Origin of the sequence: Enemella dayhoffiae, assembly GCF_002250625.1 — a bacterium.
Lineage (GTDB): Bacteria > Actinomycetota > Actinomycetes > Propionibacteriales > Propionibacteriaceae > Enemella > Enemella dayhoffiae.
Genome location: NZ_NMVQ01000002.1, coordinates 1 through 55725, shown reverse-complemented (window position 1 = coordinate 55725; position 55725 = coordinate 1). Strand labels below are relative to the sequence as shown.

Sequence of the window (55725 nt, the reverse complement as noted above, 5' to 3'; positions counted from 1 at the left end):
GGTCTCGCCCACCGGGAACGGGTTCACGGTCCGCGGGCGACTGCTCGACGAGGCCCGGCAACCGATCGTCGGTGCGGTCGGCGACTTCTATCTGGAGGGCACCACCCGCAACCTGGTGCAGAGCTATTCCACCGGTGTCGACGGCGGTTTCTCGGCGAGCTTCAGCAACGCCGACGCCCCCGCCGAGGCGACGCTGATGATGCACTACCGCGGCGATGACCAGCATGCCCCCAGCTCCTTCCTGATCCGTCGGGGCGTACCCCGCCCCACCCCGAGCCCGACGCCGACCCCGACCCGCACCACCCCGCCGCCGGCGGCACCCGCGACCACTCCGCCGCCGACCGCACCCGCGCAGCCGACTCCTCGATTCACCGGGCCCGGCGGGGCCGGCGGTCCCGCGGTCACCGCGATGGGCAACCAGTTGACGGTGACCGGGCGCCTGCTCGGCGCCGACGGGCGTCCGCTCGCCGGCGCCCAGGTCACCGCACCGGGTCTGGCCGCACCGGTCGGCACCGGCGCCGACGGCGGGTTCCAGCTCTCGGTGCCGATGCCCGGCAGCCGTGAGCTCACGGTGACCGCACCGGCCGCCGCGGGGCGTCCGGGGGCCAGCACGAAGGTGACCTGGTAGCCGCTCATCGGCCCGAGCTCCCCGGGCTGGAGTGCCACAGCTTGCGCGGGGCGCCGGCGGCCGCGGCGCCCGGACCCTCGGCCGGTTTGATGTCGGCGTACGCCGATTGGCGGAATCCGCTGGGGTGCACCAGCACCCGTCGGGCTCCGCCGCCGAAGTCCTCGGGCACCTCGGCGAGCACGTCGCGCACCGCGGCCAGCGCCCGCTCCCGGTCCCCGGTCAGCTCCAGCACCGACTGCCACCGGGTGAACAGCTCACCCAGGTCCCAGCAGCCGTCGGCCTGCAGTGACACCCCGCGTGGTCCGGTACGCCGCAGCTCACCGCGCACCAGCAGCAGCCAGGAGCCGAAGATGGTGCGTGCATAGGGGCCCTGGGCGTCCTCGAAGAAGGTGGCGTCCACCGGCCCGGTGGTGTCGTCCAGGGTGAGGAAGACGACCCGTCGCCCGGAGCGGACCGGAGGGGTCTGGGTGGCCACCTTCACCCCGGCCACCAGCAACCCCTGGCGGCGGCGCACCTGCAACAGGTCGCGGGACCGGGTCACCTGCAGCGCCTCCAGCAGCGGGGCATAGAAGTCGACCACGTGCCGACTCACGTCCAGCCCGAGCACCGCCAGCTCGGTGCGCACCCGTTCGGCGTCGGTGAGTTCCGGCAACCCGGAGCTGACCGGTTCGTTCGACTCGGCGAAATCCAGTGGCAGTTGGATTTCTGGCGGGCGTACCGCGGCCGGACGGCGGCTCTGCGCACCGGCCCGGTCCCGCGGGTCCTGACCGGTCGCCGGGTCCGCCGGGTCGGCGTACGCCCCGGTGCGCCGGGCCGCCCGGGCGGCCAGCCCGCGGGCCCTGGGCGCCTGCTTGATGCTGGCCCGGCTGTCGCGGTGCAGATCGGCCACCGAGAGCAGCAGGTCGCGCCGGGTGAGCCGGCCGCGCCGGGGCACCGACCCGCCTCCGCCGAGCTGGTGCACCGCGTCGAAACCGCCGGCCAGCACCAGCCGCTCCACGACCGGGGCGGACACCTGGGCGCGGTTCCAGAAGTCGTTCAGCGACCGGTAGGGCTGACCGGCCACGATCCGGGCAACCTCGGTCCCGCTGATCCCCTTCACGTCGGCGAGCGACATCCGGATCCCCCACCGTGGTGTCGATCCAGTTGAGTCGCCCGTCGATTCCGGAGCTTCCGGAAGCGTCTCCACCCGGTAGTGGTCGGCGGAGGCGTTCACATCCAGCCCGAGCACCGCGACCCCGGATCGGCGCACCTCCTCCAGGATCAGCCGTTTCGGGTACATCCCCGGGTCGTGGGTGAGCACCCCGGCCAGGAAGTGGGCCGGCCAGTGCGTCTTCAGCCACGCCGACTGGTAGGTCGGCAGCGCGAACGCGGCCGCGTGTGCCTTGCAGAAACCGAACGAGGCAAAGGATTCCAGCACCTGCCACACCTTCTGCACCACCGGCACCGGATAACCGCGTTCGATCGCGGTGGGGATGAACCACGCCCTGGCCTCGGCCTGGCCGTCCGCGGTGCCGAGGGCTCGGCGTACCTCGTCGGCGACCGCCAGGGAGCACCCGCTCAAGGTGGCGATGATCTGGATCACCTGTTCGTGGAACACCACCACCCCGCAGGTCTCGCGCAGGTGGGGTTCCAGGTCGGGGTGCAGATAGTGGGCCTCGGCGAATCCCTGCCTGGCCTCGAGGAACGGGCGCACCATGTCGCTCTTGACCGGGCCGGGCCGGAACAGGGAGATGTCGATGATGATGTCGGTGAAGTCGGCGGGGCCGAACTTGCCGATCAGCTCCCGCTGCCCCGGCGACTCGATCTGGAAGCAGCCCAGGGTCTGCGCGGAGGCGATCAGCTGATAGGTGTCCGGGTCGCTGAAACCGTCCCCGGCCAGGGATTCCAGGTCGATCCGCTGCCCGGCGGTGCGCTCGATCTCGGTGACCGCGTGCGACATCGCCGACTGCATCCGGATGCCGAGCACGTCCAGCTTGAGCATCCCGATGGCCTCCACGTCGTCCTTGTCGAACTGGCTCATCGGATAACCGGCATAGCTCGCCTCCACCGGGGTGCGGTCGAGCAGAGTGGCATCCGACAGCAGTACGCCGCAGGGGTGCAGGGCGATGTGGCGCGGCAGCCCGTCCAGCGACTCGACCAGCTCGAACAGCAGGTCCAGCCGGCGCTCGGCCAGGCCCGCCGCCCGCAGCTCGGGCAGGTCGCGCAGCGCGGCCCGGGCATCGCGGGCGCGGATGTGCGGGAACGCCTTGGCGATGGCGTCGATCTCCCCCGGCGGCAGGCTGAGCGCGGCGCCCACGTCGCGGACCGCGTGCCGCACCCGGTAGGTGTCCATCATCGCCACGCAGGCCACCCGCTCCCCGCCGAAGGCGGCCAGGATCTGCTCGTAGATCTCCTCGCGCCGATCCGACTCCACGTCGAGGTCGATGTCGGGCAGGCTGCGGCGCAACGGGGACAGGAAACGCTCCATCACCAGGTCGTGCCGGACCGGGTCCACCCCGGAGATGCCGAGCAGGTAGTTGACCAGCGACCCGGCCCCCGAACCGCGGGCGGCCACCCGGCAGCCGCGGTCGCGGACCAACCGCACCACGTCGTCGACGGTGAGGAAATAGGAGGCGAAGCCGTGCCCGGCGATCACCGCCAGCTCGTCGTCCAGCCGTTGCCGGATCGCCTCGGTGGCATACCCGTAGCGGGCCGCGATTCCTGCCTCACAACGATCTGTGAGCAGCTGCTGGGCGTCTCCGGAGCGCTCCCCGCCACCGATCACCGCGAGCTCGGGCAGGTGGATCTCACCCAGTCCCAGGTCGGCCCGGGGGTCGAGCCGGCAGCGCAGCGCCAGGGCCCGGGTGTCGCCGATCAGCCGGGCCGCCCCGTCGCCACCGCGGCCGGCCCGGCGGGCGAGCAGCTCGGCCACGGTGAGCATCTCCTTGCCCGACTTGAGCCAGGCCTCAGCGTTGCGCCGATCCACGTTGCGGGTGTCCAGGGGGACCAGCCGGCGGGCGCAGTCCAGCACGTCCAGGGTGGGGGCCTGGTCCCGGTGGGCCATCCGCACGGCGTTGGTCAGCACCGCCGGCACCCGGCAGTGGTCGGCCAGCGCGAGCATCCGGGCGGCGTGGGCGCTGGAGCCGACCCCGCGACCGGGCAGCTGGTGGTCGGTCACCCCCACCACCAGTGCACCCGGCGGCAGCGCGGTGGCCCACTCGCGCAACAGCCCCTCGGCCAGGTCGGGCCGCTCGGCCACCGCCAGCCCCAGCTCGGAGTCGGGCCCGAGCAGCACCACCACCTCACCACCGGCGGCGTGCTCGAGGATGGTGGCCCGGTCGGCGATCGGTTCCCCGCGCACCCCGGACAGGTGCACCGCCGAGGTGAGCCGGCACAGGGTCGACCAGCCCGCCCGCGAAGTGGCCAGCACCACCACGCGTGGCAACTCCACGGCGCGGGCTCCGCCGCGGACCGGGCCGCGCCGCTGCGGCGTACCCAGTTGGTCACGGGTGGACGCGCCACCCGGAAGCAGTGCCAGGTCGACCCCGAGCACCGGCGCGATTCCCGCACTGGCACAGGATCCGGCGAATCGGATCGCCCCGTAGAGCCCGTCGCGGTCGGTCAGGCCCAGGGTGTCCATGTCGTGCTCGGCGGCCCGCGCCACCAGCTCGGCCGGTTGCGAGGCGCCGTGCCGCAGCGAGTACGCCGAGGTGACCCGCAGGTGCACGAACGGGTCGCTCATGCCTCCGCCCTCCGGGCCGGGGAGGCCGCACGCGCCCGGGTCGGCCGGGCCAGTCGACGGGCCACCTGGTCGTGGAAGGTGGTCGCCTCCCGGACCAGGTCGTCGGCCTCGCGGGTGCTGACCAGGTTGCTGGCCCCGGCCCGGAGCACTTCGCATCTTCCCTGCAGAGCAAGGAAGAACCCGGCCCACTCGGCCAGCTCTGGGGCCACCTCGGCCAGCACCCGCCAGACGTTGCGTCGCCCCAACCGGGTCCCCTGGCGGCAGCGGGCCGCCAGCACGACCGCCGCCACCTGACCCGCGGCGCGGTGCGCGATCAGGTAGCGCTCGGTGGTCGACCCGGTCAGCTCGGCCTGGACCAGGGTGGCCCGGGCGCGCACGAGTTCACTGCCCGCATCGGTCATCTGCTTCCCCTCAGTCGATCACTCGGTCGAGCCACCAGCCGGTGGCCGTGGCGTGGTGCAGCTCGAAGACCCCGCTGCGTCGGGACTCGGTGCGGGCCGATCCGCGGCCGGCGACCACTCGCCAGCCGACCCGCTCGGCGAGCAGGTCGTCGGGAGAGGCGGAGCCGTCGGGCGGGTCGTCGAGCCGGACGCCGCCGTCGCGCACCGCGCGGGCCGCCGGCGACTCCCACCAGGGGGCGGTCAGCACCCAGCGCGCCTGCACCTGCTCGACCTGCCACTGCCGACCCTGCCACCTGAACTCGGCCGGTCCCTCGATCCCGTCGACCAGGCCGACGTGCACCTCGATCGGTTGTCGATAGATCCGCATGGCCGCTCCCCGGGTGTGTTCGCACTCTGTCGCAGCGTCGCGCTGCCGGTTCTCGACCCGGGCGGCCTCGTGAACGAGGAAGCCCCGGCGCGAGCGGGGGTCGAGTTCCACCCGCGCCGGGACCAGCCCTGCGTCCGAACGAGTGCCGAGGGCCCTTCCCCAAGTGCTTCTCGAACACCTGTTCGAACAGGACCAACTATAGACACCGGCACCGACAGTCCGTCAACCCCGATCCCGGACCCTGACCGTGGGTTATGATCGCGGCCAAATGTCGACCCGGTACGAGCCACCTCGCCGCCGATCCAGTGATGCCGGGATTCTGCTTCTGCTGCTGGCGCTCCTGGCCGGAATCGAGCCTGCTTGGGATGCTGGCGTACCCGGCGATGCTGATGGCCGGGGCGGCGCTGGGCGAGCTCGCGGTGTCCACGGCCGCGTGGACCGGGACCGCGGTGCGCCGTCTGGTCAGCGGCCCGACCAGCCGGCACCGGGGGTGGCCGCGGTTGCTCCTCGGGGTGCTGCTGCTCGCGCTCGTGGCCGCCCGGGTGCTGCAGCTGGTCGACGACGTCTCCGACGGCAGCCTCGGGTCACGACTGATCGGGCTGGCCTGGGGGTCGGTGGTGGTGGCGCTGACGGCCGGGGCGATGGCGTTCGCGGTGTGGTGGGCAGACCGTGTGTCCGGCGACTTTGACCTGCGCCCCGACCCCGACGACGTGCCGGCCGCCTGGCGTCGGGTCGTGCCCTGGTTGGCGTTGTCGCTGGGGGTGCCGGTGATGGCCGATCAGATCATCGGCCAGCTGGCCGAGGCGGTGGGGCTCGCGTCACTCGCCACCGCGGTGGAGGCGGTGCGAGCCTGGCTGGGGCCCCGGCCGTTGGACGTGATCACCGTGATGGCGGCCGGGGCACTGGCGGTCTGGTCGGCGCGTCGCGGACTGCGAGTGGCGGCCGCCTGCGCGGCAGCGTTCACCGCGGTGCAACTGGCCAGCCTGCTGGCCACGGTGCTGGACCTCCGCGCCGACGCGGACACCATGACCGTACTGGCGGTACCGGCGGTGCTGGTGATCGCGGCCAGCCACCTGGTTCGTGCCAGCCTGACCGTCACCCGGATGGTTGGCCTGGTCACGGTGCTGCTGCTGTCAGACGCCTGGCCCTACCGGAACTAGATCGCCGAACCGGTCTCGCTGCTGGTCATCGGCAGCGGCTTCAACGTGGCCCTGGTGGTGGGATTGATCTGGCGCCTGCTCACCGACGGAGAGGCGGCACGGCACGGTACGCCCGACCTTCCGGTGTCGAGTCGGGTGCTGTTCGTGCTGGCCAACGCCTTCTTCGGGTTGTTGCTGGTGCTGATCCTGGCCGGTCTGGGTGGGAATTACCCGTTCCGGCCCGACAACGTGGAATCTCTGGGGGATCAACACCTGGCACACACCGTGCTGATCGTGGCGATCGTCCTGGGCTGTGCCGGGGCGCTGCCCGGCCGCGGGCGGACGGTCTCGACCGGCGACGCCCACCTGCGCTGATCAGGCGGTGTGCTGCTGGCGCTGGCGAACGGCCGCGGCAAGACAGTTGGGCAAGCCGGGAACCCCAACCCTTATAGGATAATCAGCATGGGTTCTGCGGTGCGTTCGGCCACCGTCCCGGCGTTGGTCATGACCGTGGCAGTCCTGGGGTGGCTCGGTCTGCTGGTGCAGCGTTCCAGCGCCGAGCCGGTGCTGCTGGCAGGCGCGGTCGCGCGATTCGTCCCGATCGATGCCCACCGCGAACCGGTGCGGTCGCGCGGTGACGCCGCGGCGGCCGGCCCGGCCCAGGTCGAGCACTCCCGTTTCACCGGCGCCGAGACCCTGGCCGTGCCGCCGGCAGCACTGGGCCTGACCGATCGGCATCCGCGCGGCACGAGCTACTGGCGTGAGGTCCTCGGCGGCAGCGGCCCGGCACGGTTGCGGCTGCTGGTCCTCGATGCCGACGGCGCTCGGTTGGAGACCCAGTCCTGGGGACGGTTCGGGGTCGCGCTGAAGCCGGGGTTGCGGGTGCTGCCGGCCAGCCTGGCCGACGGTTCGCAATGGTCCTCGACGGGTCGGGCCGCCAGCTCCGGCCGGGAATGGGCGTACACCAACCAGTCCAGCGCCCGGGCGGGCGACGAACCGGGCTGCCTGCAGGTCGACTCCCGGACCACGCTCACCACCGGCCAGCTGACCCGCGGTTGGCGGGAGTTGAGCACCTGGTGCCCGGGGCGCGGAGTGGTCGCGCAGAGCGGCGAGACCGACCTGCCCGGCGCCCCACCGCGCTGGGGGTACGCCCCAGCCGAAGCGGTGGGCGACACCGTCACCGCACCCGCACCCAGGCCGCTGCCGGCCGACGCCGGCGCCATCCGGTTGCGGGAGCTGTCCACGCTGGTGCCCGACGGCTCCTTCGGCGACACCGCGCAGCCACCGTTCAGCCACCGCCCGCCGGTGCTCACCGACGACGGTGTGCTGGCGATCACCCAGTCCTATCTGGACGACGTGCACTGCTTCGCGCCGGGGGCGGACGGCCGGCACCGGCAGGTGGGCTGGCTGCGACCCGGTGGCAAGGTGCTGACGCTGACCTCGGTCGGTGAGCATCTGGCGATCACCACCTCGACCCGCGAGTTGCTGCTGTATCGGCCCACCGGCCAACTGGTGTGGCGGGCCAGCCTGGACGATGTGGCCGTGGTGGAGCCGATACCGCTTCCGCAGGGCCTGCTGGTGGCCACCCTGGGCGGGCAGGTGGAGCTGCGGAGCCTGACCGACGGCGAACCGCTGTGGCAGCGCCACCTGCCCAACGGTGTCGGCCAGCGACTGGTCGCCGACCCCATGACGGTGGCCGTGGTGGACAACGAGAACCAGCTCCGGGTGCTGGACAGCCGCGACGGCGCCCAGAGGTGGGACCACCCGCTGGGCGGACCGGCGAGGGGCCTACTGGTCACCCCGGAGCGCGTCGTCGCCGCGTCCGGGCGGCAGGTCCGCGCCTGGTCCAGTGACTCCGGGGCCTCGGACTGGGACGTCACCCTGCCGGGCCCGGCGGATCAGCTGGTGGCCGGGCAGGGGGCGTTGGCCGCCATCGTGGACGCCCCGGCGCTGGTGCTGCTCGACCCCGCCAATGGGCGGGTCCGCCGCCAACTCCCGGGGGTCGGCGCGGCGGTGGCCACCCCGGACGGGTGGGTGCTGCACCGCTCCGGCCGGTTGGAGCTGATCACCGTCGCCGGCGACAGCCGCGGCGGCTGGCCGGTACCGGTGCTGACCAGACCGCACCTGGTCGCCGGGCCGGGGCAGGCATGGCTGTTCCAGTGGGAGCGGGTGGTCGCCGTCCGCGGCCACCGGCTCGAGGCCCGCTGATGGAAGCACAACCGCTGCCACGACGGTTGGTGCGCCTGGTCGGGTTCGTGGTCACCCGCGTGCTGGTGGAGCCGGTGCGCGAGGGTCGGCTCCGCGACGCCCCCGGAACCCCGGCCCAGTGGCCGAACGGGCTGCACGGGGTGGTCTACGCCGCCCTGGGCTGTTACCTGCTGGCCGGGGTCACGATCCTCGCCGCCCCGATGCTGCGGTTGCGCACGAACCTGCTGGTCACCCAGCCGGACCAGACGGTCCCCTTCACGATCTTCGCGCTGACCCTGCTGCTGGTCTCGGTCGCCCTGGCCGCGCTGTTCACCGCAGCCCTGCACGTGCGCTGGTGGTGGCTCCGGGTGCTGTTGTGGGTGGTCGTCTCGGCCACCCTGGTCCGGCCGCTCTATCTGGATCAGGTGTTCGCCACCGGCGCCGGCCCGGTGCATGCCACGGTCTGGGTGACCCTGGCGGTACCGGCACTGCTCGCGCTGCTGCTGGTGCTCCGCTGGCGGTCCGCGTTTGCCGCCTGGGAGTTCCCGGTGGTGCTGCTGCTGGTGGGCCACGCCGTCGTCGCGGGGGTGGCGGCCCAACCGGTGGTGGTCGCCCAGGGCGGCATGGACGAGCGGGTGAACCGCCTCTCGGTGCTGCTCGCCATGATGTGGCCGTTGGCCATTCCGGCCACCGTGCTGGCCGGGGCGGCCCTGGTCGAGCTCAGTGTCAGCACCGCGGCCTGGACCGCGACCGGCTTCGCCGGGCTGCTCCGCAACCGGCGCGGCGCCCGGTGGTGGGCCGGCGGTCTGCTCACCGTGGTCGCCTGCTGGGAGTTCGGCTGGCTGTGGAACCAGTGGCGCTCCGGCGAGCTGTCGGCGACCGCGCTGGTCGGCGGGGCCGCGCTCGCCATCGGCGTGCTCCCGGCCATCGCGCTGGCCGGCTGGACCGCCGACCGCCACGCGGGAGATCTCGACCTGCGTGCCGACCCCGACGACGTCCCGGCCGCCTGGCGACGGTTCTCCCCGTGGCTGGGCCTGCTGATCGGAGCGACCGGCGGGCTGGGCATGCTGGTCGCCGGCATCCTGGGCGCCTTCGGGCTGCCGGGCCCGGAGCGGCTGGTGCGGACCCTGCAACCGCAGCTCGACCTGCCGACGACCCTGATCGCCGTCCTGGTGGCCGGCCTGCTCGCCCTGCGATCCGCGCGCCGGGGACTGCGGCTGACGGCGATGGGGCTGGCGGGGTTCGCCGCCGCGCACGCGGTGCTCGAGGTGCTCGGCCAGCTGGGCCAGCCGGCCGCGGCGGAGGGGGTGATGGTGGCGCTGAGCACGGCCAGCCTGCTGGTACTGCTGTGGTTGCTGCTCCGTCGCCGGCTGGATCAGGTGCGGCTGATCGCGCTCGCCACCGCCCTGCTGATGACCGCGCTGTGGAATCACCGCGAGTGGTTGGACGACCCGATCACCCGGTTGCTGTCGCTGAGCGGAGTGAGCGCCGCCCTGCTCGCGGGTCTGCTCTGGAAGGTGCTCACCGACCACGCCTGGACCCGCACCCCGGGTCCGCGGGTGCCGATCCCGGCGAGGGTGCTGCTGGCGTTGGCGAATGCGGTCTTCGGCGTGACGATGGCGTTGATGCTGGCCGGCCACGGCGGTCACTACCAGCTGCGGTTGGACGGACTGGAGGCGATCGGTCAGGGACTGCTCGGCACCACCCTGGTGCTGCTCACCGGATTCGTCGCCCTCTCCCTGGCGTTGTCCGGTGGCGGACGCCGCTACACCCAGGGTGAGCAGCAGCTGCACTGAGCGCCGGGCACCGATCAGGCCGGGGTCAACGCGTCCCGCTCCCGGTGCAGGAGTTGCGGAAGTGCCGCCACGGTGAGGAATTCGGCGTACTCCTCGGCGAAGGTGACCTCGCGGAGCAGGGAGTACGCCTCGGCCACCCGATCACCCTCGGTGCGCGGGATCCGGGCGAACTCATCGTCGATCAGCTGCTGCAGCCATTCCGCGGTGACCCGCTGTCCCTCCGCGGTCCGGGCACGCAGGTGCAGCCAGTGCCACAGCTGGGAGCGGCAGATCTCGGCGGTGGCCGCATCCTCCATCAGGCAACCGATCGCGACCGCTCCCTCACCGCGCAGCCAGGCGTCCAGATAGCGGATGACGACGGTGATGTTGGTGCGCAGCCCGCGTTCGGTGAGTTCGGTGTCGGGGATCCGCAGGTCGATCAGCTCGGCGGCCGGTGCCGGGCGTTCGGTACGCCTGCGGTGCAGCTGGTCGGTGCGCCCGCCCAGCGCCTCGTCGAACACCGCGGCGCAGACACCGACCAGGTCGGGATGGGCCACCCAGGAGCCGTCGAAGCCTTCCTTGGCCTCGCGGGTGTGCTCGATCCGGACCCGGTCCAGCGCGCGGCGGTTGGCCCGGGGGTCATCCCGGTCGGGCCAGAACGCGGCCGGACCGCCGACGGCGTACGCCCCGCGCCGATGGCAGGCGCGGACCAGCTCCGCGGCGTACCGGCGCAGGAAGGGTGCCGCCATGGTGATCTGGTCCCGGTCGGGCAGCAGGAAACCGTTGCCGCGACTGCGGAAACTCTTCACCAGCGAGAAGACGTGGTCCCAGCGACCGGCGCTCAGCCCTGCGGCGTGCTCGCGCAGCTCGTAGAGGATCTCCTCCATCTCCAGGGCCGCGGTCATCGTCTCGATCAGCACGGCGGCGCGGATGGTGCCGTGCGGGAGGGAGAGCAGGTCCTGGGCAGCCCCGAACACCGCATTCCACCAGCGGGCCTCCAGATGCGACTCCAGTTTGGCCAGATAGAAGTAGGGTCCACGTCCGCGCGCGATCAGCTCGGTCGCGTTGTGGAACAGGTGCAGGCCGAAGTCGAACAGGGCGGCGGAAACGGGCTCTCCGTCGACCAGCAGGTGGGTCTCGTCCAGGTGCAGCCCGCGCGGGCGCACCACGATGGTCGGCGTCAGTTCGGCCGACACCCGGTAGTGCCGCTCGGGGGTGTCCAGCTCGCAGCTGCCGCGCACCGCGTCGCGCAGGGTCAGCTGCCCGGTGATCAGGTTGTGCCAGGTCGGGCTGAGCGAGTCCTCCAGGTCGGCCAGCCACACCTGGGCCCCGGAGTTGAGCGCATTGATCGCCGTCTTCGGCTCGGCCGGTCCGACGATCTCCACCCGCCGGTCCGCCCACCCCGGAGCCGGCGGCGCCACCCGCCACCGCGGATCATCGCGCAGGTGCGCGGTGGACGCGGGCCGCTGCGGATCCTTGCCAGCAAGGATTTCCGCGGTTCGCAACCTGCGTTCCTGCAGCAGCTCGAGCCGGCGCCCGTTGGCCATCCGGTGCAGCGCCGCCACGAACTCCAGCGCCTCAACGGTCAGCACCTCTTCCCCTCGAGGGACCGAAGGGACACCGACCAGCTCAACCTGCTGCATTGAGATTTCCTTACTGTGACAAGGTTTGCGTGCGGGCGGTCAACTGAGGAATGGACAAGACCTCGGCGGTTGTGACCACCCGCACGCGGATCAAGGGAACGCCGGCCAGGACGGGGCGTCTCGATGGAGGAGGAGTCTCCCGGCACCCAACCCCGCGGCGCGTCCTCAGGCCGTCTCACCGAGCCCGAGGGTGCAGCGCGTCATCCCGCGATCGCAACCGATCAACGAGAATTCGCGCTGCACCCGAAGCGAGCGAGACGGAGCGCCGCCAGGGGGTCCGGGGGTCTTTCCCCCGGCCAATCAGCTCAGTGGAACTGGGCGTTCTCGGTGGAGCCGGCCAGGGCGGTGGTGGAGCTCTCCGGATTGACCGCCTGGGCGATCTGGTCGAAGTAGCCGGTACCCACCTCGCGCTGGTGCTTGGTGGCGGTGTAGCCACGCTCCTCGGCGGCGAACTCGCGCTCCTGCAGGTCGACGTAGGCGGTCATCTGCTCGCGGGCGTACCCGTGCGCCAGGTCGAACATGGAGTAGTTGAGTGCGTGGAAGCCAGCCAGGGTGATGAACTGGAACTTGTAGCCCATCGCCCCGAGCTCGCGCTGGAACTTGGCGATCGTCGCGTCGTCGAGGTGCTTCTTCCAGTTGAACGACGGCGAGCAGTTGTAGGCCAGCATCTGGTCGGGGTGCGTCTGGTGGATCGCGTCGGCGAACTTCTTCGCCAGCTCCAGATCCGGCGTACCGGTCTCCATCCACAGCAGGTCGGCATACTCGGCGTACGCCCGGCCGCGGGCGATGCACGGCTCGATGCCGTTGCGCACCTTGTAGAAGCCTTCGCCGGTGCGCTCACCGGTGAGGAACTCCTGGTCGCGCTCGTCGACGTCGGAGGTGATCAGGGTGGCCGCCTCGGCGTCGGTGCGGGCGATGATCAGCGACGGGGTGCCCGCGACGTCGGCGGCGAGCCGGGCCGCGTTCAGGGTGCGCTCGTGCTGCTTGGTCGGGATCAGCACCTTGCCGCCCAGGTGGCCGCACTTCTTCTCGCTGGCCAGCTGGTCCTCCCAGTGCACGCCCGAGGCACCGGAGGCGACCATCGACTTCATCAGCTCGTAGGCGTTCAGCGGTCCGCCGAAGCCGGCCTCGGCGTCGGCGACGATCGGCACCAGCCACTCGTCGACGCTCTGGATGCCCTCGGCGCACTCGATCTGGTCGGCGCGCAGCAGCGCGTTGTTGATCCGGCGCACGACCTGCGGCACCGAGTTGGCCGGATAGAGCGACTGGTCGGGATAGGTGTGCCCGGACAGGTTGGCGTCGGCGGCGACCTGCCAGCCGGACAGGTAGATCGCCTTGAGCCCGGCTTTGACCTGCTGCACGGCCTGGTTGCCGGTCAGCGCGCCGAGGGCGTTGACGAAGTCCTCGCTGTGCAGCTTGCGCCACAGCTGCTCGGCGCCACGCTTGGCGAGGGTGTGCTCCTCCTGCACCCGACCGCGCAGCCGCACCACGTCGGCGGCGGTGTAGTCGCGGCGCACCCCCGCCCAGCGCGGGTTGTCCTTCCAGTCCTGCTCCATGGACTCGGCGCTCATCGGGATGTGGGTGGTGCTCTCGCTCATGACGGCTCCTTTGCTGTACGTCTCACGGGGTGACTCCTGATCACCCGGTGACACCACTCTGCGAGAAGAACAACCACTTCGACAGGAGATTCTTGGTGAAAAATCTGCAGATTTTCTCTATACTGAAAATGTGACTCAAACCGACTGGCAGCGTCGCCCCCAGCAGGCCGAGCAGACCTCCGTTTTCGACCCGTTTTCGCTGGGCCGGCGCATCCGCACCATGCGCAAGGAGCGCAACCTCACCCTGGCCCAGGTCTCCGAGCTGACCGGAATCGCCTCCTCACAGCTCTCCCAACTGGAGAACGGGAAGCGCGAGGCGAAGGTGTCGGTGCTGCAGAACCTCGCCAGGGCGTACGGGGTCACCATCGACGACTTCCTGCAGGAGGTGCCGAACCGGCGCACCCTGCTGGAGATCGAGCTGGACCGCGCGATGCGCTCTCCGCTCGCCCAGCAGAAGGGGCTGCCGAGCGTACGCATCTCCCCGCGGATGCCGATGGAGGTGCTGGAGACCCTGGTCGCGCTGCACCGCGAGCTGGCCCGCACCGCCGAGGAGCAGGTCGCCACCCCCGAGGAGGCCCGCCGCGCCAACACCGAGCTGCGGGCGGAGATGAAGGCCCGCAACAACTATTTCGGCGACCTCGAACAGGAGGCGGCCCGGCTGCTGAAGCAGTCCGGCTATCGCCGGGGTCCGCTGTCCCAGCACGAGATCGGGGCGATCACCGCCCACCTGGGTTTCACCCTGCACCATGTCGGTGACCTGCCCCACTCCACCCGTTCGGTGACCGATCTGAAGCAGATGCGGATCTATCTGCCGCGCGCGACCGGGGGTGAGCACGACCCGCGTTCGGTGCTGCTGCAGGCGCTCGGGCACCACGTGCTCGGACACCAGACTCCCAACAGCTATGGGGAATTCCTGCGCCAGCGGATCGAGACCAACTATTTCGCCGCCGCCCTGCTGATGCCCGAATCGACCACCGTCGAGTTCCTGCGGCAGGCCAAGAAGGAGAAGCAGTTGGCCGTGGAGGACCTGCGCGACGCGTACGCCGTGTCCTACGAGGCGGCCAGCCACCGGATCACCAACCTGATCACCCACCACCTGGAGATTCCGGTGCACTTCCAGAAGGTGCACGACTCGGGGATCATCTACAAGGCCTACGAGAACGACGGGGTGAGCTTCCCCGCCGACCACACCGGGGCGATCGAGGGCCAGCCGGTGTGCCGTTACTGGACCAGCCGCCAGGTGTTCGACGCCGAGGACAAGTTCAACGCCTTCGACCAGTACACCGACACCCCGGCCGGCACGTTCTGGTGCACCGCCCGGGTGGAGAAGGACTTCTCCACCTGCATCGGGGTGCCCTACGTGCACGCCAAGTGGTTCCGCGGCCGGGTGACCAGGGAACGCTCCAAATCGGGTTGCCCCGACGAATCCTGCTGCCGGCGGCCGCCGAGCGAGTTGGCCCGGGAGTGGGCCGGCAACGCCTGGCCCTCGGCCCGGGCCCACTCCCACCTGCTGGCCGCTTTGCCGCCGGGCGCCTTTCCCGGCGTGGACGAGACCGAGGTGTACACCTTCCTGCAGCAGCACAGCTGAGGGCTAAACTCCCCGACCGTGGCTGCCATCACCGTGCTGGGCGACTCGCTGGCCGGGATGGCCGTGGCGGCGCGGCTGGCGAAGGTCGGGCATCGGGTGGTGCTGGTCCCTTCGACAGGCTCAGGGACCGGAAAGGGCGGCTCAGGGAGCGCGATCGCCGAGTTGCCGGCGGTGTTCACGTTTCCGGCGCCGTGGCGGGACCTGTTCAAGAAGTCGGGGCGGATCCTGGAGGCCGAACTGACCCGCAGGGGGCTCGCTCTCACCCCGGTCCCGGCCCGCCGCGTCGCCGGGATCGAGCTGCCGGCCGAGCGGGGAGCCCAGTGGCGCACCCTGTCCGAGGCCTTCGGTGAGCCGGTCGCCGCACGCTGGCGGGATCTGCTGGACGCCCTCGACGAGGTGTGGCAGGCCAGACGCCCACTCGGCCTGGAGCGGGAGCTCGATCCCGTGCTGTGGAAGAAATCCCGGCGACAGCTCTGGACCACCCGCACCGTCGACGACCTGGCTCGGCGCTTCGACCACCCGGTGCTCTCGCAGGTGATCCGTGAGTCCGCCGAGGGCGATCCGCGCCGCTCCCCCGCGACCGAGGCGATGTGGCTGAGCGTGGAGCGCACCTTCGGCCTGTGGCAGGTCACCGACGACTCCGGTACGCCGGTTGGCACCTCGGCGCTGGTCGACGCGCTGGCCGACCGGCTCGAGCAGCGCGGCGTCACCAGCGCCAGCACCCCACCCGGGCACGCCGACGCCACCATCGTCGCCACCGGCAGCATCCCCCGGGGCCTGCGCGGCCCGAAGCCGTGGTGGCGGCGTACCGGCTCCCGACTGGAACCCGGCCGCTACACCTGCGGCGCACACACCGCCGCCGGCCGCACCATGGCCGGCCAACTGCTGTCGGCCGCACTGGCGGCGTACGCCGTGCACGCGGACCTGACCGGGGAGGACATCCACCCGACCAACAAGAACCTGACCGTGCACCGCCGCCGATGATCAAGGTCAACCGGCAGGTGAACGGAGCGGTAACAATCCGGGTTGTTGCCCCCGTCGGCCCCGGCCCGCGTAGAATCAACAGTCTGTTTCCGACCGGTGAGGATTGACGGGATTGACAGCGCATTCGCGGGCCGAGGGTCCGGGACCCTCGCAGTACAACGGGCGTCCCGGTCCGGGGCAGGCTCCGGGCAGCACGATCGAGCGGGAGATCGCGGTCGAGCAGGCCCACGTCGACGCCGTCTATGAGCGGCTGGCCGAGGCCACCCGCTCGGCCCAGCAGGTGGCCACCGAAGGACGCTCCCTCTATCAGGGCGACCGGATGAGCTGGGCGCGCGAGGAGGACGGCACCGGGCTGTTCGAGCGCGACGTGTTCGCCTTCCAGGCCGCCAAACGGCTCGCCGTGCTGGACGCCGAGCACGAGGGGCTCGTCTTCGGCCGGCTCGACCGCACCGACGGGGAGATCCGCTACATCGGCCGGATCGGTGTCCGCGACGACGACTACGAACCGCTGGTGATCGACTGGCGGGCCCGGGCCGCCGAACCGTTCTATCGGGCCACCCCGAACACCCCGATGGAGGTGGTACGCCGCCGCGTGCTGCGCTGCCGCGGGGACCGGGTGATCGGCATCGAGGACGACCTGCTGGACGGGCAGTCCGCCGACGAGGACCTGGTCGTGGTCGGCGAGGGCGCGCTGATGGCCGCCCTCTCCCGGGCTCGGGGCCCGCAGATGCGCGACATCGTCGCCACCATCCAGTCCGAGCAGGACGAGGCGATCCGCGCCCCCTATCAGGGCGTCACGATCATCTCCGGTGGTCCCGGCACCGGCAAGACGGTGGTCGCGCTGCACCGCGCGGCCTACCTGCTCTATTCGCACCGCAAGCGCTTCGAGAACGGCGGGGTGCTGGTGGTCGGCCCCTCGCGGCTGTTCATGAACTACATCGAGCGGGTGTTGCCCAGCCTCGGCGAGGACTCGGTCACCCTGCGCGCCCTCGGCTCGGTGGCCGTCGACGTGCTCGGCTTCCGCGCCGAGCGGGTGGACACCAGCGCCGGCCACGTGATCAAGGGGTCGCTGACCATGCTGCCGCTGCTGCGCCGGTTGGTGAACGAGCCGCTGCTGGAGCTGACCGCCGAGCTGGCCCGGTTGCGGGTGTCGGTCAAGGGTGAGGTGCTCACCCTCGACGAGTCCACGCTGACCCGGATCCGCAGCGAGGTGCTGCGCACCCACCGGGTCAACTCGGGCCGGCCGGCCGCCGAGCGCGGCCTGCTGGACGCGCTGTGGCAGCGGTTCCCGGTCGAGGAGCACGAGCTGGAGCGCGACGCGTTCGAGGAACTGGTCGGCGACCAGGCGGCGTACAAGATGTTCGTCCAGGCGTGGTGGCCGCCGCTCACCCCGACCCAGGTGCTGCGCCGGTTGGCCGACCGCCGGCTGACCGCCCGGCTGGCCGGGGGCCGGCTCGACGAGAGCGCGATCGACCAGCTGTCGGCCAGCTATGCCGAGAACGCCGACTGGTCGGTCGCCGACCTGGCGCTGCTGGATGAGCTGGCCGCGATCATCGGGCCGGTGCCGCAGGAGGAGGAGACCGACCCGACGCTGTTCCTGGCCGACGGATCCCAGGTCTCCGAGGTGGTCACCACGATGGACCGCCAGGCCCAGCGCAACGAGCACGACCCGGACGCCGAGGCCCACGAGACCTTCGCCCACGTGCTGGTCGACGAGGCCCAGGACATCACCCCGATGCAGTGGCGGATGCTGCGCCGCCGCGGCGCCCAGGCCTCCTGGACGGTGGTCGGCGACCCGGCTCAGAGCTCCTGGCCCGATCGCGCAGAGAGCGAGCGGGCGCTGACCGACCTGGTCGGCACCGCGCCCTCACGTCGGTTCCGGATGAGCACCAACTATCGCTCCCCGGCCGAGGTGTTCGAGCTGGCCGCGAAGGTGGTCAGCCAGGCCTTCCCCGACGCCGACCTGCCGACGGCGATCCGGCGGACCGGGGTCGAGCCGGAGCTGCTCTCCGGTCGACCCGATCAGCTGGCGGAGCTGCTCACCGAGCGGGTACGCCTGCTGCTCGGCCAGGTGGAGGGCAGCGTCGGCGTGATCTGCCCGCCGTCGCGGATCTCTGCCGTGCAACGGATTCTCACCACCGCCGAGTTCGGCGAGCAGGCCGAGCGGGTGGCCCTGGTCACCCCGCTGGACTGCAAGGGACTGGAATACGACGCCGCGCTGGTGGTCGCCGCCGACGACATCGTCGCCGAGTCGCCGGGTGGGGTACGCGTGCTCTACGTGGCGCTGACCCGACCGACCCAGCGGCTGGTCACCCTCGACCTCACCGCTGACGGGTCAGCTGGAGCCTGGCGTAGATCTCTCGGGTAGCCCGGGAGCGGTTCTGGGTGAAGAAGTGCAGGCCGGGGGCGCCGCCCGCGAGCAGTTCGGCCGACAGCTCGGTGCCGAGCTCGATCCCCACTGCGCGCACCGAATCCGGATCGCCGGCGGCGCGCAGCCGCGCAGTCACCCGCTCCGGCAGCGCCGCACCCGACAACTCGGCGAAGCGCTCGATCTGACGCAGGTTGGTGACCGGCATGATGCCCGGGATGATCGGGATGTCGCAGCCCAGCGCGCGCACCCGCTCGACCAGACCGAAATAGTCGTCGGCGGTGAAGAACAGCTGGGTGATCGCGAACGAGGCGCCCGCGTTCGCCTTGTCCACCAGGATTCGGGCGTCCAGGTCGGCGTCGGACTGTTCGGGGTGCACGTCGGGGAAGGCGGCCACACCGATGCAGAAGTCGCCGAGCGAGGCGATCAGCCGGACCAGTTCGGTGGCGTTCTGCAGCCCGTCCGGGTGCGCCTGCCAGGGTGCGGTCGGACCGCCCGGCGGGTCCCCGCGGACGGCCAGGATGTGCCTGACGCCGGCGTCGGCGTACGCCCCCACCACCCGGCGTACGTCGTCGCGGGACTGGCTGACGCAGGTCAGGTGCCCCATCGTGCGCAGCGTGGTCTCCCGGGAGATCTGCCGGGTGGCGTGGATGGTGCGGTCGCGGGTGGAGCCGTTGGCACCGTAGGTGACCGAGACGAAGTCGGGGCCGAGGGCCTCCAGCTCGCGGACGGTCTGCCACAGCGTACGCTCGGCCTCCTCGCTGGCCGGGGGGAAGAACTCGAACGAGAACAGCGGGCCCCGCGCCGTCGCCAACACCTCGGCAATGGTGGGTCGGGCGAGGTCGGACATGGGGGCCACCCTAGGCCAGCGTGGTCGCTCGACCGGCATAGGCTCAGGGGGTGGGAAACCAGCAACTCCTCGACCCGAGCGACCCAGCCTCGACGGCAGTCCGCGACCGGCTGCAGCAGGCGATCACGTCCTTTCTCGAGGGCCAGCGGGCGGTGCTGGCCGAGATGGGACCCGAGCCGGCCCGGTTGATCGAGCTGGCCGCCACCTTCACCGGCGGCGGCAAGCGGCTGCGGCCTGGTTTCTGCCTGTGGGGGTTCGTGGCGGCCGCCGGGTTGCCGGAGTCGTCGGGGTCGTCGGAACAGTTGGACGCGCTGCTGCGGGCCGCGGCCAGCCTGGACCTGCTGCACGTGTCGGCGCTGGTGCACGACGACGTGATGGACGCCTCCGACACCCGCCGGGGCGTACCGGCGGCGCACCGCCAACAGGAACAGCTGCACCGGGAAGCGGGCTGGCTGGGGGCCGCGGACCGGTTCGGGCACGCCGGGGCGATCCTGCTCGGCGACCTGCTGGTGATGTGGTCGGTGGAGCTGTTCGAGACCGCGGGGTTGTCGTTCGAGGCGCTGCAGCGGGCCCGGCCGCTGGTCCAGGCGATGCGCACCGAGGTGACCTGCGGGCAATACCTGGATGTGTTGATGCAGCATCAGCCGATCGACGATCCGCAGCGGATGCTGGACCACGCGCAGCGGGTGGTGGAATACAAGACGGCCCGCTACACGGTGCAGCGGCCGGTGCAGATCGGGGCGGCGATCGGCGGGGCCGACCCGGCGCTGCAGGAAGCGCTGCGGGCGTACGGATCGCCGCTGGGCCGGGCCTTCCAGTTCCGCGACGACCTGCTCGGGGTGTTCGGCGACGCCGCCACCACCGGCAAACCGGCCGGGGACGACCTGCGCGAGGGCAAGCGCACCGTGCTGGTGGCGCACGCGTACGCCGGCAGCTCGGCGGCCGCATGCCGGGAGCTGGACGGGCTGCTCGGTCGCGCCGACCTGGACGAGGCCGGGGTGGCCCGGGCCCGGGAGCTGATCGCCGGCTCCGGAGCGGTCGCGCTGGTGGAGCAGATGATCGAGCGCGAGTACGACCGCGCCCTGACCGCGCTGGAGGCACCGATGACCGACCAGGGGCGGCAGGCGCTCAGCCGGCTGGCCGACCTGGCGGTACGCCGGGAGCGATAAGCGTCAGAGGTCTTCGACGATCCGGCCGGAGCTGAGCACCAGGGCGCGGTCGGCAGCGAGGGCCACGGGCAGCTCGGCGGTGGCGAGCACCACCGTCACCCCCCGCTCGGTGCAGGCGCGGCGCAGCGAGGCCAGCACCGTCTGGCTGACCGCGCCGCCGATGGTGTCGAGGAACAGCAGCCGCGGCTCGGCGGCCAGCGCGCGGGCCACCGCGTCGGCCAGCGCCACCGGCGTGGGCTGCGGCCCGACGAACTGGCTGCGCGCCAGGTTGCGGGCGCGGCGGCGCTGATTGTCGTTGAGTCCGCTGAGCTCCCAGCCGGCCAGGAAGACGCGGCCGCCGTCGACCGGATCGATCCCGGCCAGGGAGCGCAGCAGTTCGGCGGCACCGGAGTCGGGACGCCCGGCGATGGCGGTCCAGCGGGCGTTCGCCACGTTGACGCTGACCTGATCGACCAGCACCCGGCGGCGCAGCCCGCGACGCCCCAATCGGGTCAGGTTGAACGCCGAGCAGGCGATGCCGGTGCGGGTGTCGTTGCTGATCGATCGGGTTTGCGTCGTTCGGCTCATGGCCCCCACGCTATTGACCGGGGCCCGGATCCGAATCCGTCCGCGGGCCACGGTCACCCGCCCGATCTCCGACCCCGGGACTAGGGGGTCACCCCCAAGGGTTCAGACGAGCAGCACCGCGAAGGCGGGCGGGTGCTCGGCCCGGGCCGTCCAGAGCTCGAGCAGCACCGCCCACACCCGGGGCTCGCTCACCGCGAACCCCTGCCAGCCGGACCACACCAGCACGCTCGGCACCGGCAGGTCGGCCAGGCACTCGTCGAGGGCGTCCAGGTTGCGCCCGTAGTAGTCCGGGAATTCCAGCACCCGGCCGATCTCGGTGAGCAGCGCCCGCACCCCGGTGTCCCGGCCGCTGTGCAGTTCCCCGATCCGCCAACCGGTCCGGCGCAGCTGCGCCAGCACCGGCGCCGGGTCACCGAGCACCCGGTGCACACCCGGCTCGACCGGGGCGCTCATCGGCGGATCCGTTCGAAGCTGACGTAGTGGTCCGCGGTCCAGTAGAACTCGCGGTCGTTGTCGCCGGTGACGATGCGGCGGGCGCCGCGGTCCCGCTCTCCGGGCGTGGGCACCGTGTACTCCTTGTAGTAGCCGCGTGACTTCTTCGGCAGCACCCCCTCGAGGTTGCCGAAGGTCGTTCCGTCCTTGTCGTAGGGGAACGGCCCGCCCTTCTCGATCAACCCGATGGTGCGCCGCGCCTCGGCGGGCAGGTCGTTCGGCTCGACCCAGCGCAGCCCGGAGGCCGGGTCGGTGGCCGGCCCCTTCGGTTCGCTGGTACGCCCCTGCGGTGCGGTCGTCCTGCGCTCACCGGGGGATGCCCCGGTGCTGGCCGGCGGGCGGGTGGCCGAGGCCGACGGCGTACCGGAGGCCGACCCGTCGCCCTGGCGCTGGCAGGCGTACAGCAGAGCCACCAGGCCGAGCACCAGGACCAGCAGGATGATGCTGGCCACCCGGCCCGGGCGCACCGCGCGGGCCGCGCTCACTCGTTGTCGCGGCGGAACCGGCGGGCGCCTGTGTCCTGGCCCCAGTCATCGCTGCCGAGCCGGCGTCCCTGCTCGGCGCGCGGCTCGTCGGCCATCTCCTCGGAGATGGTTTCCGGCTGGTTGTCCCCGCCCGACTTGTCCTGCACCGGGACGAAGGTGGCGGACTGGCCGAAGTTGAACACCGACTGCAGGTATTCCTGCATCCCGGGGTCGTCGTTCCAGGTCTCGCGCAGCCGGTCGCTGAGCTGCTTGGCCGCCGCCTCGGCGTCGGCCGCCCGGGTGATGGCGCTCGACACCGCGATCCGCCGGGCACCGGCGGCCAGCACCTCGTCCAGGTTGTCGGCGTTGATTCCGCCGATCGCGAACCACGGCTTGGTCGCGGGATCCGACGGCGGCGCCAGGGTGGCCGCGGCGCGGACCAGATCCAGCCCGACCGGCGGATATTCCGGCTTCGTCGAGGTGGCGTACACCGGGCCGACGCAGAAGTAGTTCACCTCGGGGTTGTCGACGGCCGCCCGGGCCTGCTTGTCGGAGTGGGTGGACTGACCGATCAGCGCCCACTGGTGCAGGAAGGTGCGGGCCACCTTCGGCTGTTCGTCGGCCTGGCCCAGGTGCAGCACATCGGCGGAGAACTTCTTCGCCAGCGCCGGGGAATCGTTCACCACAACGAGTCCCTGGTAGTGGTAGGCGATGGTGCGAGCGAGGTCGAGCGCCTCGAGCTCCTTCTCCTCGGGCAGATCCTTCTGGCGTACCTGAAGCACGTCGACGCCGCCGGCGAAGGCCGCCTCGACGAAATTGCCGAAGTCCTTGGTGTCCTCACGCAGGTCGGTCAGCAGGTAGAGCCGCGCCGTCTTCAGGCGGACGTCGAGTCCCATCAGTGCAGTCACGCGGTCAGCCTATCCGGCAACGGCCGCCGGGTGGAGGATCGGCGACATTCGCCGACCATCGGCGCGTCACCCTGCAATGCCGGGCCATTTCCCTAGACTCCAGCAGGACAGCTTTCACACGAGTCAACCTTCCCCAACCCGTGTACGGAGCACAATCGTGACGACAACCAGCATCTCTGACCCGATGGTCGGATGTGTGCTGGACGGGCGCTACGAGGTGCAGCAGCGGCTCGCCCGCGGCGGGATGGCGATGGTCTATCGCGCCCTCGACACCCGGCTCACCCGCACGGTCGCGGTCAAGGTGATGCACGAGGGCCTCGGTGACGACCACGACTTCACCCGCAAGTTCGATCGCGAGGCGCGCGCCGCCGCCCGGCTCAGCCACCCCAACGTGGTGTCGGTGTTCGACCAGGGCCACGACCACGGCCGGCCCTACATCGTGATGGAGTTCGTCGAGGGCTGCACGATGCGCCGGGTGATCAGCCGGGACGCCCCGCTGCCGCCGCAGCGCTGCCTGGAGCTGATCGACCACGTGCTGTCCGCGCTGGTGTCGGCGCACGAGAACGGGCTGGTGCACCGCGACATCAAACCCGAGAACATCCTGCTGTCGGACCGCGGTCAGCTGAAGGTGGCCGACTTCGGGCTGGCCCGGGCGATCACCGCGCAGACCGCGACGGCGACCCAGGGGATGCTGATCGGCACGGTTTCCTATCTGCCGCCGGAGCTGGTGCTGCACGGCCGCGCCGACACCCGCTCCGACGTCTATTCCACCGGCGTGGTGCTGTTCGAGATGCTCACCGGCAGCAAGCCGCACACCGGGGAGACGCCGATCCAGGTGGCGTACGCCCACGTGCACAACGAGATCCCCTCCCCCTCGACCCGGATGCAGACGTCCTGGCGCACCTCCCGGGACGGGATCCCGCCCTATCTGGACGCCCTGGTCCGGGCGGCCACCCAGCGCGAACCGGAGCGCCGCCCCACGAACGCGCGCGAGCTGCAGGCGATGGTGCGCAAGGCGCTGCGCGCCCTGTCGGCAGGGGTGATGAACGACCCGCTGCTGACCCAGGAGTTCTCGCGCAGCTATGCCGATCTGGAACACACCCAGCCGTTGGACTGGGGTACGCCGATCTCCCCCACCGTGATCGAGCCGTCCGAGGAGGTGCCGCATCCGGTCTCCGATGCGCTGCACGTCAGCGAGCGCGTCGCGGTCGGGCCGACCACCCGCAGCCGCACCGGGTCGGCGGGGCGGACGGGGGCGCCGGGGCGGACGGGGGCGCCGGGGCGGACTGGGGCGCCGGGGCGTACCGGTGGACGGGGCGAGCCGAAGGCGCCGGTCAGCCCGTCGATGCTGGACGCCTATGAGACCTTCGATCCGTCCGACCGGGAACCGGTCGCGGCGATCCCGGTACCGGCCCGGCGGCCTGTCGTGGACGAGGCCTCCGGGCGTCGTCCGGTACGCCGCCGCGGTCTCGTTGCCGCGCTGGTGCTGGTCGTGCTGGCGGCACTGGTCGGCGGCGGCGGTTGGTGGCTGGCCGACGGCCGGTTCGTGGCCACGCCGGCGATCACCGGGCTGACCCGGGCGGCGGCCGAGCAGACGGTCGGTGACGCGGGACTGCGGATCTCCTTCGAGGAGGCGTACAGCGAATCGGTGCCGAATGGGCAGGTGATATCCACCGACCCGGTGACCGGGGCCGACGTGCCGCGCGGTGGCCGGGTGCACGCCGTGGTGTCGAAGGGCCCGGAGCGCTTCGAGATGCCGCGGGTGATCGGGCTGCCGCGGGAGGAGGCCAGCAGCGCGTTGACCTCCCGGCACCTCACCGTCGGCCAGGTCGCCGAGGACTGGCACGAGCAGGCACCGTCCGGACAGGTGATCGCCGCCTCGGCGGAGGTCGGCGCCACACTGAAGCGCGGCGACAAGGTCGAGCTCACCGTGTCCAAGGGACCGAAGCCGATCCCGGTCACCAACTATTCGGGCAAGTCGGCCAAGGACGCCCAGGACGCGCTCGAGCAGGCCGGTTTCACCGTCGAGGTGAAGACCGAGAACTCGCGGACCGTGCCGGAGGGCCGAGTCGTCTCGCAGTCACCGAGCCAGGGCACCGGGCGGCGCGGGGACAAGGTCACCCTGGTCCGCTCGCTCGGGCCGGTGATGGTGGCCGTGCCGCAGGTGAAGGCGATGGGCGTCAAGGAGGCCACCGAGGTGATGCAGAAGGCCGGGTTCAAGGTGGCCACCAAACCGTCGGCCACCTACCTCGGGCTGGGCTTCGTCGCCAGCAGCGAACCGGGCCCCGGCGCCAGGGCCCCCGAGGGTTCGACGATCACCCTGCTGCTGGTCTGACCCTGCTGCTGGTCTGACGGGTCGGGGTCGGGCCGGATCAGGCGGTCCAGGGCGTACCGTCGCGCAGGTCGACCAGCTCGGTCGGGGTCATCTCGCCGATCCGACCGTTCACCAGGCCCCAGCCGCGGTCGTTGAGCAACCCGTCGTGAACCAGGAAACCGCGCGGCGCCGCCACCTGACGTGCGAAGTCGATGTGCTCCTTCATCGCCGCCCACGGACCCATCGCCGGCAACGCCAGCAGGTCGATCCCCTGCGGGCAGGCGGCCAGCGAGTCACCCGGGTGGAACAGCGTCGGCTCCCCCTCGGCGCTGATCACGATGCCGACGTTGCCGACCATCGGGATGTCGCGGTGGATCACCGCGTGCTGGCCGCCGACCGTGGCGATCTCGACCCCGCCGACGGTGGTCGAGGTCTCGGCCGGGATCCGAGCGGCGCGGGCCAGGTCCACCTTGTCGGGTACGCCCGGCTCGACCAGCACCCGGGCGTCCGGGTTGGCGGCGATCAGCGCGCCGACGTGTTCGGGGTCGACGTGATCGGGGTGCAGGTGGGTGACCACGATCGCGTCGAGGTCGGTCTGGTCGTGCCAGGCGGTGGAGAAGTTGCCCGGGTCGATCAGGATGCGCTGGCCCGCGACCTCGACCAGCACCGCGGAATGTCCGAGGTGTGTGATCTGCATGCCCCCAACCTAGCCGGACCGCTGCGTCGCGATCACCCGGCGGGGTCGCTGAGCAGTCCGGCCAGGATCTCCCCGGCCCGCCGGCAGCGGTCACGGTCGACGCCGCGCCAGGTGACGGCGCGGATCATGTGCCGGCCCAGGGCGGACACGACGATCCCCTGTTCGGCGGCGGCCAGCGCCACGTCGAGGGCCGGGCGGCGGCCGGTGGAGAGCACCACGATGTTGGTCTGCACCAGGTCGAGGTCGACGGCCTCGGGGGCGCGTTCGGCGACGGCCTCGGCGAGGGTACGCGCGGCGGCGTGGTCGTCGGCCAGCCGGTCCAGGTTGTGGGTGAGCGCGTGGTCGGCGGCGGCCGCCAGCAGCCCGGCCTGGCGCCAGCCGCCGCCCATCCGCTTGCGCAGCACCCGGGCCCGGGCGATCGTCTCGGCGTCGGAGAGCAGCATGGAGCCGACCGGCGCGCCGAGGCCCTTGGAGAAGCACACGCTGACGGTGTCGAAGAGTCGGCCATAGTCCGCCAGCGGCGTACCGGTGGCGACGTGGGCGTTCCACAGCCGCGCCCCGTCCAGGTGCAGGCGTACGCCGGCGTCGCGGCAGAGCCGATGGACGGCCTGCAGGTGCTCGAGCGGCTGGATGGTGCCGCCGCCGAAGTTGTGCGTGTTCTCCAGGGCGACGGCCGCGGTGGACACCAGATAGGGGCCGGCATCGGGGGCCAGCATGGTCTCGATGGTGGCCAGATCGGTGACCCCGCGGCTGGAGCCCCAGGTGCGCATCGTCACCCCGGACAGCGCCCCGTGCGCGCCCAGCTCGGCGCGGGCGATGTGCGCGTCGACGTCACACAGCACCTCCTGGCCGGGCTGAACCAGCATCGCCACGCCGAGCACGTTGGACAGCGAGCCGGTGGCGCAGAACAGACCCGCCTGGTGGCCGAGCAGGTCGGCGGTACGCCGCTCGAGCGCGGAGATGCTGGGGTCTTCGGCGTACACGTCGTCACCGACCGGGGCGGAGGCCATCGCCGCCCGCATCGCCTCGTCGGGCACGGTCAGGGTGTCGGAGCGCAGGTCGATCATGCTCCTGTCCTATCGCACCCCCGAAAATGTTTCTCAAATTCACCCGATTCGTACTGGTGGTGAACCTTACCCGCGTGTCATTCTGAACCATGACGACGCTGCAGACCCCCGCTGCCCCCGCAGCCGCCTCGCGCAAACCGTTGGCAAACCGCCTCTGGTTGAAGATCCTTCTGGTGCTCCTGGTCCTCATCCCGCCCATCGCCCGCAATCTTCCCCTGGGCGAGACGAGCAACGCCATCCAACAGGTGATCATGGCCCCGGTCGCCGAATCGGTCGAGACGTTGCGGATCACCTTCAAGTGGATGCTCTTCGCGACCATCCCGTTCGCGTTCTGGCCCAGGTTCTCCGGTTCGGTCCGCGCCCGGACGGTGCTGGGCTACTACGCCGTGGCGCTGGTCGTGGTGGCCATTGGCCAGAACTGGGGCACCCAGACCGCCTGGGGTTCGGTGTTCCTGCTCGGCAATGCGCTGATCCAACTCGTGGTGGTCGGGTTCCTGGTGCGTGACGTGGTCGCCGGGCTGAGCCGGTTCGACTCCCCCCGCCGCGACCGGATGTGGTTGCTGGTGCCGATGCTGTTCGCCTGGCTGTGGCCCTACACGGTACGCGACGGGGCGGCGGTGGCCGCGTTCAACGAACAGGTCCTGGTCAATGGGGCGGGTGTCGCCTACTGCCTGACCACACCGGTGGTGCTGGGGCTGATGCTGATCTTCGCCGACTCGGTGCACCGACCGACCCTGGCCGTGGCCGGCTGGGCGGGCTCCATCTTCGGGGTGCTGAACATGATGACCTGGTTCCTGCTCAATCCGGCGTCCTGGTGGATGGGCGTCTGCCACGTGCCGCTGCTGGTGATCTCGGTGTGGGCGGCATGGGAGGGCCGGTACCGCCGTCACCGCAAACCCGCGGCCGCGCCGGTCAACCCGATCTGATCGGGGCCGGGGCCTCCAGCAGCGCCGGCCTCAGAACTCCACCGGGGTGAACTCCTGCACCGGGTTGATCCGGTTGATCCGGCCGTCGGTGAGCCGCTCGGCAACGGTGAACGCGAGCTCGAGCGCCTGGTTGCGGTTCAGCCGCGGGTCGCAGGCGGTCTCGTAACGCGACTCCAGGTCCGACTCGGTGAGATCGCGCACCCCACCGACGCACTCGGTGACGTCGTCGCCGGTCAGCTCGACGTGCACACCGCCGGGCCAGCTGCCGAGCTCGTCGTGCACGTCGAAGAAGCCGTTGATCTCCTCGACCACCTGGCTGAACGCCCGGGTCTTGTAACCGTTGGCCGTCTCGAAGGTGTTGCCGTGCATCGGGTCGCACACCCACACCGGCTTGCGACCGGTGGCCTCGACGGTCTCGATCAACCGGGGCAGGTTATCGCGCACCTTGCCCGCGCCCATCCGGGTGATGAAGGTGAGCCGGCCCGGTTCGCGATCGGGGTCGAGCCGGTCGGCGATGGCGATCGCGTCCTCACCGGTCGCGGTCGGGCCGAGCTTCACCCCGATCGGGTTGCGTACGCTGCGCAGCAGCTCGACGTGCGCACCGTTCAGCTGCCGGGTCCGCTCCCCGATCCAGATGAAGTGCCCCGAGGTGATGTAGGGCTGCTGGGAGCGCGAGTCGATCCGGGTCAGCGCCTGCTCATATTCCAGCAGCAACGCCTCGTGCGAGGCGTGGAAGTCGACGGTGCGCATCGACTCGTCATCGATCCCGCAGGCGACCATGAACGCCATCGCCCGCTCGATCTCCTCGGCCAACTTCTCATAACGCTCCACCACCCCGGCGTTGCGGACGAAGGTGGCGTTCCAGGAGTGGATCGAGCGCAGGTCGGCGAAACCGCCGGTGACGAAGGCGCGGGTCAGGTTCAGCGTCGCCGCCGAGGCGTTGTAGACCTCCAGCAGCCGCCTGGGGTCGGGCACCCGGGCGGCCTCGGTGAACTCGAACCCGTTGACCGCGTCCCCGCGGAAGGTGGGCAGGGTGACCCCGTCGCGGGTCTCGGTGTCCTTGGAGCGCGGCTTGGCATACTGCCCGGCGATCCGGCCGAGCTTCACCACCGGCACCTGCCCGGCGTAGGTGAGCACCACCGACATCGCCAGCAGCACCTGCAGCTTGTTCTTCACGTTCTGCGCGCTGACTCCGGCGAACGTCTCGGCGCAGTCCCCGCCCTGCATCAAAAAGGCGCGACCATCGGCGACCGCGGCCAGCTTGGTGCGCAGGTCGTCGCACTCGCCGGCGAACACCAGCGGCGGCCGGGAGCGCAGCTGGTCGACCACCCCGGCCACGACGGCCGGGTCGGGATAGGTCGGCTGCTGCACCGGGTTCAGGGCGTGCAGCTGCTCAAGACTGGGGAATGACACCCCGCAAGGATAGGCGTACGCCGGTTGGGCCAGCGATCGCGCCCGGGCAGCGGACGCGGCGAAGCCGCCGGTCAGTGCAGCCCAGCCTCGAAGGCGATGATCGTCAGGCCCGCCCGATTCGGGCACCCGAGTCTTTTCATCAACCGGCTCAGGTAGGTGATGACGGAGTTTCAGCAAGCAACGGGTGGGCGCGCAGGGTGCGGAGGGCGTCCAGCCCGTCCAGCTCGAGCATCCGGAGGTCCATCAGCAGCAGGTCGGGACGCAGGGCAGCGGCCTTGGCCAGGGCCGCGCGGGCGCTGGTGGCCACCCCGACCAGCCGGATCGGCCTCGTCTCACCGGGCGCCTCGAGCCGGGTCCGCAGACCCGCTTGCAGCAGGGGTTGATCATGGACCAGGAGTGCGCGTAGCACCGCGCCAGGCACCGCGGCGCTCATTGCAACAACCTAACCCGCAGCGCGTTCAGGCTTCGTGATAGCCCTGCTCCACCGCGTACAACGCCAACTCGACCCGGTTGTGCAACTGCAGTTTGCGGAGCACGTTCTGCACGTGGTTCTGCACGGTGCGATGGGAGACGAACAACTCGTCGGCGATCTCCCGATAGGCCATCCCCTTGGCGACGTAGCGCAGCACCTCGATCTCGCGGCTGGTCAGCGAGGGGCCGGAGTCATTGTGCTCCTCGGCCTTGGTGACCATCCGGCGGAACTCGCCGAGCACCATCCCGGCCAGGCTGGGGGTGAACACGGCCTCCCCGGCGGCGGTCTGGCGTACCCCCTCGCGCATCTCCTCGGGGGTGGCCGACTTGAGCAGGTAACCCCGGGCGCCGGCCTTCACCGCGCGCAGCACGTCGGCGCGCTCGCCGGAGGCGGAGACCACCAGCACCTTGAGCTCGGGGAACTCCTCCATCAGGATCTCGGTACAGGTGGCGCCGTCGGGGGTGGGGATCTGCAGGTCCATCACCACCACGTCGGGCCGGGCGGCCCGGGCGCGGCGCAGGCAGTCCTCCCCGGTCCGGGCGGTGGCGACGATGACGAACCCGTCGTCCTCCAGGTCACCACCCATGGCCTCCAGCCACATCGGGTGGTCGTCGACCAGCATCACCCGCTTGCCGGTCGTCTCGTTGCCGTGGTTGCTCATCCCGTTCGACGAACCCTTCGCTGATCCCGAATCCTGCTCACGGCTGGATCGGAATGCGGAACTCCCACTCCACCCCGCGCCCGGGTGCGGTCCGCAGGGTCGCAGTGCCGCCGAGCTCGTGGATCCGGCCGTAGATGGAGTCTTTCATGCCCATCCGGCCACTTCGCATCGCCGCCGCGAACTGATTCGGGTCCCCGCCGACCCCGTTGTCGCGGACCGAGATGACCGCCGTGTTGCCCTCCATCTCGAGGAACAGCCAGGCCTTCGCCTGCGGTCCGGCGTGCTTGGCCACGTTGTTCAGCGCCTCGGTGATCACCGCGTCGAGTTCCAGCGCCCGGGCGGTCTCCAGCAGCAGCGGTTCGGCGGGGGTGGAGACGGTGACCGTACTGGAGGCGTGCCGGTCCAGGGCGACCGCGAAGTTGCGGTGCGTCACGTCCTGCGGGTTGCGCGAGTGCGGGTCGATGTCGCGTTCCTGCAGCATGGCGCGCAGCTGCACCTCCTGGTCGCGGGCGTGCCGGGCCAGCATCATCCCGCGCGGCCCCAGGTGCGGCCCCTCACGTTCCACCAGGGCGAGCACCTGCAGTACGCCGTCGTGCACGATCCGAGCCAGTCGCTGTCGCTCGCCGATCGCCGCGGCGTTGGCGTACAACCGCTGTTGCTCGGCCGAGGCCTTGCGCAGCTGGTCGACCATGTGGCCGAGCCCGCCAGCGCCCAGGGTGAGGGCGACCATCAGCCCGATCACCTCCGGACGCGGATCCGGGTGCTGCAGCAGGATGAGACCGAAGATCACCAAGGCCGAACAGGCCGCCGCCGCCCAGCCGTAACCCACCGCCAGGGTCATCGACGCGACCGCCGCCCAGAGCCCGGTCACCGGTAGCCAGTGTCCGCCGCGCCCCAGTGACGCCGCCGACAGGGCGGTGAGCCCGAGGGTGAACAGGAAGTCGGCGAAGAAGACCACGGGACGCCGCAGGTTCGGCACGGCGTACACGAAGTGCGCGGCCACGGTCGCCCCGGTCAGCAGCACGTTGACCACGACGAACAGCAACTGGTTCTCCGCAGCCGGGAAGCGCAGCGCGTTCACCGCCAGGGTGAGCAACGCCAGCACGTAGCGACTGAAGTCGAGCAGCCGGAACAGCGGCTGGATCAGCACATCAGGCTGGCCGCTCATCCAGGCCCGCCGCCCGCCTCCTGCTTGGCCAGCTCCTTGGCCTCGGTGGCGTAGAGGTCCACGTATTCCTGACCCGAGAGCTCCATGATCGCGTACATCACCTCGTCGGTGATCGAGCGCAGGATGAACCGGTCCTCGGCCATCCCCTGATAACGGGAGAAGTCGAGCGGCCTGCCGAACTTGACGATCGGCGCCACCACGCGGCCGAAGTGCTTGTTGACCGGGGCGATCACGTCGGTGTTGATCACCGCGGTCGGGATCACCGGCACCTGCGCCTCCAGCGCCAGCCGGGCCACCCCCGTCCGCCCCTTGTAGAGCTTGCCGTCGTGGGAGCGGGTGCCCTCGGGGAAGATGCCGAACAGCTCACCGCGACGCAGTACGCGCAGCCCGGCGCGCAACGCCCCCTCCGACGCCTTGCCACCCGAGCGGTCGATCGGCACCTGCCCGGTCCCGGCGAAGAAGCGGCGCTGCAGCATCCCCTTCAGCCCGGTGCCGGTGAAATAGTCCGACTTGGCGACGTAGGTGATCCGGCGACGCAGCGCCAGCGGGGTGAACAGCCAGTCGGCGATCGACAGGTGGTTGCAGGCGATGATCGCCGGTCCGTGGGTGGGGACGTTTTCCGCACCCTCGACGATCGGGCGGAAGATCCGCTTCAGGCCGGGACCGAGCAGCACGTTCTTGAACAGCCAATAGAGGCTGCGTCCCCCACCGGAGCCCTGGATCCGGTCATTCAGCGGGTCGACCTGGACCAGTTCGGTGCCGGGTTCCTCGGGCAGCTTGTCGGGTGCGGGCATCACCGCGCTCCTTCGTCGGTACGCCGCAGCGGCTCGGTCTCCAGCGGTGCGGGCGGCACGCCGGTGCCGGGCCGCGGGCGTACCTTCTCCTCGATGTTGCGACCCGCCAACGCACCCGACTTGACGCTGGTGGCGTACACGTCGACATAGCGCTGGCCGGACAGGGACTGCACCGCCGCCATGATCTCGTCGGTGACATAGCGCAGCACGGCCCGGTCGGTGGCCCGGTCGTAGTAGGCGGAGAAGTCCAGCGGCGGCCCGATCCGGATCCCGGGGCGGCGCATGAACGGGATGCCGAACCAGCCCTTGACGAACTCGGTACCGACGGTGGCCACCGGCAGCACCCGGACCCGGTGCCCGAGCACCAGCCGCGCCACCCCGGTCTTGCCCTTGTAGAGCCGGCCGTCCGGTGAGCGGGTGCCCTCGGGATAGATGCCGACGATCTCACCGGCCTGCAGCACCTGGCCGACGGCGTCCACCGACTCGTTGCTGGCGCGTCCGCCGGAGCGGTCCATCGGCAGCATGCCGACGTTGCGCAGGAACCAGCCGACCACCCGACCGCCGAGGCTGCGCTGCCCGGTGAACAGTTCGGACTTGGCGGGGAAGGTGACCCGACGCTCGATCAGCGCCGGCAGCAGCACGGTGTCGCCGTAGGAGAGGTGGTTGCTGACCAGGATCGCCGGCCCGGTGGGTGGCACGTTCTTGCGTCCCTCGATCCACGGCCGGCAGACGGCCTTGATCACCGGGGCAAAGAGGAACCACTTGAACAACCAGTAGGGCACGCCAGAACGATACCGGCCACTCGTCCAAAGCCCGCACCTTCCGGATCATGAGGTTGCGTTTAGCATGGGGGCGTGGTCACCAAGCAGCAGGCCGAGGACGCCCAGATCGCCGAGCACGCGGCGCCGATGCACGCCGGCGACGGGCCCGTCGGGGTGCTGTTGTGCCACGGGTTCACCGGGTCACCGTGGCCGTTGCGGCCGTGGGCCGAGCACCTGGTCGAGGCCGGTTATCGGGTGTCGCTGCCGTTGTGGCCCGGGCACGGTACGACCTGGCAGCAGCTCAACCAGACCGATTGGCAGGAGTGGTACGCCGCGGCCGAGACGGCGCTGCGCGAGCTGCGCCAGCACTGCGAGACCGTGTTCGTCGGCGGGCTGTCGATGGGGGGTGGGCTGGCGCTGCGGCTGGCGGAGCGGCTCGGCTCGGACGTGAGCGGATTGGTGCTGGTCAACCCGGCGATCGCGCTCGCGGACAAGCGGCTGCTGGCGCTGCCGGTGCTCAGCCGGGTGGTCCCCTCGCTGGGGGCGATCGGCAACGACATCGCCAAGCCCGGCGCGAGCGAGTACGCCTATCGGCGTACGCCGCTGAAGGCGCTCTATTCGCAGACGATGATGTGGGCCGACATCCGGGCCAACCTGGCCCGGGTGAATCAGCCGATCCTGATGTTCCGCTCCGAGCAGGACCACGTCGTCGACGGCTCCTCGGCCCGGCTGATCCTGGCCGGGGTGTCCTCCAGTGAGGTGACCGAGCGGCTGCTCACCCGCAGCTATCACGTGGCGACCCTGGACCATGAGGCCGAGGACATCTTCAACGAGTCGGTCGAGTTCATCCGTCGGCACACCGCGGCCGGCGACGATCCACGATGAATGAGCGGCGGCCCGAGGACTACGACCGCGACTTCGCCCAACTGGTGTCGGGGCTGGAGCTCGGCGGTGGTCCCGAATCGTCGCCTCCCCCGGCCGATCCGCCCGACCTGAGCGCTCGGCGTACGCCGCGGGCGCACCCGAGCGACCCGGACTGGTTCTCGATGGACGAGTCACTGGAACGCGCCGAACCCGACGAGCCGGACGCCTCGGAGTGGAAACCCGACCCGCTGCCCGCGCCGCGGTTCGGGACCCTGGCGCTGGTGTCGCTGGGACTGTTCGGCTATTGCCTGGTGGTGCTGCTGCTGGTCATCTTCGGCGCCAAACCTGCCCCGTGGGTCGGCTGGACCGCGGCCGCCGCCTTCGTCGCCGCGATGCTCATCGGCTGGCGGGCCCTCCCCCGCGATCGCGATCCGGGCGACGGAGACGGCGCGGTCGTCTGAGCTGGTCGCGCGGCGGGAGTACGCCTCAGCGCGGGCAGGTGCACCACTGCTCGGGCGGCACCTGACTCTTCACGTCCTCGACGTGGTCACCGCAGCCTGCCCAGGTGGTCTTGCCGCACTTGTCACACTGCACCGGTCGGCACATGGGTTTCCTCCTTGGTCGGTCCCCATGATGCTAGTCCCCCGCCCGGACAGGGCCGCCCGGCGTACCCCCGCCTTGTGAGGCGTACGCCGATCCAGCAGACTGGCACCGACCGACCAGGAGGAGAAATCGGGATGCCAGAGATCGTGAAGGGAGTCATCGCCCGGGCCAAGGGCGCTGACGTGGAAGTCGTCGACATCGTCGTGCCGGACCCGGGACCGGGTGAGGCCAAGGTCCGCGTGCAGGCGTGCGGGGTGTGCCACACCGACCTGCACTATCGCGAGGGCGGCATCAACGACGAGTTCCCGTTCCTGCTCGGCCACGAGGCCGCCGGCGTCGTCGAGGCCGTCGGCGAAGGGGTGACCGAGGTCGCCCCCGGCGACTACGTGGTGCTCAACTGGCGCGCGGTGTGCGGCCAGTGCCGGGCGTGCGCGAAGGGCAAACCCTGGTACTGCTTCGCCACCCACAACGCCACCCAGAAGATGACCCTGGCCGAGGGCGACCCCGACGCCGGCGCGGAGCTCTCCCCCGCCCTGGGCATCGGCGCGTTCATCGAGAAGACGCTGGTCGCCGCCGGTCAGTGCACCAAGGTCGACCAGAGCGCCGCCCCCGAGGTGGCCGGGCTGCTCGGCTGTGGCGTGATGGCCGGCATCGGCGCCGCGGTGAACACCGGCAACGTCGGCCGCGGCGACTCGGTCGCGGTGATCGGCTGCGGCGGGGTCGGGATGGCCTCGATCGTCGGTGCGGTGCTGGCCGGGGCGGCCAAGGTGATCGCCGTCGACACCGACCCGCGCAAGCTGGAGCGGGCCAGCCAACTCGGCGCCACACACACCGTCGATGCGAAGGCGGTGGGCGACTCGGTGGAGAAGATCCGCGAGTTGACCGACGGCAACGGCGCCGACGTGGTGATCGACGCCGTCGGCCGCCCCGAGACGTTCACCCAGGCGTTCCACGCCCGCGACCTGGCCGGCACCGCGGTGCTGGTCGGCGTACCCACCCCGGAGATGAAGTGGGAGGTGCCGCTGCTGGAGGTGTTCGGCCACGGCGGCGCGGTGAAGTCGTCCTGGTATGGGGATTGCCTGCCCAGCAGGGATTTCCCGATGCTGATCGACCTCTATCTCCAGGGCCGGCTGCCGCTGGACGCGTTCGTCAGCGAGAAGATCGGGGTCGAGGAGATCGAGCAGGCGTTCGACAAGATGCACCGCGGCGACGTGCTGCGCTCGGTCGTGATGATCGGAGGAGACAAGTGAGGATCGACCACACCATCACCTCGGGGACGTTCACCCTCGACGGGGAGACCCACCAGGTCGACAACAACGTGTGGGTGATCGGCGACGACTCCGAGTGCCTGATCATCGACGCGCCGCACTCGGTGGAGGAGATCCTCAAGGTCGTCGGCGATCGGCGGGTGCTGGGGATCGTCTGCACCCACGCCCACGACGACCACGTGCGCGTGGTGCACGAGCTGGCCGACCGGGTGGAGGCGCCGATCCTGGTCCATCCCGACGATCGGCCACTGTGGGAGCTGACCCACCCCGGTGCCGGTTGGGACCGCGACCTGCGCGACGGCGAGAAGCTGGTCGTCGCCGGCGAGGAGGTGCGGGTGATCCAGACCCCGGGCCACTCCCCCGGCGGGGTCTGCCTCTATCTGCCCGCCGACGGGGTGCTGTTCTCCGGGGACACCCTGTTCAACGGTGGCCCCGGGGCGACCGGGCGGAGCTATTCGGATCGGGGTGTGATCGAGAGCTCGATCCGGGAGAAGCTGTTCACGCTGCCCGAGGACACGGTGGTGCACACCGGCCACGGCGACTCGACCACGGTCGGCGCCGAGAAGGCGGCGCTGGGCTGAGGTTCAGCGGGATTCGACGCGCTCCTTCAGGCCCTTGAGCGCGCCGTCGACGATGGTCTTCTCGGCCTTGCGCTTCAGCGCGCCGAGCATCGGCAGCTTGATGTCGACCTTGAGCGCGTAGGTGACCCTGGTGCCGTCGCCGGTCGGCTGCAGGGTGTAGGAACCGTCCATCGCCTTCAGCTGCTTGGCCTCGATCAGGTGCCAGGACACCTTGTTGTCGGCCCAGTCGTAGGCGAGCGTGTAGTCGTCGGTGATCATCGGGTGTTTCAGCACCATCCGCACCTGGTCGGCGTACCCGTCGGTTTCGCTGAGGACGGTTGCGGTGACCAGGTTGTCGACCCACTGCGGGTACGCCGGAAAGTCGGCGATGACGGCCAGCACGTCCTCGGGGCTGGCGTCGATGTCGATGCTGGCGGTGGTCTGCTCGGCCACGGTCGTCCTCTCCTTCGTGCGGGTCGAGTTCACTCTAGGTCAAGGGCCCGGAGCAGGGTACGCCGGGCCGCGGCGGTGCTGAAGTGGTCTGCGACGTGGGCGACTCCGGCGGCGCCCATGGCGACCCGGCGGCGTGGGTTGGCGAGCAGTTCGGCCAGGGCCGCGGCCCAGGCCTCGGGGTCATCGGGCAGCACCAGCCCGGACTCGCTGGTCACGGTTTCGGGTGCCCCGCCGGAGTCGCCGACCAACACGGGCAGTCCGCTGGCGGCGGCCTCCAGCATGGCCAGGCCCAGCCCCTCGGGGTTGAGCCCGGCGAGTCGGGTGCGGACCGGGGCGGCGAACAGGGCCGCTGCGGCGTACTCGGTCGCCATGGCGTGGTGCAGCACCGGACCCGCCAGCTCGACGTCGTCCAGGCCGGCGGCGCGTCGGGTGAGGGCGCCGCGCTGCGGGCCGTCGCCGACAATGCGCAGCCGACCGGGCAGGTCGGGGTGGTGGCTGCGCAGGAGCCGCCAGGCGTCGATCAGCGTGTCCAGGCCCTTCTGCGGTACCAGTCGGGCGGCGGCGAGGACGACCGGCGGACCAGGACTGTCACGGGTGCCGGGCGCGGTGAAACCTGCATCGACCGGCGGGGGCAGGCGCACCATCCGCTTCCGGGCGTCCGCGCTCAGCGCGGGGGCGATCCGGGTGGCGGTGAACTCGGAGATGGTGGAGATCACATCCACCCGCTCGCCGATTCGCCGCAGCAGTTGACGGCTGCCCGGCAGGGTCGCCCACCAGGTCTCGTGGCCGTGGCTGAGCGCCAGCTGACGGACGGCGCCGGCCCGGCGCAGGTGCGGGGCGAGCAGGCCGAGCGGGGCAGCCGCGCCGAACACGACCCGGGTGGCGCCGTGGTGGCGGAGCAACTCGCTCGCCCGCCTCGCCACGGACGGTGTGGGCAGCAGCGGACCGGGCAGCCGGTGGATGGGGTGGGCCGCTTTCTGGTCGTACGCCGCCGCCTGCGGGTGGGCGGCGGTGAGCACCACCACCTGGTGGTCGAGCAGGGCGCAGACGGTCTCGACGAAGCTCTCGATGCCACCGAGGCGCGGCGGGTGGTCGTTGGTCACCACCAGGGTGGTGCGGGTTGCGGGGGTCATCGGCCGACGATTCTGGCGAGCTCGGCGGCGACGGCGCGGTCGAGGTCGGGCTGGGTCCAGCCCGCGGCGGCCAGCGCCTCGGGCCAGGTGCGTCCGGCGCGCAGGGCCTGCACCACCCGATCGGTCGAGCCATCGCCGCGATCCAGCACGCGGGCCGCCAGCCAGGCGCGCGTGTAGTGGGCCTGCAGCCGGGGGGTGCCGGCGGCCAGTTCCTGATCGCTCGGGGGGCCGGCAGCCGGGCCGTGGGTGCGCTGGTCGGCCGCCAGCAGGGTGGTGAGCTGGCCGGCGGCGGCCGGCTGGTCGCCCAGGGCGACCAGGTCGGCGTACCCCTCGGCGAACCAGAGGGGACCCGGCAGGCGCACCGTCCCGGTGGCGACGTGGGTGGCCTCGTGGGTGATCAGGAGCTGTCGGGCGGTGTCCCCGGTCGCGCCGCCGGCCTCGGGGTTGATCATGATCCGCACCGCGGGTCCCTCGGTCCAGGCGGCGGCCGCGATGTCGCGCCGGCTGCCGGTTGGTACGCCGAGCATCCGCTCGAAGTCGGCGGCGCTGTTCGGCAGCTGGGCGACCAGCTGTGGTGGTCGCAGTCCGTGCCTGGACAGGGGTTCGCGGGCGGCGGACAGGGCGGCGAGCCAGGGTGCCGGGTCACGGTCGGGGGTGGCGATCACCGCGACGCCCGTGCCGCGGGTGACGGTGATCGGCCGCTGCAGCCAGATCGGCTGCTGCCGGGTGCTGTCGGCTGGTGCGTCGGTCAGGCCAGCAAGGCGGAACCGGCCGTCGCGCTCGACGACGGTGAGGTACGCCTTGTGTTCGGCCGTGGTCGCCTCCTCGGGCAACCGCCAGTCGACGATCAGCTCCCGCACCTGTACGCCGCCGCCGAGCCGGGCGGTGCGCTCGGGAGGCGGGGTGGCGGTGCGGGTGCCGGGGCGCAGCTCGACCCGGAACTGGGCCAGGTTGGCGCGGAGCTGTTCGGTGGCCGCAGGCAGGGTCGGGTCGGCGGTGGCGGCGCGCGGGTCGATCAGGGCGGCCGTCGCCGCGGGGTCGGTCAGCGCTCGCCCCAGTTCGGCCACGAAGGAGGGCCACGGGTCCTGGGTGGGTGGCGCGCCGCCACCCGCCGGGGTGCGGGTGGGCGTACCGGCGCACGCCGTCAGCAACAGAACGACCCCCAGCAGGGCGAAAAGCAGCCTGCGGGGGGTCGTGTTCTGAGGGCGCTGATCAGCCGACGCGGACCGCCTTGGTGTAGCGACCGGTCAACGGCGCGTACTTCACCACGGTCGTCGAGTTCGGGGCGTGGATCACCTGACCGCCACCGACGTAGATCGCCACGTGGCTCAGGTCGCCATAGAACACCAGGTCGCCCGGCTGGACCGAGGAGATCGGGATCTGGCTGCCGGCGCCGGCGTACTGCGCCTGCGAGGTGCGCGGGATGGAGACTCCGGCGGCCTTGTACGCCGCCATGGTCAGTCCGGAGCAGTCGTAGCCGCTGGGGCCGGTACCGCCGTAGATGTAGGGCTTGCCCAGCTGGGCGCGGGCGAAGCCGATCGCGGCGCCGCCGCGGCCGCTGGCGTTGGCGACCGGGGCGGGTTCGGCCTGCGGGGCGGAGGCGTTGGGAGACCTGGTCGACTTCGGGGTGGCGCTCGCCGACGCCTTGGGGGTGGCGCTGGTCGACGCCTTGGGGGTGGCGCTGGTCGACGGCCTGACCGACGGGGTCGCCGAGGCGGTGCTGCGGCGACCGGCGGCGCTGGTGTCGTTGTTGCTGGCCTGCTGGGCGGCCTGCTCGGCGCGCTCCTGGGCCTCGCGGGCCTCGCGGGCCTGTTCCTCGGCGAGGCGGGCACGCTCCTCGGCGGTCAGCCGGTTGAGCACCTTCTGGGCCTCGGCGACCTTCTTCTCCGAGTCCTCGCGGGCCTTCTTCAGCGCCTTGGTGGACTTGTCGATGGTGTCCACGTCGGCGGCGGCGCCGCGCTTCATGTCGGCCAGGTTGGCCTGCTGGGTCTGGAACTCCTGCAGGGTGCTGTTCTGGTTGTTGCTGACCTGCTGGATGGTCGAATATTCGCTGAGGAAGGAGTCGCTGTCCGAGCGCAGCACCACCTGGGTGGTCGGGCTCAGGCTGCGGTTCTGGAACTGGGCGAGGGCGACCTGACCGACCTGGGACCGCATCCGGTCGACCTTGGTGGTCTGGGCGGTCATGTCCGCCTCACGGTTCTTCAACCGCTTGGACGCCGAGTCGAGCTGCTCCTGGGCGCCGAGCGCCTCCTGGTCGAGGGCGGCCGCCTCCATCGAGAGCGACTCCACCGTGGCCTTGGCCTTCGCGACCGCGTCGGGGTCGGCCAACGCGACCTGCGGAGCTCCGGTGGCCACCATGGCACCCACCGTTGCCGCGAGTACGCCAGCGCGCAGCGCCTTGTGCATGCGTGCGACCACGCCTATTCCCTTCACCTCACGCCTACCGGGTTAGCTGACGGATTCGGGCTGGAAGGTTGCCCTACGGGCGTACGCCCGTTTCACCCCAAGTGACCTGGTTCCCCGGCTCCGAAACTGGACTCGGCGCGGGCAGCGCCATGCCACCCGCAGGTCACCCTAGGTCACGGGAAAGTCACACGCAACCTGAGAAGTCTCAGCGTCCGCCAGACGCCAGCCAGGGCAGACTCTCAGGTTCCTCAGGGGGCACGGGACGGACCAGCCGCAACGGTGGCACCAACCCCTGTTCGGCCAGCACCGTCAACGCCTGGTGCTCGTCGGCATCCAGGTGCACCGGACCCGGTGCGTCATCCGGCACGCCCATCAGCACCGAGATGACACAGTCCTTGCAGGCTCTCGGACGCGCCACGCACGTCCCGCAGTCGATCTCAATCGATTCCATGGGAGCAGTCTGCAGACCCCCACTGACAGTGCTGATCCCCCCGGGTACGGGGCGCCGGCCTGGCAACGGCGTCCTGACGCGAGGCTCGGCCAGCGCGCCCCGCCACCTCAGAGCAGTCCACGCTCGTAGGCGACACGCACGGCGGCCGCCCGGTCGCCGACACCCAGCTTGTCGAAGGCGTGGGTGAGATGGGTCTTCACGCCATGTCCTCAGCGTTGCCGGCTTCGGGCAGGGATGGATCATCCGATCGGGTCACTCGAATCGCGCCGATCGGCCCCGCTTCTTCGACCGGCTGGCTGATTCGTCCCGGCCGCCACCGCGAGACGGTGGTCCAGGCAGGTCGCCGAATGCCTGCCGCCCCACACACAGACGAGGACGCCTGATGGCCGCCAACACCCTTCACTCCGAACAATTTCCAGCCGAACCGTCCCCGGACGCGCACGAGCAGCGCACCCGGATCGGGTGGTGGCCGAGCCTGCTCGGCCTCGGCGCCGGGCTGCTGGGGGGCGGCGGTGACGGGACCAGCGTCACCATCGCAAGCGTGGTCGCGGTCATCGCGCTCATCTACGTCGCCGCAGCCGTGACCGACCGTCCGCCCACTGCCTGGTGGAGCCTGCTGGTGTCCATCCCCGTCGTGCTCTCCGGCCGACTCGCAGGAGTGGCCGCCCTGCCGTTCCTGATCATGGCTGCGCTGGCGTTGGCGCTGATCATCATCGGGTGGCGCAGGGGAACGTGGGCGCGTGCCTGCAACCGGCTGCAGTTGTACGCCCTGGCCGGGTTCGGCGCCATCGCGGTCGCCGGGGCACTCACCGACGGCACGGTCGCTGCCCTGCTCATCGCCGGAGGTCTCATCGCCCATGCCGCCTGGGATGCGGTCCACCTCGTTCGCCGAAGCGTCGTCGGACCCCGGTACGCCGAACTCTGCGCGGTGCTCGACGCGGTCCTCGGTCTCACCATTCTCTGGGGCCTGCTCTGACGGCGTCACTGTCGATCCGCCCAACCCAACAGCACCTCGCCGGGTGTCCAGCCCCGGCGTCACGACGAAAGGCACACGATGAGCAAGTTGGTCATGATCGAATTCTCCACCGTGGATGGCGTCATGCAGGGGCTCGGCTCCCCTGAGGAGGACACCACAGGGGGGTTCGCGCACGGTGGCTGGGGGGCCAGGTTCGCCACCGCCATGCCCGAGGTGGTCGATCCCTCGGGATTGGCCCACACCTCGAGCTACCTCTTCGGCCGGCGAACGTTCGAGAAGCTGGCCGCGTTCTGGCCGCTGCAGCCCTCGGACAACCCGGTGGCCGCACACCTCAATGCGACGCCGAAGTACGTCGTGTCGCGCACCCTGACCAAGGCCTCCTGGTCCGGCACCAGGATCATCTCCACCGAACTGACCGCTGCGGTGCGTGAACTGAAGAAGCGGACCGAGGGAGACATCGCCGTGCTCGGCAGCGGGGAACTCACCCGGCAATTGCTGGCCCACCGGCTGGTCGACGAGATCCGCCTCTTCGTCCACCCGCTGCTGCTGGGAGCCGGCAAGCGGTTGTTCGGCGAGCAGCCTGCCCCGCAGGGTCTGGAGTTGAGGTCGGTCGGGCAGACCAGCCTGGGAACGGTCGCCCTGGTGTACGGGTTCACCGAATGACGCCGGACCCTCTTGTGATCGCGGAGGACCTCGTCGCCGTGGAACGGGCCGGGCGGTGGCGAGTCGGGAGCAAGGGGGTCCCGCACTTGGAATGATCATCGCACCACAGCACTGTCAGAGGTCATCCGTACGGTCCTCGATATGGCCCTGGCGTACCCCGATCCGATGCTGCAGCCCAGTCTCACCGACCTGGGTACCCCGCTGTCGGCCACCACCTTCCTGGTGGTCGACCTGGAGACGACCGGCGGCAGCGAGGGGGACGCGATCACCGAGATCGGGGCGGTGAAGGTGCGCGGGGGTGAGGTGCTCGGGGAGTTCCAGACGCTGATCAACCCGATCACCCACATCCCCGCGCTGATCCAGGTGCTGACCGGTATCACCAACCAGATGGTCGCCGACGCCCCGCGGCTCGCCCAGGTGCTGCCGGGGTTCCTCGAGTTCGCCCGCGGTGCGGTCTGGGTGGCGCACAACGCCGGCTTCGACGTCGGTTTCCTGAAACGCGCCTGTGCCGCGCACGACCAGCCGTGGCCGGCCCCGCGCACCCTGGACACCGTGGCGCTGGCCCGGCAGGTGATGCTGCGCGACGAGGTGCCCAACCACAAGCTGGCCACCCTCGCCCACCACTTCCACTCCACCACCACCCCCAACCACCGGGCCCTGTCGGACGCCCGCGCCACCGTCGACGTGCTGCACGGGCTGATCGAGCGGGTCGGCAACCTTGGCGTACACACCCTGGACGACCTGCTCGAGTTCACCCGCCGGGTCTCCAAGGAGCGCCGCGCCAAGCGGACCTGGGCCGAGGGGCTGCCGGCCGAACCGGGCGTCTATCTGTTCCACGACGAGGTCCCCGGCGACGACGGGCCGCAACGCCGGGTGCTCTATGTCGGCAAGGCGACCAACATCCGCCGCCGGGTGCGCAGCTATTTCACCGCCGCCGAGACCCGCCGCCGGATGGATGAGATGGTCCGGGTCGCGCACGGGGTGGAGGCGGTGGTGTGCCTGACCCCGCTGCAGGCGGAGGTGACCGAGCTGCGGCTGATCGAGCGGCACTCCCCGCGCTACAACCGGCGCTCGAAGTTTCCGCGCAAGCTGCACTGGCTCAAGCTGACCGACGAGGCGTACCCGCGGTTGTCGGTGGTCCGCCAGGTCCGCGGTGACGACGCCAGCTATCTCGGCCCCTTCCGCAGCCGGCAGACCGCGGGCCGGGTACTGGCCGCCCTGCACGACGCCTTCCCGATCCGGCAGTGCACGGGGCGGTTGTCGGTGCGTACGACCAGCTCGGCCTGCGCGCTGGCCGGGATGGGGAGGTGCCTGTCACCCTGCGACCACTCGGTGAGCGTCGCCGAGTACGCCGAGGTGGTGGCCGCTCTGCGGGTCTGCCTGTCCGGTGATGTACGCCCGGTGCTCACCGCGGCGCGGGTACGCCTGCAGCGGCTGATCGACCAGGAACGGTTCGAGGAGGCCGCCGAGCTGCGCCAACGCCTCGAGGCGTGGACGAGCACCGCCGTCCGGCATCACCGCGTGGCCAGCCTGGCCCGCTGCCCGCAGCTGGTGGCGGCCCGGCACACCGACGAGGGCTGGGAGATCCACGTGATCCGGCACGGCCGACTCGCCGGAGCCGCCCTGGCCCGGCCGGGCGAGGTGCCGCAGGCCGTGGCCCGAGATGCCGTCCAGGTGGCCGAGACCGTGCCCGCTCCCCCGCCGCCGCTTCCGGCAGGCACCGTTGAGGAGGCCGAGCGGATCGCCGCCTGGCTCGAGCTCGACGGTGTACGCCTGATCGAGGTCGACGGCGACTGGTCCTGGCCGCTGCACGTCGGCCTGGCCCCGGGCGCCCTCGCCACGCACGCCCTCGGCGCGAGCCGACCCGTCGGCAAGCGTCGATGAGCGCACCCCCGTTCTGGAAGAGCCCGCGGAGAAACCCCGCGTCACCCGCGCAACCGCCCGCTGACTCGTCGCGAGGGATTTCGACGAGGGCGATGAGCGAAGAACGGGGATTGGGCGCGCGGGCGTGAGACGACCCCAATAGGATGCCTCTCATGGTCACTGCCATTGTTTTCGTCACCGCCGACGTCGCCCGCATTCCCGAGGTCGCCGAGCAGATCGCCGCCCTGGATGGGGTGACCGAGGTCTATTCGGTGACCGGGCGGATCGACCTGATCGCGATCGTCCGGGTTCGCGACCACGACGCCGTCGCCGCGGTGATCGCCGACCGGTTGAACAAGGTGCCCGGGGTGACCAACACCGAGACCCACATCGCCTTCCGGGCATACTCCAGCCATGACCTCGACGCCGCCTTCTCCCTCGGCAACTGAGCAGCGGTCGCCGACCACAGACCCGCTGCTGGCGCGCCGACAACGCTCGTTGCGGTTCTGGTGGGTGCTGGTGGCGCTGACCACGGCCCTGGCGATCGTGGTGACATTCCTGGCGTGGTGGTTGGCCCGGCAGGAGCCGTGGACGCCGATCCCGATCCCGACCGGCGTACCCAGCTAGGCAGCCGAGCCGCCCGCGCCGATCAGATCAGAACCCGGCCGATGCAGATCCCGGCCAGCACGACGCCGAGCACCGAAAGACTCACGACGTCAAAGCTGGTCCGGCTGCCCCGCGGGTTGGCCGACAGCAATGCCCCGGCGGCGGCACCGCCGATGATCGCACCGAGCAGGCTGATCGCTCCCGGCAACGACCCGAGGACCAGGTTCACCAACACCATCAGCCCGAACAGGATCAGATAGCCGCGGACGTCCTCGCCGTTGCGGAAGCCGAGCGCGGCGCGGGCGGCGAGCAGTCCGAGGATGGCGCTGTACGCCAGCCCCCAGGCCAGCATTGGATAGAGCAGCGACAACGCCGCGGCCGAGCCGAGTCCGGCGATCACGGCGATGGCGAGCATCCGGCCGCGGCCGAAGGCGGCCTCGACGTCGCGCCCGATCAGCCACATGAAGAGCAGGTTCAGCAGCAGGGTGAACAGGCCGCCGTCGGGGACCACCACGCCGGTGACCAGCCGCCACAGTTGTCCGGAGGCGATGCCCTGACCGGAGTACGCCAGCACCTGGCTGGCGATCCCGCGGCCGAAGCCACCGGTGAACAGGTCGATCAGGCCGACCGATCCCATCGCCACCATCAGCGCGGCGGTGGTGCTGACCGGGCCGCCGCTGAGCCGCAGCCCGCCGAGGGACCGCGGGGTCGAACCGGACGACCCTCGCCCGCCGAATCCACCGAAGCGGCCCCGACCCGACCCCCGGCCGCCACCGCTGCCGGGGGGCGTCGACATCTGCTGTTCGGCGACGCAGACCGGGCACTGGAAACCGACCGAGGCCGGCCGCATGCACTCGCCGCAGATCGGGCGGTCGCACCGCTGGCAGGTGATTCCGGTGGATCGGCCCGCGTGCCGGAAGCAGGGCTTGAACCGTTCGTCATCGCTGGGAGCGGGTCTGCCGCCGGACCCGTGGCCCTTGGCGAACTCCTCCCAGGTGAAGTCCGGTCGCTCGCCGCGCTCCCGGCTGTCGTCGCGCCCCTCGGTCATCGGATCAGCTCTCGCTGACCTCGACGGAGTTGATCACGACCGGTTCGACCGGGCGGTCCATGCCGCCGGTGCGCACCTTGGCGATGGCGTCGACCACGTCGCGGCTGGCCTGGTCGGCCACCTCACCGAAGATGGTGTGCCGACGGTTCAGGTGCGGGGTGGGCGCCACGGTGATGAAGAACTGCGAGCCGTTGGTGCCGGGCCCGGCGTTCGCCATCGCCAGCAGATAGGGCTTGTTGAACGCCAGCTCCGGGTGGAACTCGTCACCGAACTGATAACCGGGGCCGCCGCGGCCGCTGCCCTCGGGGCAGCCGCCCTGGATCATGAAACCGTCGATGATCCGGTGGAAGCCGAGGCCGTCATAGAACTTGCCGGTGGTCTTCTGCCCGGTCTGCGGATCGGTGTACTCCTTGCTGCCGGTCGCCAGACCGACGAAGTTGTCGACGGTCTTCGGGGCGTGGTTCTCGAAGAGGTTGATCACCACGTCGCCGTGGTTGGTGTGCAGGGTCGCAGTCTTCGCCACCGGGGGCACCTTTCTTCTGCTGATCAGTGTTCACTGGGGTGTTTCGGCCACCGTCGCGGTGGGCGTACCCATCCTTGCACGGGTGGCCGAACCGGCCCCCGCCCGAGGCGCCTTGAACCCGGCCGATACCGTGGGGTAACTCCAACCGGAGCCGACAACCCACACGGAGGAATCGTGAAGGTCAAAGTAAACGCCGCCGCAGAGAATACTCACACGGCCGCGGGCACCCGTGCCGCCTACCTCGCCGACGCCAAGAGCAAGCTCAGCCCCCTGCTGGATCAGGGCAAGGACAGGCTGACCCCGCTCGCGACGGACGCCCGCGAGAAGGGCGCCCAGTACGCCCAGCAGGCCGCCGATGCCCTGGCCCCAACCATCGCCGTCGCCAAGGAGCGTGCCCGCGGGGGCTATGAGGACATCGTCCCCAAGCTCTCCGATGCGCTGGAGAACCTGGTCAACAACCCCAACGCCCAGGAGGCGCAGAGCCGCGGCATCGCCGCCGTTCAGGCGCTGCGCGGCGAGATCGGGCTCTCCAAGGGCGAGCAGAAGAAGCTGCAGAAGGCCCAGCTGGAGCAGATCAAGGCCCTGCGCAAGAGCGCCACTCCGGCGAAGACCAAGAAGAAGGGCAGCCCCTTCTTCGTGATCCTCGCCCTCGGTCTGCTCGGGGCCGCCGGCTACTTCCTCTGGAAGAAGTTCATGGCGCCGTCCGACTCCGACTGGCAGTCCGCCTCGGCGTACGAGCCGACCAAGTCCGCCGACAAGCCGGCCGCCAGCAGCCAGTCGTTCGGTGAGCCGGTCGACGCCCCGGCCAACGAGCAGGCCGCTCCCCCGGTCGATCGCACCAAGTACAACGAGGACGCCTATGTCGGGGCCGAGCCGCCGGCCGGCTTCACCATCAAGGGCAACGAGCGCTCGATGAAGTATCACACCGCCGGCAGCGGTGGCTATGAGCGCACCATCGCCGACGTGTGGTTCACCAGCGAGGAGGCCGCCGAGAAGGCCGGCTTCTCCCGCGCCCAGCGCTGAACCCAGCACCGCCAGGAGGCGGGTACCCCGGACGGGGTGCCCGCCTCCTGTCGTTCCCGGACAACACCCGCGGCGAACGGACAACACCGGTTCGCCCACCCACGGTCACATCACCCCGCCCTGATCGGCCTGTTACTGATAGCAGGTCATCGAGGGGGAACCATGGACACCACCGATCGTTGGGACTGGGTCGACGCGCGACCGTTCCGGATGCACGCGCGGCGGCTGATCGCCGAGACCGGACTGCGCCCCCGGGAACTGGCACTGTTCGCTGGCGTACCGCCGCGGCTGTTGGCGCGGCTGGTGGCCGGCGACGGGGTGCGGAAGCTGACCCGGGTCTATGCCCGCCGACTGATCGCGATCGAGCTGCGCGCCGTGCCGGAAGCGTTGCACCTGCCGGTCCCCGCCCGGCGGGCCGCCACGTTGTGCCAACGGTTGCGCGCGGCCGGGTTCGGCACCGGGCAACTGGCGGAACTGCTCGGCGGGGATCGGCTGCTGGTGCAGACCCTGCTCACGGGCGAGACGGGTGAGGTGAGTCTGCGGGTCGAGTTGGCCGTGGCCGCGGCGGCGTACGCCCAGGGGATCAGTTTCCGGTTGGCCGAGCCGGTGGCGGCCTAGAGTGACGGGCGTGTGGGTGCCACTCGCGCTGTCGCTGCTGCTGGGGCTGGCCACGGCCCTGCTCACCATCCCCCTGCTGCGCCGCGTCCCCGAGCCGACCGACGTCCCCGCCACGGAACGCCCCGAGTACGCCCGGCTCGCCACCGGGGGGTTCGCTGCCGCGGTCGGGGTCTGCACCACCGCCGCCACGGCCCTGGTCACCCTGCGGCTGCCCGCGACGGTGTGGCCGGTGTGGCTCGGACTGCTCGGGTTGGGCAGCCTGCTGATCTGCATCGACGCCGCGACCACCTGGCTGCCGCTGTGGCTGACCCGGCCGTTGTGGCTGGTGACCGCGCTGGGTGGGCTGGCGGTGACCGGGCTGGCCGGTTGGCGGAGCGGGCTGCGGCTGCTGCTCGGGGCGCTGGCCTGCCTGGCGTTCTGGTGGTTGGTCTGGCGGGTGGTCGGCGGGATCGGCTTCGGGGACGTCCGGCTGGCCCCGGTGCTCGGCGCCTGCGCCGCCGCCGCCGGCTGGGGGGTGCTGTTCTGGAGTGTGCTGCTGGGCACCCTGGCCGGCGCACTGTTCGGGCTGGCCCGCGCCGCACTCGGGCGGCGTGGACTGTTTCCCTACGGCCCGCCGCTGCTGATGGGACAGTTGGTCGCGGTGGCCTGGTTCGGTTCCGGCTGAGGGGGGTACACCGTCAGCGGCCGGCCGCGGTGCGGGTCGCCTGCACCCACTGCTCCAGCTTGGCCGCGGCGGCCCCGCTGTCCAGGGTCTGCCGGGCCAGCTCGACCTTCTCGTTGAGCTGCTCGGTCAGCGGGCGATCCAGATCCGGGCCCGCGTGTGCCAGCAGCGCGGCCGCGGTGTTCAGGGTGACGATGTCGCGCACCGGTCCCCCGGCGCCGGCGAAGGTGTCGCGGGCGATCCGGGCGTTCAGCACCCGATCACCGCCGACCAGGTCCTGGACCCGGGCCCGTGCGATGCCCAACTCGGTCGGATCGAGCCGGGTCTCCACGACCCGACCGTGGTTGACCAACCAGACCCGGGAGTCTGTGGTCGTGGTCAGCTCATCCAGCCCGTCGTCGCCGTGGAAGACCAGCCCGCGCACGCCGCGGGCGGCGAGCACCCCGGCGATCAGCCCGGCGGAACGAGCGTCGGCAATGCCGATGGCCTGGGCCCGGGGCCGGGCCGGGTTGGACAGCGGGCCCAGCAGGTTGAAGGTGGTCGCGATCCCGAGCCCGGCGCGAACACCCGCGGCGTGCCGCAGCGAGGCGTGATAATGCGAGGCGAACAGGAAGACGATGCCGGCGGCGTCCATCACCTGCTGCTGCTTCTCGGCCGGCAGGTCGAGCACCACCCCGAGCTCCTCCAGCACGTCGGCGGTGCCGCAGGCCGAGGAGGCGGCCCGGTTGCCGTGCTTGGCCACCGTGGCACCGGCCGCGGCGGCGGTGACTGCCGACATGGTGGACACGTTCACCGTGTTTGCCCGGTCCCCACCGGTGCCGACGATGTCGACGGCGTCGGCCTCCAGGCTGATCGGGCGGGCCTTCGCCAGCATCTGATCGGCCATCCCGGCCAGTTCGGCGACGGTCTCCCCCTTGGCACGCAGGGCGACGGCGAAGGCGGCCAGGTGCACGTCACTGGCGGCGCCGCTGAGCACCTCGTCCATCGCCCAGCCGGTCTGGTCGGCGGTCAGGTCCTGACCGGCGACCAGCGCGCTGAGCAGGTCCTGCCAACGATGAGCCACGATCCGTCCCGAGACTCAGGCGCGGGCCGGCGTACCGGACTGGCGCTGGCGGAGCAACCCGGCGACCTCGGCGGCCAACCGGCGCGGGTCGATCGGGTGAGCCACCACGGCGTCCGCGCGCGACCAGGTCGCCAACCAGGCGTCGTCCATCCGGCCCACCACGACCAGCACCGGCGGGCAGTGCGGGATCTCGTCCTTCAACTGCCGGCAGATTCCCAGGCCGCCGGCGGGGACCGCCTCACCGTCGAGCAGGGCGAGATCGATCCCGCCGTTGTCCATGGTCTGCACCACCGCACGCGGGGTGGCCACCTCGACCACGCGGACCGGCAGGTCGCTGGCCACCTCGGCACCGAGGGCGAGCCGGATGGCCTGACGAACGGTGCGGTCATCGGAATAGACCAGCACGGTCGCCGATCGCGACTCCTCGCGCGACGAGTGGTCCTGCGACGGTGCCTGCGGCGATTCTGCGCTCATCTGTTCCTCACTGCGCGGGTTGAGAGATACGGGGCCGGTTGGGAGATTCGGGGCCGGTCGGGAGATTCGGGTCCGAAAGACCGACCACGGGCGATCATATCGGCGTCCGACCCCCGCGCCAGCCGCGACCGGATCCGGCGCACCGCCCGGGCGCCCGATCCGCCGCCGCTGCGGCGTACCGAAGTGACCTTGGCCACACCGCACCGCGCGCGCCTTACAACAAAACGGTTGCATCCCGTCCGATCCCGGCGCCCGGGATGACTGTCGCGGCAACTAGAGCAATAATGCTCCTGTGGCTACTTCTTCCGAGACGACCCCCCGGCCCGGTTCCGTGGAACTTCCGACCGGTGCCGTGCACCCGATCGCCCGTTCCCGGCTGAGCGGGGTCAAGGGTCGGCCGGACATGGTCGCGGTGGGCACGATGATCTGGCTCGCCTCGGAGCTGATGTTCTTCGCCGCCCTGTTCGCGGCCTACTTCACGATCCGCTCGGTGACCAACCACTCGACCGCCGGCGACCCGGCGGGGACGCTGTGGCATCAGGGCACGTCGATGCTGAACGTCCCGTTCGCGCTGGCCAACACGATCATCCTGGTGCTCTCCTCGGTCACCTGCCAGATCGGCGTCTTCGCCGCCGAGCACGGCAACGTGAAGAAGATGCGGTTCTGGTACATCGTCACGTTCATCCTCGGCTCGATCTTCATCGGCGGCCAGGTGTTCGAGTACGCCTCGCTGTGGCATGAGGGCCTCACCCTGCAGTCGGATGTGTATGGGTCGCTGTTCTATCTGGCCACCGGCTTCCACGGCCTGCACGTGACCGGCGGTCTGATCGCGTTCATCTTCGTGCTGGGCCGGACCTACGTGGCGCGGCGGTTCACCCACGAGCAGGCGGTCTCGGCCGTCGCCATCTCCTACTACTGGCACTTCGTCGACGTGGTGTGGATCATCCTGTTCTCGGTCATCTACTTCCTGAAATGACCACCCCCCGAATCGACGGCACCAGCCAACCCCAACCCGAAGGGACGTCCCCCGTGAGATTCCTGTCAGCCAGGCGACGGCACCGCGCAGCACGGCCGCTGCTCCTCGTGTTGGCACTCTTCCTGATGGGTGTCGTGTACGCGGGATTCGCTCCGGCCGGGAAGTCCAGCGCGGACACCGCCATGACCCAGCAGGTCAAGGAGGGTCAGCAGCTCTTCGCGGTCGGCTGCGCCTCCTGCCACGGACTCCAGGGAGAGGGCGGATCGCAGGGCCCGTCGCTGGTCGGCGTCGGCGCCGCGGCCGTCGACTTCCAGGTCAGCACCGGCCGGATGCCGATGGCCCACCCGGGCGCCCAGGCGCCGCGCAAGCCGAACAGCTACACCCCGGAGGAGACCGCCAAGCTGGCCGCCTTCGTCGCCCAGCTCGGTGAGGGCCCGCCCATCCCGCGCCCCGAGCAGTACAGCCCGAGTGGGCTGAGCGAGGAGGAGATCGCCAAGGGTGGCGAGCTGTTCCGCACCAACTGCTCGGCCTGCCACAACTACGCCGGCCTGGGTGGTGCGCTGCCCAACGGCAAGTACGCCCCCACCCTGGAGGGCGTGGACAACAAGCACATCTACGAGGCGTTGCGCACCGGCCCCCAGCAGATGCCCGTGTTCTCCACGGAGGCGCTGCCCGATGAGGACGTGCGCGCGATCATCGGGTATCTGAACGAGTTGCACGAGCAGCCCAACCACGGCGGCATGAACTTCGGCGGCCTGGGCCCGGTGGCCGAGGGCTTCTGGGCCTGGATCGCCGGGATCGGCGGACTGGTCGCCTTCGCCGTCTGGATCGCTTCGAAGGGAGCACGCGCCAAGTGAGCAGCGAGAAGAGTGGATCCAACCTCCCCGAGCGCGGGACCGGTCACGGTGAGCACGACGGCCCCGACAGCCACGGCGCGCACGGCTCGGCCGTGGCGACCCGGCCCGAGCCGGACGAGAACGGTGTCGTCGAGTATCAGATGATCGACGACCCGGGCCTCGAGGAGCACGTCGAGCGGTACACCGACGTGGACGACGCGGCCGCGGCCCGCGCCACCCGGCAGATCGTGGCCTGCTTCGCGGCCGCTCCCCTGCTGGCGCTGGCGTTCATCGTCATCTATTTCTGGCCCGGACTGCGCAAGTACTCCATCGAGTTCGGTTTCATCCACGCCAACGCCCAGCACGTCGGCCTCGGTCTGACCCTGGGTCTGGCGGTGCTGCTGATCGGTATCGGCGCGGTGCAGTGGGCGCGCGAGATCATGGGCGATCACGAGATCACCGAGGAGCGGCACGTCGCCAGCTCCAGCGACGCGGACCGCAGGGCCACGATGGCCGAGGTGGACAAGGGCATCGCGGAGTCGGGTCTGTCCCGCCGCGCGGTGATCGGCCGCTCGCTGCTGGGCGCCATCGGCCTGACCGCTCTGGCCCCGCTGGTCACCCTGGCCGACCTGGGTCCGTGGCCGCTGCCGTCCACCCGCAAGCGGACCATCGAGCGTACGCTGTGGCACGAGGCCTCCGCGGCCAAGCCGGTCCGGCTGGTGAACGACGTCACCTGGCAGCCGATCAAGGCCTCGGCCATGCAGATCGGCCAGCTGGTGAACGCCGAGCCGGCCAACCTGGAGAAGCTGCACGGCCCGGAATTCCAGACCGAGAAGGCCAAGTCCGCGATCATCATCGTCCGGATGGACCCGAACTCGATCAAGATCCCCGAGCGTCGCAAGGACTGGCACGTGGCCGGGATCATGGCGTACTCGAAGATCTGCACGCACGTGGGCTGCCCGATCTCGCTGTGGGAGCAGCAGACCCACCACCTGCTGTGCCCGTGCCACCAGTCGACCTTCGACCTGGGCGACGGCGGTAAGGTGGTCTTCGGGCCCGCCGCACGTGCCCTGCCGCAGCTGAAGATCACCGTGGACAACGAGGGCTATCTGGTGGCCACGCAGGACTTCACCGCACCGGTCGGGCCGAGCTATCCCGAGCGCGACTGGTTCCCCGACGACGAGGGTGAGTGATCACTGATGGCAAAGCCCGCAAAGGTCTCCGAGACCGCGACCGACGCCACCCAGGCGAAGTCCCCCGACAAGAAGCACCCCCTGCAGCCGCTCGCCGGCGCTGCCGGCTGGGCCGACGACCGGCTCGGCCTGGCCGCCATGGGCAAGAAGAACCTGCGCAAGGTGTTCCCCGACCACTGGTCGTTCCTGCTCGGTGAGATCGCGCTGTATTCGTTCATCATCCTGCTGCTGACCGGTGTGTTCCTGACGATCTGGTTCAAGCCGTCGATGAACGAGATCGAATACGAGGGGTCCTATCAGCTGCTCAAGGGCGTGGCGATGTCCGAGGCGTACGCCTCATCGCTCGCGCTGTCGTTCGACATCCGCGGCGGCCTGCTGATCCGGCAGATCCACCACTGGGCGGCGATGTTGTTCATCGGCGCGATGTTCGCCCACTCGCTGCGGGTGTTCTTCACCGGCGCCTTCCGCAAGCCGCGCGAGCTGAACTGGCTGCTCGGCGTCGGCCTGCTGTCGATGGGCATGGTCGAGGGGTTCGCCGGCTATTCGCTGCCGGACGATCTGCTGTCGGGCACCGGCCTGCGGTTCGCCGACGGGATGATCCGCTCGGTGCCGATCATCGGCACCTGGGCCGAGTTCTTCGTGTTCGGCGGGGAATATCCGGGCAGCCTGATCATCCCGCGGCTGTACATGGCGCACATCCTGCTGATCCCCGGCCTGCTGCTCGGCCTGATCGCCGCCCACATGGCGCTGGTCGTGTATCACAAGCACACCCAGTATCCCGGCCCGGGCCGCAAGGAGACCAACGTCGTCGGCTATCCCCTGTTCCCGGTCTACATGGCCAAGGCGGGCGGCTTCTTCTTCATCGTCTCCGGCATGCTGGTGCTGATGGGGGCGTTCTTCCAGATCAACCCGGTCTGGCAGTACGGCCCGTACAATCCGGCCGAGGTGACCGCCGGTTCGCAGCCGGACTGGTACATGGGCCCGGCCGAGGGCGCGGTGCGGATCATGCCGGCCTGGGAGTGGCACATCGCCGGCACCACCTGGTCGTGGAACGTCTTCCTGCCCGGCGCCGGCCTGCTCGGGCTGCTGTTCACCTCCATGGCGCTCTATCCGTTCATCGAGCGGTGGATCACCAAGGACGAGCGCGAGCACCACATCCTGGAGTTCCCGTATCAGAACGCCACCCGCACCGCACTCGGTGCGGCGGCCATCTCCTGTTATCTGATGTTCCTGCTCGGCGGTGGCAACGACATCCTGGCGATCAAGTTCAACCTGTCGCTGAACGCGGTCACCTACTTCCTGCGGGTTGCGGTGTTCCTGGTGCCGGTGCTGGTCTTCATCGCCACCAAGCGGATCTGCCTGGGCATGCAGCGGCAGAAGCAGGAGCGGGTGCTGCACGGCTCGGAGTCCGGTCAGATGGAGCGTTCCCTGGACGGTGGCTACTCCGAGGGCCACGTGCCGCTGTCGCGTGATGAGGCGTACACCCTCACCTATCGCAACGACGTGATGCCGATCGAGCCGGGCGCGACCACCGACGAGTCCGGCGTACGCGTCAAGGGCGGTGCCAGCAAGCTGCGCGCCACCATGCAGCGTTGGTTCTTCCGCGACAACTTGCCCAAGCCGACCCGCGAGGAATACGACGAGGCCGTCCAGCACACCCTGCACGAGGGCCACGGCGACGACCACGGTCACGACGACTCCCACGGCTCGAACGCGGTTGGGCACAGTGACCGCAAGGAGCTCAGCGGCCAGCAGTGATCACTGGCCACAAGGGCCTCGGACCGCTCGGTCCGAGGCCCTTCCTTTTGTACGCCGCCTCGCGCGCGACACGCCCAATCCCCTGCGGCGGGTACGCCGCCTCGCGCGCGAGGTGCGACACGCGGCGGCGGTGGATCAGGAGGCGGCGACCTCCTGGTGCTGCTTCGCCTCCTCGGCGGTGATCGGGTATTCCTCGCGGCAGAAGTTGCAGACCAGCGACCATCGGGTGGAGACCGGGAACAGTGGGATGAAGAAGAGGGTGAACTTCGACCCGTGCTTGAGCAAGGTGAGCGGCTGGTTCCCGCAGCGGCGGCACGCGTACATCAGCGTGCAGATGATGTCCAGATATCCCTTGGTTCCCCAGATCAGCATGATCCCCAGCCTATCGAGGGGTGAGGGTCGCGGGCGCGTCGCGCGCGAGGCGCCCGGGGATTGGGCGCGTCGCGCGCGAGGCGGCGTACCCGCCGCCGAGCGTCTGGCGACGCGCCCCCGCTCTGGAAGGACACCAAGGAGAACCCCGCGTCGCCCGTCTTCCCTCCGCAGAGTCGCCGCGGGGGTTCGACGGCTGTCCTGAAGCGCGGGGA

Annotated in this window: 54 protein-coding genes, 1 pseudogene and 1 riboswitch (1 of these 56 only partly in view); of the genes and pseudogenes, 27 read left to right on the top strand and 28 right to left on the bottom strand. The window is 70.8% G+C overall.

Annotation, left to right across the window (positions count from 1 at the left end; genetic code table 11):
- A protein-coding gene (locus CGZ93_RS02830; protein ID WP_141211052.1) for a carboxypeptidase-like regulatory domain-containing protein crosses the window boundary here: on the top strand, positions 1 to 628 show its 3' portion. It extends 236 nt beyond the left edge of the window; the window shows 628 of its 864 coding nt (coding positions 237-864); its start codon lies off the left edge, out of view; its stop codon occupies positions 626 to 628.
- Between the two features lie 4 nt (positions 629 to 632).
- Here CGZ93_RS02830 and CGZ93_RS02825 read toward each other — a convergent pair whose 3' ends face one another.
- From CGZ93_RS02825 to CGZ93_RS02815, 3 genes are read right to left on the bottom strand one after another with little or no spacing between them, the layout of a single operon-like run.
- Entirely contained in the window at positions 633 to 4349 is a 3717-nt protein-coding gene (locus CGZ93_RS02825) for a DNA polymerase III subunit alpha (RefSeq protein ID WP_094362641.1), read from the bottom strand.
- Positions 4346 to 4750: an SAV_6107 family HEPN domain-containing protein gene (locus tag CGZ93_RS02820; RefSeq protein ID WP_094362640.1), complete on the bottom strand. Its 405-nt coding sequence runs from the start codon at positions 4748 to 4750 to the stop codon at positions 4346 to 4348. The genes CGZ93_RS02825 and CGZ93_RS02820 overlap by 4 nt, the downstream gene beginning before the upstream one ends.
- 10 nt (positions 4751 to 4760) lie before the next feature.
- Complete coding sequence (locus tag CGZ93_RS02815) at positions 4761 to 5117, bottom strand: DUF6504 family protein (protein WP_141211051.1); 357 nt, start codon at positions 5115 to 5117, stop codon at positions 4761 to 4763.
- Between the two features lie 308 nt (positions 5118 to 5425).
- Between CGZ93_RS02815 and CGZ93_RS02810 the strand changes: the two genes are divergently transcribed.
- From CGZ93_RS02810 to CGZ93_RS02795, 4 genes are all read left to right on the top strand, one after another.
- Positions 5426 to 6277: a hypothetical protein gene (locus CGZ93_RS02810; RefSeq protein ID WP_094362638.1), complete on the top strand. Its 852-nt coding sequence runs from the start codon at positions 5426 to 5428 to the stop codon at positions 6275 to 6277.
- A 54-nt stretch (positions 6278 to 6331) separates the two neighbouring features.
- Entirely contained in the window at positions 6332 to 6631 is a 300-nt protein-coding gene (locus tag CGZ93_RS02805; RefSeq protein ID WP_141211050.1) for a hypothetical protein, read from the top strand.
- An 87-nt stretch (positions 6632 to 6718) separates the two neighbouring features.
- Positions 6719 to 8464 (top strand): outer membrane protein assembly factor BamB family protein, encoded by a 1746-nt coding sequence (locus CGZ93_RS02800; protein WP_094362636.1) that lies wholly within the window; start codon positions 6719 to 6721, stop codon positions 8462 to 8464.
- On the top strand, positions 8464 to 10239 hold the full coding sequence (locus tag CGZ93_RS02795; protein ID WP_094362635.1) for a hypothetical protein: 1776 nt from the start codon (positions 8464 to 8466) through the stop codon (positions 10237 to 10239). Before CGZ93_RS02800 ends, CGZ93_RS02795 begins: the two co-directional genes overlap by 1 nt.
- A gap of 14 nt (positions 10240 to 10253) precedes the next feature.
- Here CGZ93_RS02795 and aceB read toward each other — a convergent pair whose 3' ends face one another.
- Positions 10254 to 11861 carry a malate synthase A gene (aceB, locus tag CGZ93_RS02790; protein WP_094362634.1) on the bottom strand — a complete coding sequence of 536 codons (1608 nt, stop codon included), beginning with the start codon at positions 11859 to 11861 and terminating at the stop codon, positions 10254 to 10256.
- A gap of 305 nt (positions 11862 to 12166) precedes the next feature.
- A complete protein-coding gene (gene aceA / locus CGZ93_RS02785) occupies positions 12167 to 13459 on the bottom strand; it encodes an isocitrate lyase (protein WP_094362633.1) in 1293 nt (430 codons plus the stop codon).
- A gap of 130 nt (positions 13460 to 13589) precedes the next feature.
- On the opposite strand from aceA, the gene CGZ93_RS02780 reads away from it, so the two are divergent.
- From CGZ93_RS02780 to CGZ93_RS02770, 3 genes are all read left to right on the top strand, one after another.
- Positions 13590 to 15047 (top strand): helix-turn-helix domain-containing protein, encoded by a 1458-nt coding sequence (locus tag CGZ93_RS02780; RefSeq protein ID WP_229117155.1) that lies wholly within the window; start codon positions 13590 to 13592, stop codon positions 15045 to 15047.
- Between the two features lie 18 nt (positions 15048 to 15065).
- The gene (locus CGZ93_RS02775; RefSeq protein WP_094362632.1) at positions 15066 to 16031 is read left to right on the top strand and encodes a hypothetical protein; all 966 of its coding nucleotides are present in this window, start codon (positions 15066 to 15068) and stop codon (positions 16029 to 16031) included.
- A 112-nt stretch (positions 16032 to 16143) separates the two neighbouring features.
- Positions 16144 to 18399, top strand: a complete 2256-nt coding sequence (locus tag CGZ93_RS02770) for a HelD family protein (protein WP_094362631.1) — start codon at positions 16144 to 16146, stop codon at positions 18397 to 18399.
- On the opposite strand, the gene metF is transcribed toward CGZ93_RS02770, so the two are convergent.
- A complete protein-coding gene (gene metF, locus CGZ93_RS02765; protein WP_094362630.1) occupies positions 18353 to 19249 on the bottom strand; it encodes a methylenetetrahydrofolate reductase [NAD(P)H] in 897 nt (298 codons plus the stop codon). The two genes, CGZ93_RS02770 and metF, sit on opposite strands and share 47 nt — an antisense overlap.
- 50 nt (positions 19250 to 19299) lie before the next feature.
- Here metF and CGZ93_RS02760 point away from each other — a divergent pair, with 50 nt between their 5' ends.
- Positions 19300 to 20418 (top strand): polyprenyl synthetase family protein, encoded by a 1119-nt coding sequence (locus tag CGZ93_RS02760; protein ID WP_094362629.1) that lies wholly within the window; start codon positions 19300 to 19302, stop codon positions 20416 to 20418.
- 3 nt (positions 20419 to 20421) lie between these two features.
- On the opposite strand, the gene CGZ93_RS02755 is transcribed toward CGZ93_RS02760, so the two are convergent.
- The 4 genes from CGZ93_RS02755 to thiE form a co-directional block, all read right to left on the bottom strand.
- The gene (locus CGZ93_RS02755) at positions 20422 to 20985 is read right to left on the bottom strand and encodes a P-loop NTPase family protein (protein ID WP_094362628.1); all 564 of its coding nucleotides are present in this window, start codon (positions 20983 to 20985) and stop codon (positions 20422 to 20424) included.
- A 102-nt stretch (positions 20986 to 21087) separates the two neighbouring features.
- A complete protein-coding gene (locus CGZ93_RS02750) occupies positions 21088 to 21438 on the bottom strand; it encodes a barstar family protein (RefSeq protein ID WP_094362627.1) in 351 nt (116 codons plus the stop codon).
- Positions 21435 to 21962, bottom strand: coding sequence for a ribonuclease domain-containing protein (locus CGZ93_RS02745; protein WP_229117154.1), 528 nt, complete (start codon positions 21960 to 21962; stop codon positions 21435 to 21437). The genes CGZ93_RS02750 and CGZ93_RS02745 overlap by 4 nt, the downstream gene beginning before the upstream one ends.
- Positions 21959 to 22849 (bottom strand): thiamine phosphate synthase, encoded by an 891-nt coding sequence (gene thiE, locus CGZ93_RS02740; RefSeq protein ID WP_229117153.1) that lies wholly within the window; start codon positions 22847 to 22849, stop codon positions 21959 to 21961. The genes CGZ93_RS02745 and thiE overlap by 4 nt, the downstream gene beginning before the upstream one ends.
- 157 nt (positions 22850 to 23006) lie before the next feature.
- Here thiE and CGZ93_RS18725 point away from each other — a divergent pair, with 157 nt between their 5' ends.
- Positions 23007 to 25184: a Stk1 family PASTA domain-containing Ser/Thr kinase gene (locus CGZ93_RS18725; protein ID WP_229117152.1), complete on the top strand. Its 2178-nt coding sequence runs from the start codon at positions 23007 to 23009 to the stop codon at positions 25182 to 25184.
- 37 nt (positions 25185 to 25221) lie between these two features.
- Here the strand turns inward: CGZ93_RS18725 and CGZ93_RS02730 are convergent, their stop codons facing one another.
- The gene (locus CGZ93_RS02730; RefSeq protein ID WP_094362624.1) at positions 25222 to 25860 is read right to left on the bottom strand and encodes an MBL fold metallo-hydrolase; all 639 of its coding nucleotides are present in this window, start codon (positions 25858 to 25860) and stop codon (positions 25222 to 25224) included.
- Positions 25861 to 25892: 32 nt separating this feature from the next.
- On the bottom strand, positions 25893 to 26927 hold the full coding sequence (locus CGZ93_RS02725; RefSeq protein WP_094362623.1) for a threonine aldolase family protein: 1035 nt from the start codon (positions 26925 to 26927) through the stop codon (positions 25893 to 25895).
- 89 nt (positions 26928 to 27016) lie between these two features.
- Here CGZ93_RS02725 and CGZ93_RS02720 point away from each other — a divergent pair, with 89 nt between their 5' ends.
- Positions 27017 to 27853 (top strand): hypothetical protein, encoded by an 837-nt coding sequence (locus CGZ93_RS02720; RefSeq protein ID WP_094362622.1) that lies wholly within the window; start codon positions 27017 to 27019, stop codon positions 27851 to 27853.
- A gap of 30 nt (positions 27854 to 27883) precedes the next feature.
- On the opposite strand, the gene CGZ93_RS02715 is transcribed toward CGZ93_RS02720, so the two are convergent.
- The 6 genes from CGZ93_RS02715 to CGZ93_RS02690 form a co-directional block, all read right to left on the bottom strand.
- Positions 27884 to 29266: a class II 3-deoxy-7-phosphoheptulonate synthase gene (locus tag CGZ93_RS02715; protein ID WP_094362621.1), complete on the bottom strand. Its 1383-nt coding sequence runs from the start codon at positions 29264 to 29266 to the stop codon at positions 27884 to 27886.
- A gap of 148 nt (positions 29267 to 29414) precedes the next feature.
- Positions 29415 to 29699, bottom strand: a complete 285-nt coding sequence (locus CGZ93_RS02710) for a response regulator (RefSeq protein WP_094362620.1) — start codon at positions 29697 to 29699, stop codon at positions 29415 to 29417.
- 25 nt (positions 29700 to 29724) lie between these two features.
- The gene (locus CGZ93_RS02705) at positions 29725 to 30399 is read right to left on the bottom strand and encodes a response regulator (RefSeq protein WP_094362619.1); all 675 of its coding nucleotides are present in this window, start codon (positions 30397 to 30399) and stop codon (positions 29725 to 29727) included.
- A 37-nt stretch (positions 30400 to 30436) separates the two neighbouring features.
- Complete coding sequence (locus tag CGZ93_RS02700; RefSeq protein WP_094362618.1) at positions 30437 to 31567, bottom strand: sensor histidine kinase; 1131 nt, start codon at positions 31565 to 31567, stop codon at positions 30437 to 30439.
- Positions 31564 to 32361, bottom strand: a complete 798-nt coding sequence (locus tag CGZ93_RS02695; protein ID WP_094362617.1) for a lysophospholipid acyltransferase family protein — start codon at positions 32359 to 32361, stop codon at positions 31564 to 31566. Before CGZ93_RS02695 ends, CGZ93_RS02700 begins: the two co-directional genes overlap by 4 nt.
- Positions 32361 to 33143 carry a lysophospholipid acyltransferase family protein gene (locus CGZ93_RS02690; RefSeq protein ID WP_094362616.1) on the bottom strand — a complete coding sequence of 261 codons (783 nt, stop codon included), beginning with the start codon at positions 33141 to 33143 and terminating at the stop codon, positions 32361 to 32363. Before CGZ93_RS02690 ends, CGZ93_RS02695 begins: the two co-directional genes overlap by 1 nt.
- 72 nt (positions 33144 to 33215) lie before the next feature.
- On the opposite strand from CGZ93_RS02690, the gene CGZ93_RS02685 reads away from it, so the two are divergent.
- From CGZ93_RS02685 to CGZ93_RS02670, 4 genes are all read left to right on the top strand, one after another.
- Positions 33216 to 34007 carry an alpha/beta hydrolase gene (locus tag CGZ93_RS02685; protein ID WP_229117151.1) on the top strand — a complete coding sequence of 264 codons (792 nt, stop codon included), beginning with the start codon at positions 33216 to 33218 and terminating at the stop codon, positions 34005 to 34007.
- Entirely contained in the window at positions 34004 to 34447 is a 444-nt protein-coding gene (locus CGZ93_RS02680; protein WP_094362615.1) for a hypothetical protein, read from the top strand. The genes CGZ93_RS02685 and CGZ93_RS02680 overlap by 4 nt, the downstream gene beginning before the upstream one ends.
- 276 nt (positions 34448 to 34723) lie before the next feature.
- Positions 34724 to 35839, top strand: coding sequence for an S-(hydroxymethyl)mycothiol dehydrogenase (locus CGZ93_RS02675; protein WP_094362614.1), 1116 nt, complete (start codon positions 34724 to 34726; stop codon positions 35837 to 35839).
- Positions 35836 to 36438, top strand: coding sequence for an MBL fold metallo-hydrolase (locus CGZ93_RS02670; RefSeq protein ID WP_094362613.1), 603 nt, complete (start codon positions 35836 to 35838; stop codon positions 36436 to 36438). Before CGZ93_RS02675 ends, CGZ93_RS02670 begins: the two co-directional genes overlap by 4 nt.
- A 3-nt stretch (positions 36439 to 36441) precedes the next feature.
- Here the strand turns inward: CGZ93_RS02670 and CGZ93_RS02665 are convergent, their stop codons facing one another.
- The 5 genes from CGZ93_RS02665 to CGZ93_RS02645 all read right to left on the bottom strand — a co-directional run bounded on the left by CGZ93_RS02665 (position 36442) and on the right by CGZ93_RS02645 (position 40860).
- Entirely contained in the window at positions 36442 to 36870 is a 429-nt protein-coding gene (locus CGZ93_RS02665) for an SRPBCC family protein (RefSeq protein ID WP_094362612.1), read from the bottom strand.
- A gap of 29 nt (positions 36871 to 36899) precedes the next feature.
- Positions 36900 to 38003: a glycosyltransferase family 4 protein gene (locus CGZ93_RS02660; RefSeq protein WP_094362611.1), complete on the bottom strand. Its 1104-nt coding sequence runs from the start codon at positions 38001 to 38003 to the stop codon at positions 36900 to 36902.
- Positions 38000 to 39154, bottom strand: coding sequence for a hypothetical protein (locus CGZ93_RS02655; protein ID WP_094362610.1), 1155 nt, complete (start codon positions 39152 to 39154; stop codon positions 38000 to 38002). Before CGZ93_RS02655 ends, CGZ93_RS02660 begins: the two co-directional genes overlap by 4 nt.
- Before the next feature lie 61 nt (positions 39155 to 39215).
- The gene (locus CGZ93_RS02650; RefSeq protein ID WP_141211049.1) at positions 39216 to 40421 is read right to left on the bottom strand and encodes a C40 family peptidase; all 1206 of its coding nucleotides are present in this window, start codon (positions 40419 to 40421) and stop codon (positions 39216 to 39218) included.
- A 3-nt stretch (positions 40422 to 40424) separates the two neighbouring features.
- A riboswitch (cyclic di-AMP (ydaO/yuaA leader) is annotated at positions 40425 to 40557 on the bottom strand.
- A 57-nt stretch (positions 40558 to 40614) separates the two neighbouring features.
- Positions 40615 to 40860, bottom strand: coding sequence for a hypothetical protein (locus CGZ93_RS02645; protein ID WP_094362608.1), 246 nt, complete (start codon positions 40858 to 40860; stop codon positions 40615 to 40617).
- Positions 40861 to 41242: 382 nt separating this feature from the next.
- Between CGZ93_RS02645 and CGZ93_RS02640 the strand changes: the two genes are divergently transcribed.
- The 5 genes from CGZ93_RS02640 to CGZ93_RS18185 all read left to right on the top strand — a co-directional run bounded on the left by CGZ93_RS02640 (position 41243) and on the right by CGZ93_RS18185 (position 44989).
- A complete protein-coding gene (locus tag CGZ93_RS02640; RefSeq protein ID WP_094362607.1) occupies positions 41243 to 41836 on the top strand; it encodes a hypothetical protein in 594 nt (197 codons plus the stop codon).
- Positions 41837 to 41914: 78 nt separating this feature from the next.
- Positions 41915 to 42499 (top strand): dihydrofolate reductase family protein, encoded by a 585-nt coding sequence (locus tag CGZ93_RS02635; protein WP_094362606.1) that lies wholly within the window; start codon positions 41915 to 41917, stop codon positions 42497 to 42499.
- 165 nt (positions 42500 to 42664) lie between these two features.
- Positions 42665 to 44383: a DEDD exonuclease domain-containing protein gene (locus tag CGZ93_RS02630; protein ID WP_229117150.1), complete on the top strand. Its 1719-nt coding sequence runs from the start codon at positions 42665 to 42667 to the stop codon at positions 44381 to 44383.
- A 152-nt stretch (positions 44384 to 44535) separates the two neighbouring features.
- Positions 44536 to 44811, top strand: coding sequence for an Lrp/AsnC family transcriptional regulator (locus tag CGZ93_RS02625; protein ID WP_094362604.1), 276 nt, complete (start codon positions 44536 to 44538; stop codon positions 44809 to 44811).
- Positions 44777 to 44989 (top strand): hypothetical protein, encoded by a 213-nt coding sequence (locus tag CGZ93_RS18185; protein WP_141211048.1) that lies wholly within the window; start codon positions 44777 to 44779, stop codon positions 44987 to 44989. Before CGZ93_RS02625 ends, CGZ93_RS18185 begins: the two co-directional genes overlap by 35 nt.
- Positions 44990 to 45011: 22 nt before the next feature.
- Here CGZ93_RS18185 and CGZ93_RS02620 read toward each other — a convergent pair whose 3' ends face one another.
- Positions 45012 to 46016 carry a rhomboid family intramembrane serine protease gene (locus CGZ93_RS02620; RefSeq protein WP_094362603.1) on the bottom strand — a complete coding sequence of 335 codons (1005 nt, stop codon included), beginning with the start codon at positions 46014 to 46016 and terminating at the stop codon, positions 45012 to 45014.
- Positions 46017 to 46020: 4 nt separating this feature from the next.
- Positions 46021 to 46539: a peptidylprolyl isomerase gene (locus tag CGZ93_RS02615; RefSeq protein WP_094362602.1), complete on the bottom strand. Its 519-nt coding sequence runs from the start codon at positions 46537 to 46539 to the stop codon at positions 46021 to 46023.
- An 855-nt stretch (positions 46540 to 47394) separates the two neighbouring features.
- Here CGZ93_RS02615 and CGZ93_RS20195 point away from each other — a divergent pair.
- The 3 genes and pseudogenes from CGZ93_RS20195 to CGZ93_RS02600 all read left to right on the top strand — a co-directional run.
- Positions 47395 to 47562: pseudogene (locus tag CGZ93_RS20195) on the top strand (sunset domain-containing protein); the annotation flags it as partial.
- A gap of 162 nt (positions 47563 to 47724) precedes the next feature.
- Complete coding sequence (locus CGZ93_RS02605) at positions 47725 to 48180, top strand: hypothetical protein (protein WP_094362600.1); 456 nt, start codon at positions 47725 to 47727, stop codon at positions 48178 to 48180.
- A 10-nt stretch (positions 48181 to 48190) separates the two neighbouring features.
- Positions 48191 to 48844 carry an A24 family peptidase gene (locus tag CGZ93_RS02600; protein ID WP_094362599.1) on the top strand — a complete coding sequence of 218 codons (654 nt, stop codon included), beginning with the start codon at positions 48191 to 48193 and terminating at the stop codon, positions 48842 to 48844.
- Between the two features lie 13 nt (positions 48845 to 48857).
- On the opposite strand, the gene trpD is transcribed toward CGZ93_RS02600, so the two are convergent.
- Positions 48858 to 49904 (bottom strand): anthranilate phosphoribosyltransferase, encoded by a 1047-nt coding sequence (gene trpD, locus CGZ93_RS02595; RefSeq protein ID WP_094362598.1) that lies wholly within the window; start codon positions 49902 to 49904, stop codon positions 48858 to 48860.
- A 15-nt stretch (positions 49905 to 49919) separates the two neighbouring features.
- The gene (locus CGZ93_RS02590) at positions 49920 to 50378 is read right to left on the bottom strand and encodes a response regulator transcription factor (RefSeq protein ID WP_141211047.1); all 459 of its coding nucleotides are present in this window, start codon (positions 50376 to 50378) and stop codon (positions 49920 to 49922) included.
- 292 nt (positions 50379 to 50670) lie between these two features.
- On the opposite strand from CGZ93_RS02590, the gene ctaE reads away from it, so the two are divergent.
- The 4 genes from ctaE to qcrB all read left to right on the top strand — a co-directional run bounded on the left by ctaE (position 50671) and on the right by qcrB (position 55141).
- Positions 50671 to 51354: an aa3-type cytochrome oxidase subunit III gene (ctaE, locus tag CGZ93_RS02585; protein ID WP_456073004.1), complete on the top strand. Its 684-nt coding sequence runs from the start codon at positions 50671 to 50673 to the stop codon at positions 51352 to 51354.
- A 53-nt stretch (positions 51355 to 51407) separates the two neighbouring features.
- Positions 51408 to 52211: a cytochrome bc1 complex diheme cytochrome c subunit gene (gene qcrC, locus CGZ93_RS02580; protein ID WP_094362711.1), complete on the top strand. Its 804-nt coding sequence runs from the start codon at positions 51408 to 51410 to the stop codon at positions 52209 to 52211.
- Positions 52212 to 52351: 140 nt separating this feature from the next.
- On the top strand, positions 52352 to 53383 hold the full coding sequence (qcrA, locus tag CGZ93_RS02575; RefSeq protein WP_094362710.1) for a cytochrome bc1 complex Rieske iron-sulfur subunit: 1032 nt from the start codon (positions 52352 to 52354) through the stop codon (positions 53381 to 53383).
- A gap of 6 nt (positions 53384 to 53389) precedes the next feature.
- Positions 53390 to 55141 carry a cytochrome bc1 complex cytochrome b subunit gene (qcrB, locus tag CGZ93_RS02570; RefSeq protein ID WP_094362597.1) on the top strand — a complete coding sequence of 584 codons (1752 nt, stop codon included), beginning with the start codon at positions 53390 to 53392 and terminating at the stop codon, positions 55139 to 55141.
- Between the two features lie 135 nt (positions 55142 to 55276).
- On the opposite strand, the gene CGZ93_RS02565 is transcribed toward qcrB, so the two are convergent.
- A complete protein-coding gene (locus tag CGZ93_RS02565) occupies positions 55277 to 55513 on the bottom strand; it encodes a zinc-ribbon domain-containing protein (RefSeq protein ID WP_094362596.1) in 237 nt (78 codons plus the stop codon).
- Positions 55514 to 55725: the final 212 nt, after the last annotated feature.

What these genes read in the sequence shown, in the direction of transcription:
- CGZ93_RS02825 (WP_094362641.1), bottom strand. Translation starts at nt 4,349, where the DNA reads ATGAGCGACCCGTTCGTGCACCTGCGGGTCACCTCGGCGTACTCGCTG.
- CGZ93_RS02820 (WP_094362640.1), bottom strand. Translation starts at nt 4,750, where the DNA reads ATGACCGATGCGGGCAGTGAACTCGTGCGCGCCCGGGCCACCCTGGTC.
- CGZ93_RS02815 (WP_141211051.1), bottom strand. Translation starts at nt 5,117, where the DNA reads ATGCGGATCTATCGACAACCGATCGAGGTGCACGTCGGCCTGGTCGAC.
- CGZ93_RS02810 (WP_094362638.1), top strand. Translation starts at nt 5,426, where the DNA reads ATGCCGGGATTCTGCTTCTGCTGCTGGCGCTCCTGGCCGGAATCGAGC.
- CGZ93_RS02800 (WP_094362636.1), top strand. Translation starts at nt 6,719, where the DNA reads ATGGGTTCTGCGGTGCGTTCGGCCACCGTCCCGGCGTTGGTCATGACC.
- CGZ93_RS02795 (WP_094362635.1), top strand. Translation starts at nt 8,464, where the DNA reads ATGGAAGCACAACCGCTGCCACGACGGTTGGTGCGCCTGGTCGGGTTC.
- aceB (WP_094362634.1), bottom strand. Translation starts at nt 11,861, where the DNA reads ATGCAGCAGGTTGAGCTGGTCGGTGTCCCTTCGGTCCCTCGAGGGGAA.
- aceA (WP_094362633.1), bottom strand. Translation starts at nt 13,459, where the DNA reads ATGAGCGAGAGCACCACCCACATCCCGATGAGCGCCGAGTCCATGGAG.
- metF (WP_094362630.1), bottom strand. Translation starts at nt 19,249, where the DNA reads ATGTCCGACCTCGCCCGACCCACCATTGCCGAGGTGTTGGCGACGGCG.
- CGZ93_RS02755 (WP_094362628.1), bottom strand. Translation starts at nt 20,985, where the DNA reads ATGAGCCGAACGACGCAAACCCGATCGATCAGCAACGACACCCGCACC.
- CGZ93_RS02750 (WP_094362627.1), bottom strand. Translation starts at nt 21,438, where the DNA reads ATGAGCGCCCCGGTCGAGCCGGGTGTGCACCGGGTGCTCGGTGACCCG.
- CGZ93_RS02730 (WP_094362624.1), bottom strand. Translation starts at nt 25,860, where the DNA reads ATGCAGATCACACACCTCGGACATTCCGCGGTGCTGGTCGAGGTCGCG.
- CGZ93_RS02725 (WP_094362623.1), bottom strand. Translation starts at nt 26,927, where the DNA reads ATGATCGACCTGCGCTCCGACACCCTGACCGTGCCCGACGAGGCGATG.
- CGZ93_RS02720 (WP_094362622.1), top strand. Translation starts at nt 27,017, where the DNA reads ATGACGACGCTGCAGACCCCCGCTGCCCCCGCAGCCGCCTCGCGCAAA.
- CGZ93_RS02710 (WP_094362620.1), bottom strand. Translation starts at nt 29,699, where the DNA reads ATGAGCGCCGCGGTGCCTGGCGCGGTGCTACGCGCACTCCTGGTCCAT.
- CGZ93_RS02705 (WP_094362619.1), bottom strand. Translation starts at nt 30,399, where the DNA reads ATGAGCAACCACGGCAACGAGACGACCGGCAAGCGGGTGATGCTGGTC.
- CGZ93_RS02700 (WP_094362618.1), bottom strand. Translation starts at nt 31,567, where the DNA reads ATGAGCGGCCAGCCTGATGTGCTGATCCAGCCGCTGTTCCGGCTGCTC.
- CGZ93_RS02695 (WP_094362617.1), bottom strand. Translation starts at nt 32,361, where the DNA reads ATGCCCGCACCCGACAAGCTGCCCGAGGAACCCGGCACCGAACTGGTC.
- CGZ93_RS02680 (WP_094362615.1), top strand. Translation starts at nt 34,004, where the DNA reads ATGAATGAGCGGCGGCCCGAGGACTACGACCGCGACTTCGCCCAACTG.
- CGZ93_RS02675 (WP_094362614.1), top strand. Translation starts at nt 34,724, where the DNA reads ATGCCAGAGATCGTGAAGGGAGTCATCGCCCGGGCCAAGGGCGCTGAC.
- CGZ93_RS02660 (WP_094362611.1), bottom strand. Translation starts at nt 38,003, where the DNA reads ATGACCCCCGCAACCCGCACCACCCTGGTGGTGACCAACGACCACCCG.
- CGZ93_RS02645 (WP_094362608.1), bottom strand. Translation starts at nt 40,860, where the DNA reads ATGGAATCGATTGAGATCGACTGCGGGACGTGCGTGGCGCGTCCGAGA.
- CGZ93_RS02640 (WP_094362607.1), top strand. Translation starts at nt 41,243, where the DNA reads ATGGCCGCCAACACCCTTCACTCCGAACAATTTCCAGCCGAACCGTCC.
- CGZ93_RS02635 (WP_094362606.1), top strand. Translation starts at nt 41,915, where the DNA reads ATGAGCAAGTTGGTCATGATCGAATTCTCCACCGTGGATGGCGTCATG.
- CGZ93_RS02630 (WP_229117150.1), top strand. Translation starts at nt 42,665, where the DNA reads ATGCTGCAGCCCAGTCTCACCGACCTGGGTACCCCGCTGTCGGCCACC.
- CGZ93_RS02625 (WP_094362604.1), top strand. Translation starts at nt 44,536, where the DNA reads ATGGTCACTGCCATTGTTTTCGTCACCGCCGACGTCGCCCGCATTCCC.
- CGZ93_RS18185 (WP_141211048.1), top strand. Translation starts at nt 44,777, where the DNA reads ATGACCTCGACGCCGCCTTCTCCCTCGGCAACTGAGCAGCGGTCGCCG.
- CGZ93_RS02620 (WP_094362603.1), bottom strand. Translation starts at nt 46,016, where the DNA reads ATGACCGAGGGGCGCGACGACAGCCGGGAGCGCGGCGAGCGACCGGAC.
- CGZ93_RS02605 (WP_094362600.1), top strand. Translation starts at nt 47,725, where the DNA reads ATGGACACCACCGATCGTTGGGACTGGGTCGACGCGCGACCGTTCCGG.
- CGZ93_RS02590 (WP_141211047.1), bottom strand. Translation starts at nt 50,378, where the DNA reads ATGAGCGCAGAATCGCCGCAGGCACCGTCGCAGGACCACTCGTCGCGC.
- qcrA (WP_094362710.1), top strand. Translation starts at nt 52,352, where the DNA reads ATGATCGACGACCCGGGCCTCGAGGAGCACGTCGAGCGGTACACCGAC.
- qcrB (WP_094362597.1), top strand. Translation starts at nt 53,390, where the DNA reads ATGGCAAAGCCCGCAAAGGTCTCCGAGACCGCGACCGACGCCACCCAG.
- CGZ93_RS02565 (WP_094362596.1), bottom strand. Translation starts at nt 55,513, where the DNA reads ATGCTGATCTGGGGAACCAAGGGATATCTGGACATCATCTGCACGCTG.